The sequence below is a fragment of the Cryobacterium sp. TMT1-2-1 genome, from assembly GCF_004403955.1.
Lineage (GTDB): Bacteria > Actinomycetota > Actinomycetes > Actinomycetales > Microbacteriaceae > Cryobacterium > Cryobacterium psychrotolerans.
On sequence record NZ_SOHC01000022.1, the window covers coordinates 1 to 46,680 of the forward strand.

Sequence of the window (46,680 nt, forward strand, 5' to 3'; positions counted from 1 at the left end):
CGGGTCCGCGCACGGTCGTCATCGCCGGCCACGCGGCCGGCCCGGCGGCCGAGGAGTTCGCCCGCGCCGGCGGCTGGCCGCTGCTCGCCGAGGTGTCCAGCGGTGCCCGCTTCGGGCCCACCCTGGTGGCGGCCTACCGGGAACTGCTGCGCGACCCCGACTTCGGCGGACGGATCGAGCGCGCGATCGTGTTCGGTCACCCGACGCTCAGCCGGGAGATCCCCGCCCTGCTCCAGCGGGGCGACGTTGAGACCATCGTCGTGGCCTCGCCGGGCGCCGAGAGGTACAACCCCGGTCACCGGGTGGCGCACTTCGCTGCCGCGGCCCGGCCGGACGAGGAGGCCGCCGCAGCAGCGGCGACCCCGGAGGCACGGGAGTGGCTCGGCCGATGGGTGATGACCAGCCGGCAGATCCTCGCGGCCGACCCGGCACTGGCCGCCGCGCCGATCGATGAGCGGGGCATCGGCCGCGCCGAACTCGCCTTCATGCGCGCCCCGGTCACCCGCCCCATGCTCGTGGATGCCCTCTGGCGCGCGTCGTGGCCGCACGACCGGCTGGTCCTCGGTGCGTCCCGCCTGATCCGGGAGGCCGACAGCCGCGTGCCCGGCAAGAAGATCAGCGTGCACGCCAACCGCGGCCTGGCCGGGATCGATGGCACCGTCGCCACGGCCATCGGAATCGCGCTGGCCGGCCAGGCGGGGCCGGATCCCCGCTCGACCGGGACCACCCGGCTGCTGCTGGGCGACCTGGCCCTCCTGCACGACGCCGGATCGTTGCTCCTGGCGCCGGGGGAGCCGCTGCCCCGCCTGCAGGTCATCGTGGGCAATGACGGGGGAGGCAGTATCTTCGACGGCCTCGAGGTGGCCGCATCGGCTCCGGCCGCGGCCCTCGACCGCGTGCTGTTCACGCCGCAGCGGGTCGACCTGTCCGCGCTGGCTTCGGCCTACGGCTGGGAGTACAGCCGCGCGGCGACCCGGAGCGAGCTCGAACGGGCGCTGACCGGTCCCCCTCGCGGCCCGAGCATCCTCGAAGTTCCGCTCGCCCGGTAGCCGCCTGCACCGGTGCCCGCTGTAGTGTTGGCGGATTGACCACGGACGGAATGACCTGGACGAAGGGGCTCGGCATGGGCGCGAAGGCGAAAATCGAAAAGTTCTGGACGGGCGACCCGATCGACTCGCTCCGCGTGAATCCGGGATTCAGCCTCGCCGACGTCGACACGACGTCGACCCCCGGCTTCGACGGCAAGAAGAAGCACTCGGTCGAGGCGCTGCGGAAGGGCGCCAGCATCTTCCGTCACCAGCAGGAGATGTTCTTCGCCGGCAGCCAGGACGGGGACGAGCGCAAGGTGCTCCTCGTGCTCCAGGCCATGGACACCTCCGGCAAGGGCGGAATCGTTCGCCACGTCGTCGGCGCGGCCGACCCGCAGGGCATCGACCACTTCGCCTTCAAGGCGCCCACGAAGGCCGAACTCTCCCACGACTTCCTCTGGCGCATCCGCAAGCAGCTTCCCGGCGCCGGCCGGTTCGGTGTCTTCGACCGCTCCCACTACGAGGATGTGCTGATCACCCGGGTGCGGGAGCTGTTCCCGCTGGAGACGATCGACGAGCGCTATGACGAGATCAACGCGTTCGAGCAGGAGCTCACCGACGACGGCACGACGGTCATCAAGGTGATGCTGCACATCAGCTCCGACGAGCAGAAATCGCGCCTCGCCGAGCGGCTCGACCGGCCGGACAAATACTGGAAGTACAACCCGGGAGACGTCGACGAGCGGCTGCACTGGCCCGCCTACCAGGAGGCCTACCAGGTCGCCCTTGAGCGCACCTCGACGACGGCGGCCCCGTGGTTCGTCATCCCGGCCGACCACAAATGGTACGCCCGCCTCGCGGTGCAGCACCTGCTGATCGACGCGCTCACCCGAATGGAGCTCAGCTGGCCGGAAGCGGACTACGACATCAAGACGGAAAAGGCCCGCCTCCGCGCGTCCTGAGCGGCGGGGTCAGTCGAAGGCCTCGACGACCGGTCGGAACTTCATCCGGGTTTCGGCGAGTTCCTTCTCGGGGTCAGAGTCCAGCACGATGCCGCAGCCAGCGTACGCGGTAACGTCACCGTCCGGACCGACCTGGGCGCAGCGCAGGGCGATGGCCCACTCACCGTCGCCATCGGCGCCGACCCAGCCCACCGGCCCCGCGTACCGACCGCGGTCGAACGGTTCCAGTTCGCGGATGAGCGCGAGGGCGCTCGCCGTGGGGGTGCCGGCCACCGCGGCGGTCGGGTGCAGGGCGGCGATCAGGTCCAGCGAGGTGGAGCCGTCACTCAGCGTGCCCTCGAGGTCGGTCGCGAGGTGCCACAGGTTCGGCAGTTTCACCGTGAACGGGATCTCGCTCGTGGTGATGTGCGAGGTGTGCGGGCGGAGCGACTGGAGCACGCTCTGCACGGCGAACTCGTGCTCGTCGCCGTCCTTGGTCGAGGTCGCCAGGGCCAGGGCGGCCTCGGTGTCGGCGACGGGATCCGCCCCCCGCGAGATCGTCCCGGCGAGCACCCGGGCGTTCACCTCGCCGTGGTCGGCCCGGATCAGGGTCTCCGGGCTCGAGCCGAACAGGCCGTCGACGGCGTAGGTCCAGCAGTCCGGGTAGCCGAGCGCGAGCTCGGTGATCGGCCGGCGCAGGTCGGCCGCGGCGGGGAGCCGTCCGGCCAGGTCGCGTGCGAGCACGACCTTGCTCAGGTCCTGGGCGGCAATCCGCCCGACCGCCTCGGCGACCGCGGCCCGGTAGCCGGCTGCCGACAGGGACCCGGGGCCCAGGGCGACCCGGTATTCGTCGCCGAGGGGGTGCAGCTCGAGCGGGATGTCCGGCGCGTCGGAGCCGGTGGGCCAGATCCTGGTCACCCAGCACTGTCCGTCCTCCCGGCCGACGATGACCTGCGGCACGATCAGCACGCTGGCCTCGGCGGAGGACTCGTCGAAGGCGAAGGCGCCGAACGCGAGCAGTCCGGTGCCGGTGCGGGCGAGCGGGTCGGTCACCGCGGCCGCTTCCACGACGCGGCGCCAGGCGAGTGCGGCATCCGTCATGCGGCCCGGCCCGGAGAACTCGAGCCGAAGCGCGGTGCCGATGCCGGCCAGGCCCTGGCCGCGGCGCATCCAGAGCAGCGGGTCGCGCCGGTCGAGCAGCGGAATGAGTTGACGGATGTCGGGAATCGGGGTGGTTTCGACCGTCAGGGCCTGCACATTCACGGGTCCAGACTACGCCCGAGTCCGGCGCGGCCCGGCCCGACCTAGACTGGATGGATGACTAGGGCAGACCTCAACAAGCAGCCGAAGCAGGTTGCCGCCATGTTCGACCAGGTCTCCACGCACTACGACCGCACCAACGCCGTGCTCTCGGTCGGCAACGCCGCGCTCTGGCGCCTGGCGACGACGAAGGCGGTCAACCCGCAACGGGGCGAGCGCATCCTCGACATCGCCGCCGGCACCGGAACCTCGAGCGTCGCCCTGACCCGAACCGGCGCGCACGTCGTCGCCGCCGACTTCTCCGGCGGGATGATCGAGGTCGGCCGCACCCGCCACGCCGACAACCCGAACCTCGAGTTCGTGCAGGCGGATGCGACGGCGCTTCCCTTCGCCGACAACGAGTTCGACGCCGTTACCATCTCCTTCGGACTCCGCAACGTGTCCCCGCCGAAGAAGGCGCTCGACGAGTTCTACCGGGTCGTCAAGCCGGGCGGGCGCGTCGTCATCTGCGAGTTCTCGACGCCGCCCTTCGGGCCGATCCGCGCCGGCTACTTCGCCTACCTCAATCACGTGATGCCCCGGATCGTCACGCTCGTCTCGTCGAACGCCGAGGCCTACGACTACCTCGGCGAATCGATCGCGGCCTGGCCGGACCAGGCCACGCTCGCCGGTTGGCTGCGGGACGCCGGTTTCGTCTCGGTCGCGCACCGCAACCTCACCCTCGGCATCGTCGCTCTGCACCGCGGGATCAAGCCGGCGGATACGCCCGTGGCGGACTCCTGATTTCTTCCCGGTTCCAATCGTTTAGGCTGACAGAGTGAAACCGAGCGCTCCCGTGATCCGCCGCAGTCCGTCGGTGACGTCGCAACTCGGCCTCCGTGACCGCATCTTCTCGACGGCCGCCGACCGTGGACTGGCCGCCGGCATCGACGCCGGCCTCGTGCAGGTGGAGTCCGGGTTGCTCGCCGAGGTCACGTTCGCCGACGACATCGCCAATGTGACCAGCCGTTACCTGCTGAATGCCGGCGGCAAGCGCGTGCGCCCGATGCTCGCCCTCCTCACCGCCCACCTCGGCGGCGGTTCGGTGCCCGACGTGGTGACCGCGGCGACCGCGATCGAGATCACGCACCTGGCCTCGCTGTACCACGACGACGTGATGGACGACGCCGACAAGCGGCGCGGCATCCCGAGCGCGCAGACCGTGTGGGGCAACTCCGTCGCCATCCTCACCGGGGACCTGCTGTTTGCCCGGGCCAGCCAGCTCATGGCCCGGCTGGGGGAGCGCGCGATCCGCCTTCAGGCGGACACCTTCGAACGCCTCGTCCTCGGCCAGCTGCACGAGACCGTCGGCGCGCAGGGCGGCGCGGACCCGGTGCAGCATTACATCCAGGTGCTCGCCGACAAGACCGGATCGCTCATTGCGGCCGCCGCGCAGGCTGGCATCGTGTTCTCCGGCGCCCCGGGCGAGCTCGAGCGTCCCGTCGTGATGTTCGGCGAAAGGATCGGCGTCGCCTTCCAGCTGATCGACGACGTCATCGACCTGTCCCCCCAGCCGGAGTCGACCGGCAAGGTGCCCGGCACCGACCTGCGCGCCGGGGTGGCGACGCTGCCGCTCCTGCGGCTGCGGGAGCGAGCGCAAACGGATGCGGGCGCGGCCTCCCTCGTGAACCGGCTCGAGGAAGACGTGATGTCCAGCGGCGGCGCTCCCTCCGCCGCGGCCGACGCGGCCATCGCGGCGCTGCGGGAACACGAGGTCACCGCGGAGACGCTGGCCGAGGCACACGGCTGGGCCCGCGACGCGGTGGAGGCGCTGAGCCCCCTGCCGGCCGGATCCGTCAAGAAGGCGCTGACCCGCTTTGCCGAAACAATCGTCGAGCGATCCAGCTAGAAGGGCTCCCATGACCAAGTTGCGATTGGCCATAGTCGGCGCGGGGCCCGCGGGCATCTACGCCGCCGACATCCTGCTCAAGGCGGAGCGGAACTTCGACGTGTCGATCGACCTGTTCGACCACCTCCCGGCGCCCTATGGCCTGGTCCGGTACGGGGTCGCGCCCGACCACCCGCGGATCAAGGGCATCATCTCCGCGCTGCGGAATGTGCTCGATCGCGGGGACATCCGCCTGTTCGGCAACGTGCGCTACGGCACGGACATCACCCTCGAAGACCTGAAGAAGCACTACAACGCCGTGATCTTCGCCACCGGCGCCGTGCACGACGCCGACCTCAAGATCCCCGGCATCGACCTCGAGGGCTCCTACGGAGCGGCCGGATTCGTGAGCTGGTTCGACGGGCATCCCGACGTGCCGCGCACCTGGCCCCTGGACGCCACGGACGTGGCCGTCATCGGCAACGGCAATGTGGCGCTGGATGTCGCGCGCATCCTGGCCAAGCACGCCGACGACCTGCTCTCCACCGAGATCCCGGCCAACGTCTACGAGGGGCTCAAGGCCTCGCCGGTCACCGACGTGCACGTGTTCGGGCGCCGCGGGCCGACATCCGTGAAGTTCACCCCGCTCGAACTGCGGGAGCTGGGCGAGCTGCGCGACGTGGACATCGTGCTCTACGACGAGGACTTCGACTACGACGACGCGGCCAGGGACGCGGTCGCGAGCAACAAGCAGGTCTTCGTCATCGACAAGGTGCTGAACCAGTGGCGCCAGCGCGAAACCGGGACGGCGAGCCGCAGGCTGCACCTGCACTTCTTCGCGAAGCCGGTCGAGGTCGTCGACGACGGCACGGGCCGGGTCGGCGCGTTCCGGTACGAGCGCACCCGGCCGGATGGCGCCGGCGGGGTCGTCGGGACCGGCGAGATCCGCGAGCTGCCGATCCAGGCCCTCTACCGGGCGGTCGGCTACTTCGGCACGCCGCTGCCCGGCATCCCGTTCGACAAGAAGCGCGGCGTCATTCCCAACCGCGAGGGGCAGGTGCTCTGGAAGGGCGCCCCGTCGTCCGGTTCGGCCAGCGCCAACCAGCAGATGTACGGCGTCTACGTGACCGGGTGGATCAAGCGCGGTCCGGTCGGGCTGATCGGCCACACCAAGTCGGACGCGATGGAAACCATCAGGCACCTCATCAACGACCTCGGCAACTGGTGGCGGCCCGAGTCTCCGTCCGAGCAGAGCATCCTCGACCTGCTGCACGAACGCGGAATCCGGTACACGAACCTCGCCGGGTGGCACAACCTCGACCTGCACGAGCTCGCCCTGGGCGCCGAGGAAGGACGCACCCGCGTCAAGGTCGTCCCGCGCCCCGACATGGTCAACATCTCCCGCGCCGAATAGCCTCCCCGCTCATCCGCCGAACTGTGAGTTTGGCACCTTCCCGGGGTCCGGGAAGGTGCCAAACTCACAGTTCGGCGAAGGGGGATGGGGGGATTGGCGAGGGGGATCGGGGGGTTAGCGGTTCAGGAGCTCGCGGACGGCGGACTCGAAGACGGCGAGGTGCGCCTCGACGTCCGCGGCGCTCGTATCGGGGGACATCAGGGCCATGTTGTGGAACGGCGTGAGCAGGATGCCCCGGTTCGCCAGGTAGAGGTGCAGGAAGTCCTCGATCCCCTCGTCCGCGGCCTCGTGCGCCTCGGTTCCGGTGCGCGGGTAGGGCTTCACGAACCGGTACTCGGCGCGGGCGCCGAGCTGGTTGATCGCCCAGGGCAGCTCCAGCTCGTCCAGGATGCGCTGCATGCCCTCCGTGAACAGGGTGGCGGTGGCGATCATGCCGTCGAAGGCGTCATCCGTGAGCACGTGCTCGAGGGTGGCGCGCATCGCGGCGACCGACAGCGGGCTGCCGGCCAGCGTGCCGCCGACCCCGCCCATGTCGACGAGGTCGAGGTCGGTGCGGCCGAGCACCCGGTCGGCGATCTCCGCGGACAGGCCGTACGCGCCGCTCGGGATGCCGCCGCCGATCGCCTTGCCGATCACGACGATGTCCGGATCCAGGCCCCAGGCCTTCGTGGCGCCGCCCGGGCCGGCCGAGAACGTGTGCGTCTCGTCGATGATCAGGAGCGTCCCGTACTTGCGGGTGAGCTCGCGCACGGCCTCGTGGTAGCCCGGGTCGGGCAGCACGATGCCGATGTTCGTCAGTGCCGGCTCGATCAGCACGGCGGCGACATCCTCGTGCGCCAGCTGGCGCTCCAGGCCCTCGAGGTCGTTGAACTCCGCCACCCGGCTGGTCTGGGTGACATCGACCGGCGCTCCGACGTTGCCGGGGCGGCTCATGCCTTCCCCGTCCGGGCCGACGACGATCAGCGACTCGTCGACGCTGCCGTGGTAGCAGTAGCTGTGGAAGAGGATCTTCGGGCGATCGGTGAGCGCGCGCACCAGGCGGATCGCCCAGCGGTTCGCGTCGGTAGCGGTGAGCGAGAAGCTCCACCGGTCGACCCCGAACCGGCGGGTGAGCTCGGCGCCGACCCATTCGGCGTCCTCGGTCGGCAGCATCGTGGTCAGGCCGCCCTGCTCGTAGATGCGACGGCCGATGGCGTCGACCACGGCCTGCGGTGAATGCCCGGCCATGGCGCCGGTGTCGCCGAGTGCGAAGTCGATGTACTCGTGCCCGTCGATGTCGGTGACCCGGTTGCCCCGTGCCCCCGCGAGATAGAGCGGGAACCCGCCGGCCTTCTTGTTCATCCAGGTCATCGGCACCTTGCCGAAGAGATGCGTGGCGGCGGCGTACGCGGCGGCGGATTTGGGGTTTCGCAGGGCGAAACTCTCCAGCTCACGGGCGTGCAGGGTGGCCAGTCTGTCGCGGTCGATCATCATGCTCCCTCGGGTTGACTCACGGATCTGCTGTGAGCCTACCGGGCCGCGGCCGGCGGCCGGCGGTGCGGTACCGCCACGCCCGGGAGTTCGACCGGCCCCGGCTTTCGGCGTGGCTAGCGGAAGTTCACGAACTGCAGGGCGACGTCGAGGTCCTTGCCCTTGAGCAGCGCCATGGTCGCCTGCAGGTCGTCGCGGCTCTTCGAGCTCACGCGCAACTCGTCGCCCTGGATCTGGCTCTTGACGGTCTTGGGCGCCTCGTCGCGGATGATCTTGTTGATCTTCTTCGCGTTCTCCTGGTCGATGCCCGCCTTCAGGGAGGCCTCGATCCGGTATTCCTTGCCCGACGCATACGGCTCGCCGGCGTCGAGGCTGCGCAGCGAGATGCCGCGTTTGATCAGCTTGGCCTCGTACACCTCGAGGATCGCCTTGACGCGCTCCTCGCTGGTGGCCTTCATGAGCACCTTGTCGCCGCTCTGCTCGATCGACGCCCCCACGTTCTTGAAGTCGTAGCGCTGCACGACCTCCTTCTGGGCCTGGTGGAGGGCGTTGTCGGCCTCCATCTGGTCGACCTTGCTGACGATGTCGAACGTTGAGTCTGCCATGCCTGCAATGCTACCGAGTTCCGCCCGGGCCGGGCGGGTGGCCCGATTCCTGCAGGTAGGCCAGTTGCGCGCGAACGGATGCCTCTGCGGCGGATCGCACCGCGGCATCCGCCTCGGCGTACACGCGATCGGTGACCTGCTCGACCGTCGCGTCCGGCCCGAGGTCGACCAGCGATCGGCGCACCTGGTCGAGGCGTTCGCGCCGGTGGGCGAGGTAGGCCTCGCAGATCGCCGCGAGGTCGGGCAGCGACGGGCCGTGGGCGGGCAGCACGGTGGCCGGTCCGAGCGCCCGCAGCGTGGACAGGGAGCGCAAGTACGGGCCGAGGGCGCCGTCGGGGTGAACGATCACGCTCGTTCCGCGCCCGAGGATGGTGTCGCCGGTGATCACGGAGCCGTTCGGCCCGTCGTCGGGCAGGTGGAAACAGACGGAATCCGCCGTGTGGCCGGGCGTCGCGATGACGCGGATGCGAGTTCCCGCCGCGCGAATCTCCTCCCCGCCCTGCAGCGGTTCACCGTTGACACAGAACGCGGGGTCGACTGCCCGCACCCGGGCGCCGGTCAGCCGCGCGAACCGCTCGCTCGCGGCGGTGTGATCGGGGTGGTGGTGAGTGATGAGCACGAGCTCGACCGGGCCCGCCCCGGCCAGCGCGGCCAGGTGGCCGTCATCGACCGGGCCGGGGTCGACCACCACGATCGACGCGGCGCCCGGCGCGCCGATGAGGTAGGAGTTGGTGCCGTCGAGCGTCATCGGACCGGGGTTGGGAGCGAGCCGCCTCCGTGTCAGGAGGCTGCTCCGGGCGATGCCGTGCCTGCCCGATGTCCCGTCGTTGCCCATGATCGGCAGCCTACTATCGTGGCTTACATGCACCCCAGTGAAGCTCCCCGGCCGGCGAACGACGCGGAGCCGGCAGCGACCGTCATCCTCCTGCGGGACTCCGCCCGGGGCATCGAAGTGCTCCTGCTCGAACGGCCGCATCATCGCGGGTCGTTTGCCGGTGCCTGGGTCTTCCCCGGCGGGCGCGTCGACCCGGAGGACGCCGCGGCGGTGGCGGCCGGCGACGAGCAGGCCGCGGCCCGGCAGGCCGCGGCGCGGGAGACGCTCGAGGAGACCGGCCTCACGGTGACGGTCGAGTCCCTGGTGACGGTCGCGCGGTGGACCCCGTCGGAGACCCAGGCGAGGCGCTTCCAAACCTGGTTCTACTACGCGAAGGCGCCCGGCGACCCGGTTGTGCTGAACCCCGACGAGAGCGTCGACCACATCTGGATTTCCCCCGCGGACGCCCTGGAGCGCCACGCCTCGGGACTGTTCCGGCTGGCGCCGCCGACCTGGGTGAGCCTTAGCGCGCTCGTGGGCGCCGACAGCGCCGATCACGCCCTCGCGCGGGCGCGCGCGGCCGCTCCCGACTACTTCGAGTCGCGGTTCCACGCCGACCCGCGCGTGGTCCTCTGGGAGGGCGACGTCTCCTTCGGCGCGCCGGAGCTCGTCGACGCGGAAGGCCCGAGGCATCGCCTGGACATGACCGTTCTGCCATGGAGGTACGAGCGCACCTCCTGAGCCGCGACCGGACCGGCTACTGGGGCCGGGCCGTGCTCGAGCGCACGATGAGTTCGAACGGCATCGGGGTGTTGAGGCCGGCCTGGTCATGCTTGCCCGGATGCAGCTGGTCCAGGAGGATCCCCACCGCTGCCTCCCCCTGCCCCTTGGGGAACTGCGCGATCGTGCTCAGCCCGAAGAACTCCGCCAGCTCGTGGTCGTCGATGCCGATCACCGAGACGTCCCGCGGCACGACCATTCCGAGGTCCCGAGCGGCCAGGATGCAGCCGATCGCCATCTCGTCGGACGCCGCGAAGATGGCGGTGGGCCGGTTGTGCGCCCGGCCGAGGAGCTGCTTGGCGGCCTGGTAGCCGCCGGGCATGGTGAAGTCCGCCGGTTGGAACAGCTCCGGCGACGGGTCGATCCCGGCCTCGGTGAGGGCGTACTCGTACCCGATGCGGCGGTTCGTCGGAAGGTGGAAGTCGAGGTCGAGTGCCTTGTTCCCGCCGATGTGCGCGATGCGAGTGTGGCCGAGGGCGAGGAGGTGCTCGGTCGCCAGCCGCGCGACGGCGACATCGTCGATGGTGAGCGTGCGCACGCCGGGAATCGGGCCGCCCACGCCCACGAGGGGCTTGCCGAGCGCGTGCAGGCGGGCCACCTCGTTCTCGGTGAGTTCGAGCGAGATCGCGATCACGGCATCCACCCGCTGGCGCAGCAGGAAATGCTCGAAGACGCTGCGTCGCTCTTCCCCGCCGCCGGTCAGGTTGTAGAGGGTGAGGTCGTAGCCGTTGCGCAGGAGGGTCTGTTGCGCGCCCTCGACGACGCTGGAGAAGAACCACCGGTTGAGAAAGGGCACCACGACGCCGATGTTCTTCATCCGGCCCGACGCGAGGCTGGATGCGGTGGAGGACACGACGTAGCCGAGTTCCCCGGCCGCGGCTTCGACCTTGACCCGGGTCGCCGGTGACACGTGGGCGCTGCCGCTGAGCGCGCGGGAAACGGTGGCGGTGGAGACGCCCGCAAGGCGGGCTACCTCGTCGATGCCGACCATGGGGTTTCCTAACCGGACTGAAGACGGGGGTCAGGAGGAATCATATCGACGCCGGGAGCGCGCCGATCGCACCGCTGATTTCTCACTGGGGCCCTGAGCCTAGTATTCTGATTCAGCGCCTCCGGTCACGTGTTCTCATATGGTCGGGTGCGTACTGGCGAGTTACCCAAGTGGCCAAAGGGATCTGACTGTAAATCAGACGGCGTAGCCTTCGTGAGTTCGAATCTCGCACTCGCCACAGCCCCGGTAGTGACCGGGATGACAGCCCCGCCCGACCTCCACGGAGGCCCGGGCGGGGCTTCTGCCTTTCTCCCGGGCGGGGCTTCTGTGCTTCTCCCGGGCCGGGCTAGTTTGGTGCCATGACCGCGACCGTGCCAGCCGGACTGCTCACCCTCGCCCGCGAGACCGCGCTCGCCGCAGCGGGCCTGGCCCGCCGCCGACGGGACGAGGGTGTCTCCGTTGCCGCCACGAAGTCGTCGGCCGAGGACATCGTCACCCCCGCCGACCGGGAAACCGAGGCGCTCATCCGAGGGCTCCTCGCGGAGGCCCGGCCGAACGACGGATTCTACGGCGAGGAGTCCGAGGCCACCGCCGGCAGCTCCGGACTCACCTGGGTCGTCGACCCGATCGACGGCACCGTCAACTACCTCTACGGCATCCCCGCCTACGCCGTCAGCATCGCCGTCGTCGAGGGCGACCCTGACCCCGCCACCTGGACCGCCCTCGCCGGCGCGGTCGTCAACCCGGCCACCGGCGAGGCGTTCACGGCACTGGCCGGCGCGGGCGCCTACCTGGCGGACCGAAGGCTGCAGGCCAACACCGGAGTGCCGCTCGCGCTGGCCCTGCTGGGCACGGGCTTCTCCTACAGTGCCTCTCGGCGGGTGGACGAGGCGACCATCGTTCGCGCGCTCATCGGCCGGGTTCGGGACATCCGTCGCATGGGGTCTGCCGCGCTCGACCTGTGCGGGGTGGCGGCGGGTCGACTCGATCTCTATTACGAGCGCGGACTCAACCCCTGGGACCACGCGGCGGGCGCGCTGATCGCCCGGGAGGCCGGCGCCAGGGTCGGCGGGCTCGGGGGCGATCCCGAGGGCCGCGGGCTCCTCATCGCCGGTGCGCCCGACGTCTACGACGCCTTCGAGCCGCTTCTCGCCGAGATCTTTGCGGGCCGCCCGGCCGAGGCGGACGACTGAACCGGATCCCGCGTTCGGCGGGGTCTCAGACCGCGGAATGACGCGGATCCCGAGGGGCTTGCGGGTGTCCGGAAGGTGAACGGACGGGGGCGTCGCCACCCCCGTTTTCGGGTGCCATCCGGGCGGGTCGACTGGAATTGCGGGCCCTCGAGGACTAGCCTTGACCCAATTGTTATTTTGGCGCTGGCCAAGATGAGCTCCACGCCACCTGACCGCCGCTCCGAAAGTCCTGCCCTTTGTCACGTCACTCTTCAGCCCCGGACGCCTGTGTGCCCGGTGCGGGTGACCCCGCTGGGACTGTGCAGCCGCTCACTCGCCGCGAGCTTCGCGAACAGCGCGAACGCGATCTCCTCGCCAGTGCACCCCTCGCCCCCGCCGCGCCCGTAGCGGCAGCTCTCGAGCCCGCACCGATGCCGGCGCCCGCTCCGCTCGCCTTGGCCGATGCGCACGATGACGCGCCGCCCGCGCCGCCCGCTCCGCTCACTGCGGTCGCCGATTTCCTGATCAGCGCCGAGCTCAGCGAACCCGACCTCGTCCCGGCCGTCCTGACCGAATCCGACCGTGCCGTCGCGGCACCGCCGGTGGGCGACCTGGTCTCGGCGTTCGAACTGCTGGTGGCGGAGGTCCCCACCACCACGTCTACGGCGATTCCGCTGCCCAGCCGCGCCCAGCTGCGCGCGCAGGAGCAGGAGGCCCGTTCGGCCAGGTCCCGCCGCAAGGAATTCTCCGGACGTCGGGCTGCCGCGCCCGCTGTTCTCCTTGCGCCGCCCGCCGAGCCGGCCCCGGCCCCCGCGTCCTTTTCGCCGACGGTCCGCGCCGCGACCCCGCCCGTCCGGCCCGCCGGCGACCGGGCACGCACGATGGCCGCGAAGAGCCTCACCGTGGCCGCGATGGCCTTCGTTGCCCTGATGGCGGTCTCCACCTCCCTGCCGGCCGAAGCGCTGCTGTCCTCGGCCGACGTGCAGGCCGCCGCCTTCGACGCGCAGCGATCGACGAACGGCGAACCGGCCCAGATGCTGGCTCGCGCCAGCGGGACGGACACCATCACGGTCAACCGCGACGGCTACAAGGCGCAGACCATCGCCGAGGTTGCTGCGGCCAGCGGCATCCGGATGGAAGCGACCTTCACCAACAACCCGAACGGCACCATCCAGTGGCCCTTCGCCGTTGGCGTGCACATCGGCTCAAAGTTCGGCTTCCGCGACTGCGCCGGCTGCTCGAGCAACCACCGCGGCCAGGACTTCAACCCCGGTATCGGCGCGCCCATCCAGTCGATCGCCGACGGCGTCGTGAGCCAGGCCATCGACGGCGAGGGAAGCCTCGGCGTGCACATGGTCATCGACCACATGATCGACGGCGAACTGGTCTCCAGCGTCTACGCGCACATGATCCACGGCTCGATGCTCTTCAAGGTCGGTGACGTGGTCAAGGTCGGCCAGGTGGTCGGCAAGACCGGCGACACGGGCATGTCGACCGGCCCGCACCTGCACTTCGAGATTCGACGCGGCGGCCTGAACGGCACCCACGTCGACCCGCTCGAGTGGCTCTACGCCAACACGAACTAGGTTCGCGCGCCAGCGCGTCCAGCGCCCTGCGCCCAGCGCGCACCCTCACTCCACCACGGACTTCTCCGACTGAGTCGCGGAGAAAGTACCTTCGTTGGCGAAGTGAAGGTACTTTGTCCGCAACTCAACGTGGACGGGCGCCCGGGGGCGACCTACGCGCGGAGCCAGGCGGTGGTGTCGCCGGGAAGGGTGCGCCCGGTCAGGGTGTCGCTGGAGAGCAGGACCTCACCGCCGGGGAGTACCACGGGAGACGCCCCGGTGTTCGCGAGGACCAGCACGTCGCCGTTCCGGAACGCGACGACCGCGTCCCCGAAGCCGTCCAGCCACTCCACCCCGCCCAGGGCAAGCGACTGCTCCCGGCGCAACCGCAGGGCGAGCTTGTAGAGCTCGAGCGTCGAACCGGGCACGCCCTCCTGCTGGTCGCGCGCGAGGTGCGCCCACTCGGCCGGCTGGGGCAGCCAGCTGGCCTCCGACGGGCCGAACCCGTAGGACGGCGCCTCCGCCTGCCAGGGGATGGGCACGCGGCAGCCGTCGCGGCCGTAGCGCTCCCCGCCGGTGCGGAACCAGGTCGGATCTTCGCGGGCGTGGTCGGGCAGGTCGACCACCTCGGGCAGGCCCAGCTCCTCGCCCTGGTAGAGGTAGCTTGAGCCGGGGAGGGCCAGCATGAGCGCGGTGGCGGCGCGGGCGCGGCGCAGGCCGACGGCCGGGTCGGGCAGTCCGACCGTGTTCGGACCGATGCCATGGCCCTGCAGGTTGTCTCCGGACAGCGCCAGCCGGGTCGCGTGGCGCACAACGTCGTGGTTGGACAGGACCCAGGTGCTCGGCGCCCCGACCGCCCCGAAGGCAGCGAGGGACTCGTCGATGACCCGGCGGAGCGCCGGTGCCTGCCACGGCGTCTCGAGGTAGGCGAAGTTGAAGGCCTGGTGCATCTCATCCGGGCGCACCCACTCGGCGACCCGGGCGAGCGGGTCGACCCAGGCCTCGGCCGCGAGGATCCGCTCGCCGGGGTACTCGTCGAGGATGATGCGCCAGTCCCGGTAGATGTCGTGCACGCCGTCCTGGGCCCAGTACGGCGGCGAGTCCGCAGGCTCCGAGCTGATGCCGGGCTCGAGGCCGCCGCCGCCGCCCATGCTTCCGCCGACGGCCGGCTTGGTGTAGTCCGGGAGGCCGGCGGCCTTGATCATGCCGTGCGCGACGTCGACGCGGAATCCGTCGACTCCGCGATCAAGCCAGAAGCGCAGGACGTCGCGGAACTGCTCGCGCACCCAGGGATTGTCCCAGTCGAAGTCGGGCTGGGTGCTGTCGAAGAGATGCAGGTACCATTGGCCGGGCGTGCCGTCGGGGTCGGTGACGCGTGTCCAGGCGTTGCCGCCGAAGACGGACTCCCAGTTATTCGGCGGAAGCTCACCGGCCGCGCCCTGGCCGTTGCGGAAGATGTAGTGCGCGCGCTCCTCGCTGCCGGCCCCGGCGGCGAGGGCCGCCTGGAACCATGGGTGATCGCTCGAGGAATGGTTGGGCACGAGGTCGACGATGACCCGGATGCCGAGCGAGTGGGCGGTGCGCTGCAGGATGTCGAAGTCCCCGAGGGTGCCGAAGAGCGGGTCGACGTCGCAGTAGTCGGCGACGTCGTAGCCGGCATCGCGTTGCGGGGAGGTGTACATCGGCGACAGCCAGATGGCGTCGATCCCGAGTTCCTGCAAATCGGGGAGGCGGCCGGTGATGCCGGCGAGGTCTCCCATGCCGTCGCCGTTCGCGTCAGCGAACGAGCGCGGATAGATCTGGTAAATAACGGCGGTTCTCCACCACTCTGAGCCTGTCATGAGGAAGACTTTACGGCATCCGGACCATCATGGAAGCGTTTGCATAGAGGTGAATTCCGGTCAAAATAACGAACTGGTACCGATTGTATTTTGTTGAGTTGTCAATCCCTCAATGACGGGCTATACATGTAATCGCTTGCATTTTTGTCAGCGTTCCTCTAGAAAGGCACACCAATGATGGTGAACAAGAACGGCCTGCTCGCTGCCGGTGCAGTAGCAATCGTCGCAACACTGGCTTTGGCCGGATGCTCCGCGGGCACCGAGAAGGCGGACCCCGCCAAGAACTCCGGCTCCCTGACCGTCTGGGTCGACGCCGAGCGCATCGACGCACTGAAGGATGCCGCTGCGTCGTACACCGACGAGACCGGCGTCAAGGTCAAGCTCGTCTCCAAGGACAACGCAAAGCTGAAGGATGACTTCATCCAGCAGGTTCCGTCCGGCAAGGGGCCCGACGTCACCATGGGCGCCCACGACTGGCTCGGTGAGCTCGTGACCAACGGCGTCGTCGCCCCGATCGAACTCGGCGACAAGGCAGACGGCTTCCTCGACGTCGCGGTGAACGCCTCCACGTACGAGGGCAAGACCTACATGCTCCCCTACGCCATCGAGAACCTGGCGCTGCTGCGTAACGCCGACCTCGTCAAGACCGCACCCACCTCGTACGACGACATGATCGCCAAGGGCACGGCTTCCGGCGTCAAGTACCCGTTCGTCGTGGAGCAGGGTGCCGACGGCAACCCGTACCACCTGTACCCGTTCCAGACCTCGTTCGGCGCACCGGTGTTCGGCACCGACGCCGACGGTGGCTACGACTCGACCAAGCTGGAGCTCGGCAACGCGGGCGGCGTGGAATTCGCGACCTGGCTCGGCAGCCAGGGCAAGAAGGGCACCGGCGTCTTCAACACCGAGATCACCGGTGACATCGCCAAGGATGCCTTCACCACCGGAAAGGCAGCTTTCTGGCTGACCGGACCGTGGAACGTCGGAGCAGCGAAGGAGGCGGGCATCAACCTCGCCGTCGACACCATCGCGCCGCCGTCCAAGGACGCGGCCCAGCCGTTTGCCGGCGTCAAGGGCTTCTTCGTCAGCGAGCAGAGCAAGAACAAGGTTGCCGCGAACGACTTCCTGGTCAACTACCTCGGCACCGAGGCAGTCCAGACCGAGCTCTTCAAGTCCGGCAACATCCTCCCCGCGCTCTCGGCTTCGGCCGAGGCCGCATCGGCCGACCCGATCATCGCCGGCTTCGCGGCCGTCGGTGCCGAGGCCGTCCCGATGCCGGCCATCCCGGCAATGGGCCAGGTCTGGCAGTTCTGGGGAATCGCGCAGGCGGCCGTCATCAACGGCGCCGACCCCGCGGCCACCTGGACGAAGCTGTCGGCTGACGTCACGAAGGCGATCGGCTAACACCCCCCCCTCATTCCCCGGGCGGATGCGTACGCGCATCCGCCCGGGGATTCGTTATTGGCAGGTTGAAGGCTAGGGATACCAGGCACATGAGCATCATCACCGACGAAGACGTCGCCAACGAAGAGAAGCCGACCAGGCGCCAGCGACAGGCCGCACGGATAGCCGAGGCGGCCTCGGCCGGCCTCAAGGCCATCCTGGTCAAGATCATCCTGCTCGGCCTCGTCGATGCCATCGCCCTGTATGCGCTCTTCGTGCTCTTCGCCAAGGGCCAGTGGATCGTGTTCGGCCTCGTGCTCGCCGTCACCCTCATCGTCAACTGGATCTACTTCTCGCCGGGCAAACTGCCCGCCAAATACCTCACCCCCGGTGTCATCTTCCTGGTGATCTTCCAGATCTTCGCCGTCGGCTACACCGCCTACATCGGCTTCACGAACTACAGCACCGGTCACAACAGCGACAAGGACCAGGCCGTCTCGGCGCTGATGAGCTCCGCGCTGGAGCGAGTGCCGGACTCGCCCACCTACGCGGTGACCGTGGTCGACCGGGTCGGCACGCTCAGCCTGCTCGTCACCGACCCCGACGGCGACGTGAGCATCGGCAGCAACGACGAGCCGCTGCAGCGGGTCAGTGACGCGACCGTCGAAGGCGGCAAGGCCGTCGCCGCCGCCGGATACACATCCCTGAGCTTCCAGGACGTCGTCGCGCGCACCGATGAGATCACGAAGATGGCGGTCCCGTACTCCGAGGACCCCAACGACGGAAGCCTGCGCACGCCCGACGGCCGCAACGCCTACCTGTACCTGTCGACCCTCGTCTACGACGAGCAGGCCGGAACGATGACGAACACCGGGACGGGCGTGGTCTACTCCGACACGGGCGAGGGCGCCTTCACCTCACCCGACGGTGAGGAGATGCTCCCGGGCTGGCGGATCAATGTCGGCTTCGACAACTTCGTGCGCGCCTTCACCGACGAGGGAATCCGTGGCCCGCTGGTCTCGGTGACCATCTGGACGTTCTTCTTCGCCGGCATCTCCGTGGCGTCCACGTTCCTGCTCGGGCTCTTCCTCGCGATCGTCTTCAACGACCTCCGGATGAAGGGGCGCAAGTTCTACCGCGTCGCGATGATCCTGCCGTACGCGTTCCCCGCGTTCCTCTCCGCGCTCGTCTGGGCCGGAATGCTGAGCGAGAGCTTCGGATTCATCAACCAGGTGCTGCTCGGCGGCGCGCAGATACCCTGGCTCACCAACGAGTGGCTGGCCAAGTTCAGCATCCTCCTGGTCAACCTGTGGCTCGGCTTCCCGTACATGTTCCTCGTCTGTACCGGTGCCCTGCAGTCGATCCCGGAGGAGTTGCAGGAGGCAGCGACAGTCGACGGGGCCAGCCCGTGGGCCGTCTTCCGCCTGATCAAGCTGCCGCTGCTGCTCGTCTCGGTGGCACCGCTGCTGATCGCGTCCTTTGCGTTCAACTTCAACAACTTCAACCTGATCTACATGCTCACCGGGGGCGGGCCGCGCGATGCGGAAGCCAGCGTGAACGTGGGTGCCACGGACATCCTGATTTCGATGGTCTACAAGGTGGCGTTCACCGGGCAAACCCGGGATTACGGCCTGGCGAGTGCGTTCTCGATCATCATCTTCATCCTCGTTGCTGTCATCTCGATCATCAGCTTCAGGAAGACAAAGGCGCTGGAGGATCTCAACTAATGAAAACGACAACCCGCACGACCGCGGAGGCCACCGGCTTCGTCCCGGTCAAGCGCCCGTTCACCCTCAAGCGCTGGTTCGCGTCGACCGGCTGGCGGCATGTGGTCGGCCTGGTCATGGTCGTGTTCTCGACGTTCCCGCTGCTCTACGTGTTGTCGGCGTCCCTGAACCCGCACGGCACGCTCACCGGCTCCAACGCGCTCTTCTCGAAAATCGGCTTCGACGCCTACGTGCGCATCCTGAACACGCCGGAGGCTCCGTACGCAGCCTGGTTCGGGAACACCCTGATGATCGCGGGAATCACGGCGCTCGGCAGCGTCTTTCTCGGCGCTCTCGCCGCCTACTCCTTTTCGCGGATGCGCTTCACCGGGCGCCGGACCGGCCTGCTGACCATCGTGCTCGTGCAGATGTTCCCGCAACTGCTCGGGGTTGTGGCGATCTTCCTGCTGATGAGCACGATCGGGGACATCTTCCCGGCGATCGGGCTGAACTCCCAGATCGGCCTGATCATGGTGTACCTGGGTGGCGCGCTGGGCGTGAACACCTTCCTGATGTACGGATTCTTCAACACGATTCCGGCATCCATCGACGAGGCCGCCAAGATCGACGGCGCGAGCCACGCGCGCATCTTCTTCACGATCATCCTGCGCCTGGTCGCCCCGATCCTGGCCGTCGTCTCCCTGCTGTCGTTCATCAGCACCACGAACGACTTCGTGCTCGCCAGCGTGCTGCTCGTCGACCCGGAGAAGCAGACCCTCGCCGTGGGGCTCTACCGCCTCGTCTCCAACCCGAACTACGCCGACTGGAGTGCCTTCTCGGCCGGCGCGGTGCTCGCGGCGCTGCCCGTCATGGCGCTGTTCCTGTACCTCCAGAAGTACATCGTCGGGGGGTTGACGGCCGGTTCGGTGAAGTAGGCCGGCGCCGGAGTTTTCTCCGTCCGCCCGGAAACGGCCGAGCGGTCACAGGGCGGCCGGATGGGTGATAATCTTTTACGGTTGCCAAAAACGCGGCAGGCTTCCGAACGTGGGAAGCTGTGCCCCCTTAGCTCATTGGTAGAGCACTTCCTTGGTAAGGAAGAGGTAGTGGGTCCGATTCCCACAGGGGGCTCAGGCTTGAAGGCTGGAAGCAGCCGACAGGTCGTGGCGGGGTAGCTCAGTTGGTTAGAGCACACGGCTCATAATCGTGGTGTCGCGGGTTCAATTCCCGCTCCCGCTACCACAGTCCCGAGGTTCGAACATCTCGGGACTTTTTCCTTGCTGTCGCCGGTCGCGCGAGGCGCGCGGCACGAGGCGCGCGGCTGAACCCGGAACTCGCCTGGCTCGGGCCGGGATAAGGGGGCAGGTCACCCCGACGATGTCCTACCCCCGAGAGGTGTGCTTCTCTTCCGGCCGCATTGGGAACCCTCTCATTAGGGTCTAAGGGCCGGAATTCGGGGAGCACCCCTATCTGCAGGAACACTACCAAGGCCCGGGAATCCGGTCCAGGGGGTGGACTTTTGCGCCTGCGTGGCGCATAGTCGCTGCGTCGGGCGTACGGTCGCGCGCCGGTGCCGTGGTTGCTCCCATCGGGCGCCGGGTCGCCGGCGGATCCGGATCCCCGGTGCGGCCAGGCCGCGAGGGCCGGCGCGAAGACAATTCTGGAGGATGAAATGGCGCGAGTTACCGAAAAAATCGACCTTGACGTTCCCGTTGAGCGGGCCTACGCGCGGTGGACCCGTCTCGAGTCGCTTCCCGAGTTCCTCGATTTCGTCGACTCGGTCACGAAGATCGACGACACCCGCTCGCACTGGAAGGTGAGCATCCGCGGGGTGGAGCGCGAATTCGACGCCGTCATGGAACAACGGCCCAATGAGAGCATCGCCTGGACCAGTGTCGGCGGGGATGAGACGCACGCCGGGATGGTGTCCTTCGATGCGTTGTCCGACGCGTCGTGCCGGGTCACGGTGAGGCTCGACTGGGTGGCCGAGGGGCTGCTCGAGAAGACCGGCGCGATCTTCGGCGTCGACGACCACGTCGTCAAGAAGGACCTGCGCAAGTTCAAGGAAATGATGGAGGGGCGCGCCGGCGGCGCGACCGACTAGCGCTCGCGCCGCCGGTCAGCCGAGATCGACCGGTTCCAGGACCGGCCGCTTCGGCGGACGCCCGTCGCCGGACGAGCGTCCGGTGAGCCGGCGTCCGATCCACGGCAACACGAACTCACGGTAGTAGGCGGCGGTGCCCTGCACCCGCTCGTCCGCCGGGGCCTCTGCGGAGGCATCCGTGCCCCAGCCCCCCGGGACCGCCAGGTCGAGCGCCTCGAGCACGCGAGAGGCGATTCGGGTGTGTCCGCGCGAATTCAGGTGCAGCTTGTCGGCCGACCAGAAGCGGCGTTCCTCGAGTTCCGGGTCGGCCCAGTTGTCGACGAGTGTGACGCCGGGCCGGGTGAACGCCACCCTGCAGGCATCCGCGAGCAGGTCGCCGCGGCGCTGGATAAGCGCGCCCATCGGCAGGTGCCGGGACGGGTTCGCCCCGCTGAGCATCACCACGTGCGCGCCCTGGGCGATCGCGCGGTCGACCACGACGGCGAGCAGGTCGACGATGTAGGGGATCTCGACCCGCGGACGCATCAGGTCGTTGCCCCCGCCGCAGATGCTCACCAGGTCGGGGGCCTGGGCCAGGGCCGGCTCCAGCTGGCCCGCCACGATGGGGCCGAGCAGCTTGCCCCGGATGGCGAGGTTCGCGTAGGCGACCGGCGTGGAGGACGCCTCGGCGAGCCCGAGCGCGACAAGGTCGGCCCAGCCGCGCACCTGGCCGCCCGGCAGCTCGTCGCCGACGCCTTCGGTGAAGCTGTCGCCGATGGCGACGTAGCGCTCGAAGGGGCTACTCACCGGTGGGCGTCTGCTCCGTGGGGAGTTTCAGCCGGGACGTGAGTTCGTCGCGGGCCTGCTGCGCCGCCCGGCGGACGTCCTTGTCGGGGTCGCGGAGCCGCGCGGTGATGGCCTCGAGGTGTTCGGCCGTGCCCTGGGCTGCGAGTGTGTGGAGGGCGGCGGCGCGGACGCGCGGCACCTCGTCGGTGGTCATCCGCACGAGCTTGGGGGCGACCTGGAGGCCGCGGAGCAGGATCACCCTCGCGCACATTTCGCGCACGCGCCAGGCCTGGTTGGTGAGGCCGACGACGACATACGGGGCGGCGGCGTCGCTCCACACGTACAGGAGTGCGCGGGCTCCCCACAGCTCAGGCCAGTACAGGGCAGGGGCACCGTCGAGGATGCCGAGCGCGTGTTTCCCGCCGGCGTACAGAAGGAAATCCTTGCCGGCGTTCTTGCCGCGGAGGAGGGCGATCGAGTTGTCGATCACTGTCTGCTCACCGTAGTGAGCGACGGCGGCGTGAATGCGTTCGGCGGTGGGGAGGTCGAACGGCACGTCGGGGTGGGGGACTAGTTTGTTATGCATCGCGATGCCAACGCTACCGCCAGAGGGTGCCGCAGGCCAATGCCGGGTGCCGGCGGCCCGTGGATCAGGCTTCGTCGCCGGCGAGCGAACGCTCGAACCCGGTCGCGTTTTCGTACTGCCCGTAGTTGCCGATCTCCCGGTAGCCGAGCCGGCGGTAGAGGGCGAGCGCCTCCGGCTGGGCGTGGCCGGTCTCCAGCCGCACGGCCCGGTAGCCGAGTTCCCGGGCCACCGACTCGAGCTCGGCGAGCACGACGCTGGCGAGGCCCTGGCGGCGATGGTCGGGGCTGGTCCACATGCGTTTGACCTCGCAGGTGCCCGCGTCCAGCCGTCGGATGCCGCCGCCGGCGACCGTGCGCCCCTCATGGAGCAGCACGACGAAGCATCCCGTCGGAGCGTCGAACGCCTCGGCCGGGGCGTCGAGCACGGAGTCCCCGTCGCCGTAGCGGGCGTCGTACTCCCGGCGCAGGTCGGTCAGCAGGGGGTCGACCTTCGGGTCGGTCAGGCGAACGCGCACGAATTCCACGTTCACTACTCTGCCCGATTCCCGGCCCGCCGGGAGCCGCTTCGCCTCGCGCAACTACACTCGAGATGTGTCTGTGAACCCCGAACTGCAGGGCCGGGTCTTCCCGCCCGCGCCGCCCTACCTCGTCGGGCGTGAGAAGGTGCGCGAGTTCTCCCGCGCCGTCTTCGCGACCAACCCGATCAACCACGACCCGGAGGCCGCGCGCGCGGCCGGCTACGCCGATGTCGTCGCCCCGCCCACGTTCGCCGTGGTCGTCCAGGAGGCGACGCTGGCACAGCTGCTCTCGGAGCCCGGGGCGGGAATCGACTTCAGCCGGGTCGTGCACGGCGACCAGCGCTTCAGCTTCAGCCGCCCGATCGTCGCCGGCGACGAGCTCACCGCGACCCTGACCGTCGCGAGCGTGAAGAGCCTCGGCGGTCATTCGATGGTCACAGCGGAGTCCAACGTTCTGGACGCCACCGGCGCCCACGTCGTCACGGCGACATCCACCCTCGTTGTCAGGGGAGACGAATGAGCACCACACCCGCCCTCGAGTCCCTGAGCGTCGGCGACGTCGTCGCCGGCGGCAGCTTTGCGCTGACCCGCGATTCCCTCGTGCGCTACGCCGGGGCATCCGGCGACTTCAACCCCATCCACTACCGGGATGACGTCGCCGTCTCCGTCGGCCTGCCCGGCGTACTCGCGCACGGCATGCTGACCATGGGATTAGCCGTGCAGCCGGTCGTCGACTGGGTCGGCGACCCCGCGCGCATCGTGGACTACCAGGTGCGTTTCACCCGCCCGGTGCTGGTGGACCCGGTTGACGGCGCGGTCGTCACCGTCGTCGCCAGGGTCGGCGTCATCGACGCGGAAGCCCGGGTCGCCCGCATCGACCTGACCGTCACGTTCAACGACCAGACCGTCCTCGGCAAGGCGCAGGCGCGCGTCAGCCTCGCCTGAGCCCCATGCCGATGACCGATCCCGTTCCCCTGTCCCAGCTGACCACCATGCGCGTCGGCGGTGTTCCAGCCCGCATGGTCGCGCCGGCCACGGAGCAGGAGCTCGTCGATGCGGCCCTGGCGGCCTGGTCCTCCGACGACGACTGGATGCTCCTGGGCGGCGGCTCGAACACCGTCGCCGGCGATGAGGGCTTCGGCGGGACCGTGATCCGCGTGATCACCCGGGGCATCGAGGTCAGCTCGTCCGCGCCGGACCGGGACCGGGTGCGCCTGCGTGTGCAGGCCGGCGAACCGTGGGACAGCGTCGTCGCGCAGGCCGTGGCGCGCGGGTGGGCGGGCATCGAGGCGCTCTCCGGGATTCCCGGTTCCTCCGGCGCGGCCCCGGTGCAGAACATCGGCGCCTACGGCCAGGAGCTCGGCTCCAGCCTGGTCGCCATCGACTTCCTCGACTACGAGACGGGCGCACGCCGCCGGATGGAGGCGGGTGAGCTCGAGTTGGGCTACCGCACGTCCGTGCTCAAGCAGGGGCTGCGGGGCGTCGTGCTCGCGATCGAACTGGACCTGCAGGACACGAGCGCCGAGGCATCCGTGCTGGGCAGCGCGCTCAGCGCCCCGGTCGCCTACGGGCAACTTGCCGGGGCGCTCGGCGTGCAGCTCGGGGACCGCGTCCCCCTGTCCACGCTGCGCGACACGGTGCTCGCCCTGCGCGCGTCGAAGGGGATGGTGCTCGACGCGAGCGACCACGACACGTGGAGCGCGGGGTCGTTCTTCACGAATCCGATCGTGACCGAGACGTTCGGGCGGACCCTGCCGGGGGATGCCCCGCGCTGGCCGATCGGGCCCCTGGACGAGATGCCCGACCGGGTCATTCCGCTCTCCGACTACGCCGGTGTCGGGCCGATCCCCGGAGCGGGGGGCACGGTGCGTCTGGTGAAGCTCAGCGCGGCCTGGCTGATCGAGCACGCGGGGATCTCCCGCGGGTTCCGGCTGCCCGGCTCGCGCGCTGCGGTGTCGAGCAAGCACACGCTCGCCCTTACGAACACCGGCGCTGCGACCGCCGACGAAATCGCACAACTCGCCCGCTACGTGCAGGGCCGCGTGCAGGCCGAGTTCGGTGTCATCCTGCAGCCGGAACCCGTGCTCGTGGGCGTGCACCTGTAACCGGTCGAATTGCCGCGTGAGGGGGCGATGAGGGCGCGCGGTCAGCTGTCGCGGCGGATCCAGCGGAAGGTGAGCCGACTGAGTACGAGCCCGACGACGAGCCAGACGGCCAGGTTGAGCGCGACCAGCGGGAGGTCGAATGAGTCGGACGGTTCGAGGGAGGCGAAGCCCTCCGGCAGGAACACGGCGCGCATGCCCTGCGCCATCCATTTCAGCGGGAACAGGCTGGCGACGTTCTGCATCCATTCGGGCAGAGCGTAGAACTGCAGGTAAACGCCCGAGATGAACTGCAGGATCAGCACGATCGGGATGACCACGGCCGTCGCGCTCTTACCGGAACGGGGCAGCGACGAGAGGGCGATCCCGAGGAAGGCGCTGGTGATGACGCCGAACAGGAACACCCACGCGAAGGTCAGCCACGTCTCCGGCTCGCTCGGCAACTCGATGTCCAGCAGGAAGCGGGCGACGAGCAGCAGCAGGCCGGCCTGGAGGATGCCGGTGACGAGGACCTGCCCGATCTTGCCCATGAAATAGCTCAGCGGGGACAGTGGGGTGCCGCCGAGGCGCTTGAGCGTGCCGTCGGATTTCTCCCCGGCAATGTCGACGGCCAGGTTCTGCACGCCGGAGAGCAGCATCCCGGCGGCGAGCATGCCGGGCAGGTAGTACGCGCCGACGCTGATGCCCCCGCTGCCGTCCGGCGCCGTTCCGATGTTGCCGGCCGCGCCGAAGGCCGCCGTGAAGATGCCGAGCATGATGAACGGGAACAGGAACGTGAAGAACACGCTGTCCGGCGAGCGGAAATAGACCCGCGTTTCGTACCCCACCCGGGAGGCGCCGAGCCGCAGGATGCGCCCCAGGCCGCCGCGAGGTGCGGAGGTGGCTGTGCTGCTCGCGCTCATGCGTGGACCTCCGTTTCGCGGTTGTTCTCGGTCTCCGGACGCGCGCCGCGGACGAGGCCGAGGTACACGTCTTCCAGGCTCGGCCGGATGACCTCCAGGTCGCCCGGTTCCCGGCCCAGCGCCGCGACGAGCTCCGCGACGACCCGGGCGGGTTCCTGGCTGCGCGCCTGGCGGAGGGCGCCGGTCTCGTCCCGCCAGCGCACGAGCGGCACGCGTGCCTCGGCGCCGCCGATCTCGTCGATGGCGCCGATGTCGATGAGCCGGCCCTCGTTGATCACCCCGGCTCGGTCGCCCAGCCGGGCGGCCTCGTCGAGGTAGTGGGTGGTGAGCAGGATGGTGGTTCCCTCGTCCTTGAGCCGGCGCACGAGGTCCCAGAACTGGTGGCGCGCCTCGGGGTCGAAACCCGTGGTCGGTTCGTCCAGGAAGAGCAGCTCCGGCCGTCCGACGATCCCGAGCGCGACATCCACCCGGCGCCGCTGCCCGCCGGAGAGCTTGCCGATGCGGGTCTTCGCCTTCGATTGGAGGCCCACGGCCTCGATGACCTCGCCGACGGGGCGTGGGTTCGGATAGAAGCCGGCGAAGTGCGTGAGCTGTTCGGTCACGGTGACGTTGCCGCTCTCCGTGGCGGATTGCAGGACGATGCCCAGGCGTGCCTTCCAGCCGAGCCCCGCGCGGCGCGGGTCGACGCCGAGCACGCTCACCTCGCCCGAGGTGCGGTCGCGATAGCCCTCGAGGATCTCGATCGTCGTGCTCTTCCCCGCGCCGTTGGGGCCGAGCAGGGCGAACGTCTCCCCGGGGTGGATGTCGAAGCTGATCCCGCTGACGGCGTCGACACTGCCGTAGGACTTGCGCAGGTCGCGAACCCGCACGACGGGGGCGGAGGATGTCATGCGCCCAGAATCCCACAGAATCCCGGTTCGCCGCCGTGAGGGGTCGCAAATCGACCTTCATCGGCCCCGGGAAGGTCGATAGGCGACCCCTCAGGGGCCTGGGAGGGGCTTGGGGGCCTGGGAGGGGCGGGGTTTTCAGGCGAAGAGGCGCTGGAGGCGCTGGATGCCCTCGACCAGGGGCGCGTCGCCGAGGGCGTAGGAGAGGCGCAGGTAGCCGCTCGGGCCGAAGGCCTCGCCGGGAACGACGGCGACCTCGGTCTGGTCGAGGATGAGGTCGGCCAGTTCCAGCGAGGTGGTGACGGTCACCCCGCCCCAGGTGCGCCCGAGCAGGCCGGACACGTCGGGGTAGACGTAGAAGGCGCCCTGCGGCGTCGGCGTGAGCATGCCGGGGATCTTGTTCAGCTCGGCCACGATGATCTTGCGCCGCCGGTCGAAGGCGTCGCGCATCGCGAGCGCGGCATCCTGAGGCCCGTTCAGGGCGGCGATGGCCGCCCGCTGGGAGATGTTCGAGACGTTGGACGACAGGTGCGACTGGAGGTTGGCCGCGGCCTTGATCGCATCGGCGGGTCCGACCATCCAGCCCAGGCGCCAGCCGGTCATGGCGTACGTCTTGGCGACGCCGTTGACCAGGATGGTGCGGTCTGCCAGCGCCGGAACGGCCTCGACGATCGAGACGGCGCGCACGCCGTCGTAGGTGAGGTTCTGGTAGATCTCGTCCGAGATGACCCAGAGCCCGTGTTCCTCGGCCCACTCGCCGATGGCCCTGGTCTGTTCGGGGGAGTAGACGGCCCCGGTGGGGTTGGATGGCGACACGAACAGCAGCACCTTCGTGCGGGGCGTGCGGGCGGCCTCGAGCTGCTCGACGGTGACGAGGTAGCCCTGGTCGCTGCCGGCGAACACGTCCACCTGCACGCCGCCGGCCAACCGGATCGACTCGGGGTAGGTGGTCCAGTACGGCGTCGGCACGAGCACCTCGTCGCCCGGGTCGAGCAGCGTCGCGAAGGCCTGGTAGACCGCCTGCTTGCCGCCGTTGGTCACGACGACCTGGCCGGGCGATACCTCCAGGCCGCTGTCGCGGAGAGTCTTGGCGGCGATGGCCTCCCGGAGTTCGGGCAGGCCGGCCGCGGGCGTGTAGCGGTAGTTCTTCGGGTCCCGCACCGCGGCCAGCGCGGCCTCGACGATGTGCTCCGGGGTCGGGAAATCCGGCTCGCCGGCCGCGTAGCTGATGACGGGACGACCGGCCGCCTGGAGCGCTTTGGCCTTGCCGTCGACCTTGAGGGTTGCCGACTCCGCAATGGAGCCGACACGGGTGGAGATTCGCTTGAGTTCGTGGGCCACGATACGAGCATAGGGGGGAGGTCCGGTCCGGCACAGGCCCGGCTCGGCTTTACAGCGGTGCCGGAGTGACCTAGACTTGATCGAGGTAGTTGAAATCTGCCATGCTTTTTTGCGCCCATTTTTTCGTCTGACGACGGGGAAGGCGCGCGACAGGGTGGTGGGGATTTCATTCCTAGGGTGGTGGCTCAATTGGTAGAGCAGCGGTCTCCAAAACCGCAGGTTGCAGGTTCGAGTCCTGTCCGCCCTGCAAGTCGGTGGTATTTCCGTCGGCCCATGAAAGGTGTGACAGGTGGCCCGAACAGTTATCGACGAACCCAGTGAGGAAATCGTTGCCAACGCGAGAATCGCCCGCGAATCCAAGCGCGGACCGTTCGCTCGGCTGACCCTGTTCATCAAGCAGGTTCTGGCTGAACTCCGCAAGGTTGTCACGCCGACCCGCAAGGAGCTCCTGAGTTACACGGGCGTCGTGCTGGTTTTCGTGGTCATCATGATGGCCCTGGTTTCGGGTCTCGACTGGGTGTTCGCGCTCGTCGTGACGTATGTGTTCGGAACGCCGTCAGGCTAGAGCGCATGACGGCCGGCGCATCCCGCGTGATTTTCATGGCAACTCTGAATCGGCACCGTATTCGTGCCGGTTCGATAGATAAGGACTGAGATTTAGTGACTGAGACGAAACACGGCGACGTCGACTGGGCCACCGCCGCAGAGCAGTCCTCTGACGAGGATGAGGCGCAGGAAGGCAACATCCTCGCCGAAGAAGAAGGCGCCGTAGAGCCTGCCGAGCACGCAGCCCTGCACATCATCGACCCCAACGCCAACGTCGAAGACAACCTCGACGCCGCGCTGGACGCCCTGGCCGAGGCCACCGATCCCGAAGCTGACGAGGTCGTCAATGACGCCCTCGACATCGACTCCGCCGATGAAGCCGAGGCTGCCGCAGAGGCCGTCGAGGACGAGGTGGACGTCGAGACCGAAGCCGCCGACGAGGCAGCAGCCGAGGAGACCCCGGAGGACCCGTACGACGAGTTCCGTAAGGAACTGCGCTTCCAGCCGGGCAAGTGGTACGTCATTCACTCCTACGCCGGCTTCGAACGCCGCGTGAAGTCGAACATCGAGAACCGCAAGCAGTCGCTGGCCATGGAAGATTACATCTACCAGGTCGAGGTTCCGATGGAAGACGTCGTCGAGATCAAGAACGGCCAGCGCAAGATGGTCACCCGCGTGCGCATCCCCGGCTACGTTCTTGTTCGCATGGACCTCAACGAGGACAGCTGGTCCGTTGTGCGCCACACCCCCGGAGTCACAGGCTTCGTCGGCAACTCGCACAACCCCACCCCGCTCCGCTTCGAAGAGGCTTTCGGCATGCTGAAGAGCCTCGTCGAGATCACTGAGGCTCCGAGCATCAAGACCGGCGGCGGACAGGGCGGCAAGGCCGCGTCCCGCGTGCTGCCCGCCGAGATCGACTTCGAGATCGGCGAGACCATCACCATCAAGGAAGGCTCGTTCGCGGGCCTGCCCGGTTCCATCAACGAGATCAAGCCGGAGAGCGGCAAGCTCATCGTGCTGGTGTCCTTGTTCGAACGTGAGACCCCGGTCGAGCTCAGCTTCGACCAGGTCACCAAGCTTTAAGTCCACCGGGGCCCGTCCGGGCCCTCGGGAGAGCATGCCCTCGTGGCTGCTCGAACATCAATAAGAAGGAAGAACAATGGCACCGAAGAAGAAGGTTACCGGTCTGATCAAGCTTCAGATCAAGGCCGGCGCCGCGAACCCAGCACCGCCCATCGGGCCGGCGCTTGGCCAGCACGGCGTTAACATCATGGAGTTCTGCAAGGCGTACAACGCCCAGACGGAAGCCCAGCGCGGAAACGTCATCCCGGTTGAGATCACCGTGTACGACGACCGCTCATTCACGTTCATCCTGAAGACCCCGCCGGCGGCGGAGCTCATCAAGAAGGCAGCCGGCGTTGCCAAGGGCAGTGGCACCCCGCACACCGTCAAGGTTGCGAAGCTCACCCAGGCGCAGGTTCGCGAGATCGCCACGACGAAGATGGTTGACCTCAACGCCAACGACCTCGACGCGGCATCGAAGATCATTGCCGGAACCGCCCGTTCCATGGGCATCACGGTCGAGGCGTAACCCTCACCACCCGGCATCCCGCCACCCAGCAGTACGTGGAAGAGCCAGCCAGGCTCGCACCACACTCTCAAATTTTTGTACAGGAGATTCAAATGGCACAGAAGTCAAAGGCCTATCGGGCCGCGGCCGAGAAGATCGAAGCCGACAAGTTCTACACCCCCACCGAAGCCGTCACCCTCGCGAAGGAGACCGGCTCCGCCAAGTTCAACTCCACGGTTGAGGTTGCCCTCAAGCTCGGTGTCGACCCGCGCAAGGCAGACCAGATGGTGCGCGGCACCGTCATCCTGCCGCACGGTACCGGTAAGACCGCCCGCGTCATCGTGTTCGCAACCGGCCCGGCCGCCGAGGCGGCTATCGCTGCAGGCGCCGACGAGGTTGGTGGCGACGAGCTCATCGAGAAGGTGGCCGCCGGCTACACCTCGTTCGACTCCGCCGTCTCGACCCCGGAGCTCATGGGTAAGGTCGGTCGTCTCGGTAAGGTCCTCGGCCCGCGAGGCCTCATGCCGAACCCGAAGACCGGCACCGTGACGCCCAACGTCGCGAAGGCAGTCTCCGACATCAAGGGCGGAAAGATCGAGTTCCGCGTCGACAAGCACTCCAACGTGCACTTCGTCGTCGGCAAGGCATCCTTCACCGCCGAGCAGCTGAACGAGAACATCGGCGCAGCCCTCGAAGAGATCGTGCGCCTCAAGCCGAGCTCCTCGAAGGGCCGCTACATCACGAAGGGCGCCGTTTCGACCACGTTCGGCCCCGGCATCCCGCTCGACGTGAACAGCATCTAAGCTTCACGATCTGTGAGGAAAGGCCCGCTTCGGCGGGCCTTTTCTTTTTCCCCGGCCCGCGCGGGGCGAACGACACGAAGGCGAACGCCAAGAGGGGCCCGTCATCCGACGGGCCCCTCTTGCGTGCCTGGACGTTTCTACTGCGTGTCGGGGTGCTCCCGGATCTGCCTGGCCATTTCGATCGCATCGCCTTCCGGAGCGTGCGAGGCGCTGTGCGGCTTGGCGATGAACAGGTAGAGCAGCCCGCTGCCCATCACGACGCCGAGGCCGAGCAACACGATCCAGTCGTCGAGGAAGACTCCGGACGTGCCGGGCCGTCCCAGCAGGTAGATCGCGAAGAGCCCGTAGGCGAGGGCGGCCACGTTGACGAGCAAGCCTGCGGCGCCCAGGTTGAACGGTCCGGCCGGCTTCCAGCCCTTGATCCGCTGGCGAAGTGCGGCCAGCACCACGGCCTGGAACGCGACGTAGATGCCGATCACCGCGAAGGCCGTGATCCGCATCAGCAGGGTGCTGCCGCCCACGTAGATCAGCACGCAGAGCAGCAGCGGAATCGTGCAGGCCACGATCAGGGCGTTGACCGGAACCGCGCGGCGCGGGGAGACCTGCGCCAGCCAGGTGTGCCCCGGGATCATGCCGTCCCTGGCGAAGGAGAACAGCAGCCGGCTGGCCGCGGCCTGCAGGCTGAGCACGCAGGAGAGGAATGCGGTGAGCGCGACCACGAGGAAGAGCTTCGCTCCCACGGTCCCGAGCGACGACTCGAGGATCAGGGGAATCGGATCGGCATCCTCACCGTTGACGATGGCCTGCAGGTCGGGCGCGGCGAGCACGTAGCCGCCGAACGAGAACAGGGCGGAGACGCCTCCGACGAGGATCGTCATGATCATGGCGGTGGGGATGCGCCGGGCCGGGTTCTCGACTTCCTCCGCGACGTCGCCGCAGGCCTCGAATCCGTAGAACAGGAAGAGGCCGGCCAGCGCTGCGCCGAGGAAGGCGGCACCGTAGCTTCCGTCGCCTTCGACACCCATGGTGTCGAAGAAGACGCTGAACTCCTGCTTGCGCTGGAAGATCAGCAGGTAGAGGCCCAGGCCGACGACTCCGATGAGCTCGGCGGCCAGCCCGATCCGGGCGACTCGAGCGAGCATCTTGGTGCCGGAGAAGTTGATCCCGAACGCCACGAGGAGGAACAGCGCGGCGAGGCCGAGGGTCACCTCGTTGGTGACCGGAAGGTTGATCAGGCTCGCGAGGAAGCCGGTGCCGTATTCCGCGACGGCCGTGATCGTCACCAGCATCGCCCAGATATACACCCATGCGGCCATCCAGGCGTAGCGCTTGCCCCATAGCCTCCGCGTCCAGGGGTAGATGCCCCCGGCGATCGGATACTGCGACACGACTTCGCCAAAGATGAGCGCGACCAGGAGCTGGCCGGCTCCGACGATGACGAGCCAGAAGATCGAGGGCGGGCCCCCCGTGCTCAATGCGAGGGCGAACAGGGAGTAGACGCCGACGAGCGGCGACAGGTAGGTGAAGCCGAGGGCGAAGTTACCCCACCAGGACATGGAGCGGATGAACGAGTCGTCGTAGCCGAGGACCCTGAGGTGCTCCGCGTCGCCAAGACTCTTCTTCGTGGGTTGATCAACTGACATGATGACCTCTTTCGGATCAAGTCGGAGGCTCGCGCGTCCGCCCACCTGGCCGCACACCTCATTGTGTGTGCTCAACCTACTGCGGCCGGCGCCTCAACGAAGCGGAAATGGATGATTGCACGCCCGGCGTGTCGAGACAGGGAAAAGATGCCGATTCCTACCGTCAAATCTTTTTATGCTGCCATTCTCGATCGGGAAGGGCGCTCTCTACAGCGTTTTTCGTTGTGACGACCCTCCTCCGCGAAAACGCAGTTGTGCGCGCTAAAACGGGTTCATAACGCGCACTAATGCGGTTTCGCGGGAGGGGGTCAGGTCAGGCGAGGTAGAGCTTGCGGAGTGTTTCGGTCACGGTCCAGACGGTGCGCATCCCGGTGACGAGGCGCACGATGTCACCCGGCGCGAGGGTGATGCGGCGCCCGTCGGCTTCGAAGTCGACGGTCGCGGCTCCGCTCAGCACCAGGAACACCTCGTCGACCTCGACGTCCTGCATGGCCCCGGGCGACATCTCCCAGACGCCGATCTCGGTGTCACCGAGCACATCGAGCACGGCGGACCCGGTGCCGGGCGTGCCGGCGACGACCTGAGCGGCCGGGACGGGGGCTCGCTCGATTCGCAGGGCTGCGGCTGCGGTGGCGTGGCCGGGAGTGAGCATCCGTTGTCTCCGTTGGTCAGTGGGTCGAGGGCCGCGGCTAGGAATCGAAGCCGAGGCCGAGGGCGTCGAGCGTCTTCAGGATCGCGTTGCGGCGCCCGCGATTGTGGTCGGCGCGGTCGAGCGACCACCGCGTCGTCTGGATGCCCATCGACGCGATCGGCTCCGGCGGGAAGGGCAGGGCCCGGCCGCGCACCATCTCCAGCTGCGTGCGCTCGGTATGGCGTCCGGCCAGCTGGTCGAGCATGACCTTCGCCGCGAAGTGGGTCGCGCCCACGCCCAGCCCGGTGAAGCCGGCCGCGTAGGCGATGCGGCCGCCGCGGGCGGTCCCGAAGAAGGCGCAGAACCGGGTGGAGGTGTCGATCGCGCCTGCCCAGCGGTGGCTGAACCGGATGCCTTCCAGCTGCGGGAAGGTGGTGAAGAAGTGGCTCGCGAGCCGCTCGTAGCTCGCCGGGCGGTTCTCGTACTCGCTCCGGACCCGCGCGCCATAGTGGTAGATCGCGTCGTAGCCGCCGAAGAGGATGCGGTTGTCGGCGCTCAGCCGGTAGTAGTGGAACTGGTTCGCCAGGTCGCTCAGGCCCTGGCGGTTCTGCCATCCGATCGCCGCCAGCTGCTCGGGGCTGAGCGGCTCGGTCATCAGCACGTAGTCGTAGACGGGCACGGTGGACAGTCGGTTGCTCTTCAGCAGCGACGGGAAGACGTTCGTGGCCAGCGCGGTCTTCCGGGCCCGGACGGTGCCGTGGGGCGTGACCAGGTTGCTGCCCTGGGCCGGAGTGAGCCCCGCGCTGTCGACCTTTCGCAACGGGGTGTGTTCGAAGATCTCGACGCCGAGTTCGGTCGCGACCCGGGCGAGCTCGGCCGCCAGCTTGCCCGGGTGCACCAGGGCGTTGCTGCGACGGTGCCAGACGCCGGCCAGGTAGGTGGGCGAGTCGACCTGCCCGCGCAGGGCCTCCGCATCGAGGAAGACGGTGTCGGCGCTGGTAGGTTCCTCCCGCAGCCACTCCACCTGGTGCTCCTCGATGGCGAGGTCGATGGCGCCCGTGCGCTCGAAGTCGCAGTCGAGGTCGAGCTCGGCGACGATGCGCTCGATCTCGTCCAGGTTCTCCAGCCCGAGTTCGTTCAGCCGGTCGATCTCGTTCGGCCAGCGGGTGCGGCCGTTCTCCTCGCCGTGGGTCAGGCTCGCTTCGCAGAAGCCGCCGTTGCGCCCGGAGGCAGCCCAGCCGACGGTGCGGGCCTCGAGCAGCACCACCCGGGCCGCCGGGTTCTGCTGCTTGGCCAGCAGTGCAGTCCAGAGTCCCAGGTATCCGGCGCCGACGACCGCGAGGTCGCAGTCCAGGTCGGCGGCCAGCCGGGGGTGCCGCGCCTGCGGGGCGATGTCGTCGAGCCAGAACGGCGCATGCCGGGTGTCGCCGAGGGAGTGCGCGACGACGGATGCGGCGGGCCGCGCCCGTTCGAAAATCGTTGTGCCCACGAAGTCGCCCTCTTCCCGCGGCTGCGCTGCCGCCCCTTCATCCTGCCACCCCACCCCGCTGGCTAGCGCGGGGAGTGCGCCTCCAGGAATTGGTACACCTCGGTCTGGTCCACGCCCGGATAGGTTCCGGTGGGCAGGGCCGCGAGCAGGCTCGTCGGCGTGCGCGCCGCCGGCCACGACTGCCCGGCCCACCGGTCGGTGAGGTCGGCCGGGGCGCGGCGGCAGCAGGACTCATCCGGGCAGAGCGACACCGCGCGGTTGGACGTCTCCCTGCCGCGGAACCATTTCACGTGCGTGAACGGCACCCCGACACTGACCGAGTAGTCGCCCTCCTTGGCCTTCTCGATGCGCGAGGTGCACCAGAACGTGCCGCTCGGCGTATCCGTGTACTGGTACCAGGGGCTGAACCTGTCTTCGATGTCGAAGACGGTCCTGGCCGTCCAGTTGCGGCACACCGTCGAGCCCTCGACGGCGCCGAGGGCGTCGCTGGGGAAGCGGACCGAGTCGTTCTCGTAGGCCTTGATCATGGTGCCGGACTCGTGGACCTTCATGAAGTGCACGGGGATGCCCAGCCTCGCGGTGGCCAGGTTGGTGAAGCGGTGCGCCGCCGTCTCGTAGGAGACCGCGAAGGCGTCGCGCAGGTCTTCCATCGAGATCCGGCGCAGGTTCTTCGCCTCGGTGAGCAGCTTCACGGTGTCCTTCTCGGGAAGCAGGATGGCCGCGGTCAGGTAATTGGTCTCCACCCGCTGGCGCAGAAAATCGGCATAACTTTTGGGTTCGCCGTGCCCGCAGAGGTGGCTGGCGAACGCCTGCAGGATGGGTGAACGGGAGTCCCGCGACGCGGACTGCGTCGTGGGCAGGTAGATCCGGCCGTTGCGTTTGTCGGTGACCGAGCGGGTGGAATGCGGGAGGTCGCCCACGTAGTGCAGCGAGTAGCCGAGGTGGCTGGCCATGTCCGCCACCACCTGGTGGGAGACCGGCCCCCCGGTGTGGCCGACCGCGGTCAGCAGCTCGAGGGCCTGCGCCTCGAGCTCCGGGAAGTAGTTGTCGCGCGAGCGCATCGTCGCACGCAGTTCCGCGTTGGCGCGCCTGGCCTCCTCCGGAGTCGCTGCGCGCTCCCGGTGCAGCCGCTCGATTTCGTTGTGCAGGGTGAGCAAAGTCTGGAGCGTTTCGTCGCTCTGGCCCTTGCTCACCCGGATGCGCGGCAGTCCGAGGGCAGTGAAGACGGGTCCGCGCTGGGCCCGCTCGACCGCGATTTCCAAAGCGGCGCGCTCGGAGGGCGCATCCGTTTTGAGCAGGTCGTCCACGGTCGTGCCGAGCGCCGCGGCGATCGTGCGCAACATGGAGAGCCGCGGTTCGCGCTTGCCGTTCTCGATCATCGACACCTGCGAGGGGGCGCGTTCGATGGCCGTGGCGAGGGCGTCCAGGGTCATCTTGCGCATCGTGCGCAGATCCCGGATGCGGCGGCCGAGCGTGAGCGCATCGAGCCCGGCTTCCTCATCCTCGGGGGCAGCACTGAGCAGTGAACGCGGGACGGCATCGGCGAGGACCATGCTTCATCGTCACACGGGAGGATTAGTTCTGGCAAACAGAAGAACGACATTTCTTCTGCCAAACTTTCCGGGTCCGAGTGGGTGCGGGGGCTCCAGAGTGGGATCACAGCCACCGCAACGACGCATTTCGCGCTCGTCGACTCCACAACCTGTCAAGGAGAAAGACAATGAACACCTCACCCCGGTCAACGATCGAACGCCCGCAGCGCACCGCGACGAACACCGGCAGCTTCGCAACCGTCCGCCCGCACCTCGAGATCACCGGCGACCTCGGACCCCGCTACGACGAGATCCTCACACCGGGGGCGCTGGAGTTCATCGCCGAACTGCACGAGCGTTTCGCGGGTACCCGCCACGACCTGCTCGCCGCCCGGCTGCAGACGCGAGTGGATGCGGCCAACGGCCGGGACCCGCGCTTCCTCAGCGAGACGGCGCACGTGCGCCGTGACCCGAACTGGACCGTCGCCGGCGCCGGCCCCGGGCTCGAAGACCGCCGCGTCGAAATCACCGGACCGACCGACCGCAAGATGGCCATCAACGCCCTCAACTCCGGTGCGAAGGTCTGGCTGGCCGACCAGGAGGACGCCACGAGCCCCACCTGGGCCAACGTCATCGAGGGGCAGATCACGCTGTTCGACGCCGTGCGCGGGCAGCTCAGCTTCACCAGTCCCGAGGGCAAGAAATACACGGTCACCGCCGAGAAGACGCCCACCATTGTGATGCGCCCGCGCGGCTGGCACCTGGTCGAGAAGAACCTGACCTTCGTCGACCGTGCCAACCGCCGGATGGCCGCGTCCGGCAGCCTCGTTGACTTCGGCCTGTACATCTTCCACAACGCCCGCACGCTGATGGACACCGGCTCCGGCCCGTACTTCTACCTGCCGAAGCTGGAGAGCCACCGCGAGGCGCGGCTCTGGAACGACATCTTCAGCCACGCCGAAGACCACCTGAACATCGGCCACGGCACGATCCGAGCGACCGTGCTGATCGAGACGATCCAGGCGGCGTTTGAGATGGAGGAGATCCTCTACGAGCTGCGGGACCACTGCGCCGGACTCAACGCCGGCCGCTGGGACTACATCTTCAGCATCATCAAGACGTTCCGCGCCCGAGGCCGCCGCTTCGTGTTCCCCGACCGCAAGCAGATCACCATGACCGTGCCGTTCATGCGGGCATACACGGAGCTGCTGGTGTCGACCTGTCACCGGCGAGGCGCATATGCCATCGGCGGCATGAGTGCGTTCATCCCGAACCGGCGTGACCCGGCGGTCACCGCCCAGGCCCTGGAGCAGGTCTCGGAGGACAAGCGCCGCGAGGCGACCGACGGCTTCGACGGCACCTGGGTCGCGCACCCGGACCTCATCCCCACCGCCCAGGCGGAGTTCGACCAGGTGCTCGGCGACCGGCCGAACCAGCTCGAACGCACCAGGGACGAGGTGGTGGTGACGGCAGCACAGCTGCTCGACGTGTCATCCATTGGCGGAGAAATCACCGAGGCCGGTGTGCGCGGAAACGTGATCATCGCGTTGCGCTACATCGAGTCCTGGCTGCGCGGGGTCGGCGCCGCGGCGATCGACAACCTGATGGAGGACGCCGCCACCGCGGAGATCTCGCGGTCGCAGATCTGGCAGTGGATCCACGACAACTCGGTCACCGCCGAGGGGCGCCGGATTGACCGGCCCTGGGTCGAGGAGTTGGTGGCCGAGGTGTTCGCCGGTCTCGAGCGCACGCCCGGGGACCGTTTCGACGACGCGCTCGAGGTGTTCCGTACCGCGGCGCTGGAGCCGGAGTTCCCGACCTTCCTTACGGTCGGTGCCTACGCCCGCTTCCTCTGATCCACGCGTGAATCCCTGCACCCTCGTCCCGCTCCGGGGCGGGGGTGCGGCAGCGTGACGGGCAGGCCGGGCTGGGTAGGCTGACGGGATGACCGTCACGATCCGTGTGGCCGGCCCGGCGGATGCCACGGGGCTGGCCGACCTCGCCGCCGCAACGTTCGCCCTCGCCTGCCCTCCGCACACCACGGCGGCCGCGATTGCGGAATTCCTGCGGGACGTGCTCGCCGAGCCCAACTTCGACGAGTACCTCGCTCACCCCGACCGCATCGTGCTCGTGGCCGAAGACGAGCAGGCGATGGTCGGGTACACGATGCTGGTGTTCGGTGAGCCGACCGACACGGATGCGTATGCCGCCGTCGGCATTCGCCCGACCGTCGAGCTCAGCAAGTTCTACGTGCTCGCCGAGAGTCACGGGCGAGGTGCGGCGGCCGCCCTGATGGCGGCGACCCTCGAGGCTGCCCGCGGGCGCGGTGCCGCCGGCACGTGGCTCGGCGTGAACCAGTTGAACGCGCGCGCCATCCGCTTCTATGAGAAGAACGGATTCGTCATCGTCGGGGTGAAGCGCTTCCTCGTCGGCGGGGTGTACGAGAACGACTTCGTGCTGGAGCGCGCCCTCTAGCCTCGTTCGTCCGCCCCGACCCTGGCGGCCGCCGCGGTGGGGGCCGACTTCGTGTTCTTCACGTGCTCGTAGGCGGCGAGGGCCGCCCGCCTGGTTTCACCGAGGTCGACGATCGGGACGGGGTAGGCATCCGTGCCCCATTCCGGAACGTTGGCTCGGATGTACTGGCCGTCCGGGTCGAACCTGGCCGCCTGCAGCTGGGGGTTGAAGACCCGGAAGTAGGGCGCGGCATCGGCTCCGGAGCCGGCGACCCACTGCCAGTTGAACGGGTTGCTGGCCGGGTCGGCGTCGACGAGGGTGTCCCAGAACCACCGTTCGCCTTCCCGCCAGTCGATGAGCAGGTTCTTGGTGAGGAAGGACGCGACGACCATCCGCACCCGGTTGTGCATGCTGCCGGTGCGCCAGAGTTCCCGCATGCCGGCGTCCACGAGCGGGTACCCGGTGCGGCCCTGCTGCCACGCGCGCAGGGCACGGTCGTCCGGCGGCGGCCACGGGAACGCGTCGAACTCGCGCCGGATGTTCACGGTCGCCAGCTCCGGCGCGTGGAAGAGCGTGTGGTAAGAGAACTCCCGCCAGCCCAGCTCGGTGAGGAAGCGGGTCGCGCTCGCGGCTGCAGGGCCGGTTGCCCGGGCTCGCGCCGCGTCGGTCGCGTGCCACACCTGGTGCGGGCTGATCTCGCCCCAGCGCAGGTGCGGGGCCAGGCGCGAGGTGGCGGCCCGGGCCGGAACGTCGCGCGCGTCGGCGTACTCGTCGAGGGAATCGCGCAGGAACGAGTTGAGCAGGTGGTGGGCGGATGCCTCGCCCGGCTCCCACGCCTCGCGCAGCCCGGCGGCCCAGTCGGGGCGGCTCGGCTCGAGGGCCCAGTCGCCCAGCCGGTCGGAGGCGAGGTCGCCGCCCAGGTCGCCGCCCAGGCCGGGGATGGCCTCGGGGGCCGGGTGCGGCATCCGAGGCGGGGGACCGGACGTGCATGACCGCCAGAACGGCGTGAAGACGGAGTACGGGCGGTCCTGGCCGGTGCGGATCGTCCACGGCTCGAAGAGGAGCGAGCCGGCGAAGCTCCGGGTTTCGATGCCGCCGGAGCGCAGGGCCGCCTTGAGCCGGGCGTCGATCTCCCGTTCGGCCGCGCCGTAACGCCGGTTCCAGAACACGGCGCCTGCGCCGACGGATGCCGCGAGTTCGGTGATGACCGGTTCGGCCGGCCCGCGGCGGAGGGTCAGGGTGGCGCCGAGTCGCTCGAGCGAGGCAGCCAGCGAGCGCAGGCTCCCGTGCAGCCACCAGCGGGCCGCGCCGCCGAGCGGTCGGATGCCGGGGGACTGCTCGTCGAGAACGTACACGACCACGACCGACCGGCCGCGCTCGATGGCGGCGTGCAGAGCCGGGTTGTCGCTGAGCCGGAGGTCGTCGCGGAACCAGACCACGGAGGGGCCGTCGCCGGAGGGGCCGTCGCCGGAGGGGCCGTCGCCGGAAGCTGCGGGCGACGCCGGCCGCGCGGTCGTGAGCTCTGGCATCCGGTCCTCCTTGTCGGTTTCTCCTTGGTGGGATTCCATTCTGTTCCATCGCCTTCGCCGGAGGCGCTCACGCACGTCCATGCGTATGCATTCAAGGAGAGTTGACAGATTACGCAACTGATTTGCGCGTCGATTCACGTTTTCGCAACGAAATCAGCCGATATTGCGGCTTCAACGGTCGAATAGGGACGCGCTTAGGTGAGTGGGCGCGTGCCTATCTTTGGGGGTAGAGCAGGGACAGACGGATCTGTCTGTCCCGCCGTATAGTTCTTGAGGGGATGGCGTAGCAGCCGGAAAAGCCGCAAGGCGAGACCGTTTGCGCAGATCTCGGTCCGGCTTGTCCGGACGGGGAACACCAGATTCAGACTTCGTGCCTATCGCGAAATATGCGCCCAACCCCAGTACGCAGCTCAGCTCCATTTCGGGGAACGGCCTGCAACTAACGACATCCTGGATGTCGCGAAGGGAACGATCATGAACAAGCTCCTCAAGGGTTCAATTGCCGGCGCAGCTGGTGTGGCCCTCCTCCTCGGCGGCGCAGGCACGTTCGCGCTGTGGAACGACGACGCCACGGTAGACGGTGGAACGATCGTCGCCGGAAATCTGGACCTCGCCACCGACCTGACGAGCGGAGAGTGGAGCGACGCAAACGGGACCATCGACCTCAGCACCTTCGTGGCTGTTCCTGGTGATGTCCTCACCTACACGACAGACGTGGATGTCACTGCCACCGGCGACAACCTTGTCGCCACCCTGGGCCTCGGCACCGCGTCGATCACGGCCTCGTCCTCAGCCGCGGCCGACGTGGCTCTTGCTGGCTACCTCACCAACACGGCGGTGCTCTCGGCGACCGGTACCGGCATCTCTGGCCTCGGCCCGACCTACACGATCGAAGAGGGCACCGGGGTTGCCACCGTCACGGTCGAAATCACATTCCCGAAGCACCCGACTGCCGGCGCTGAGAACAGCACTAAGAACGGATCGGTCAGCCTGGCCGACCTGTCCGTCACCCTCACCCAGGACTAGTCGCTTCGACCAAGGTGCCCGCCGCCTCGGTGGCGGGCACCCTGGACTCACCCGCACCACATCTGGCCTCACGACTCGCGAAGGGGATGCCTCACATGTCCTCTCCTCGGTCGGCCAAAATCTCTTCTCTACACCCGAGGGCCACCGCGACGCTCGTGGTCGTCGGCGCGATGGGCCTCGCCGTCCTCGCAGCAGGCGGCACGTACGCCCTCCTCAACTCGAGCACATCCATAGGCTCGGCCGCCTCAATCACATCGGGCACCGCAGCGCTCACGGTCTCGCCGCTCACGATGTCGACGGCGGTGCTGTATCCCGGACTCACAACGTACGGCGCAGCGACGGTCACTAACACCGGTGATGTACCGCTCTCGGTGCGGATCACCGGGCTGACCTCGCCGACGGCGACCACACCCTTCTCCCAGTCGCTCACGATCGGCGGGGGCATCGTGGCCTCACCAGCTGCGTGCTCGAGCGGCACCTTCACGCCGGGCTGGGCAGGACCGTTCCCCTCGGCGACGACCGCAGTCGTCGGGTCCGTGCTTGCCGCCGGCAGCTCCGCGACATTCTGCGTATCCGTGACGATGGCCCTGACCGCCGCCCCCGGGAGCCAGGGGCAATCGGCCACGAATTTTGGGATCCTCATCGACGGAATCCAGAGCTGAGCCATGACGACCAGGACGAACCGCGCGCCGGGCCGAGGGGCTCACCGCCTCGCCGTTTCCGTCGGGCTGACGCTGTTCTTCATCCTCGCGGGCACCGGAGTCGCCAGCGCGAGCTGGACCGCTTCGCCCGTCGGCACGACGGCATCCGTGGCTTCCGGGACCATCGGCATCCAGCAGGCCGGGTTCGCTTCCCTCGCGGTTCAGTACGGCCCGACCGTGACGACAGCCACGGCGCCGATCACCGTGACGAACACCGGCACGATCCCGGCCCCGTACACGCTCACGCTCAGCGCACCCGCCGCGAATCCGCTTGCCCAGGCTCCCGTCAAGACGTGGCCGGTGCTGTTCGGGTCAAGCTGCGCCCTGCCCGTTCCGGGCACGGCCACCACGAGCAAGACCTGGGCGGCCGGGACAACCTTGACCGGATCCCTGGACGCCGGAAGCTCCGCGGTCTACTGCGTCACCACGTCGCTCACCCCCGCGCAGCTCTCCGCGAACTCCGGGGGATCGATGGTTGCGACCCTCGCCCTAAACTCCGCAGTGGGCAATTGGTCGGCCACGGACACAGCGACTGTGGCGCAGTCCGTTTCCGACATGACCGCACCAACGGCCCCCGGCACGCCGGTCGCGTCCGGTACAACCGGCGTGGCAACCACGTTGAACTGGACGGCGTCGACGGACACCGTCGGCGTGACCGCCTATGAGGTCTACCGCACCGGCCTTCTCATCGCAACCGTCACGGCGACGACATTCACGGACGCGGGTCTGACCCCGGGCACGACGTACAGCTACGTGATCAAGGCGAAGGATGCCGCCGGCAACGGGACCGTGTCCGGCACGACCGCCGTGACCACGACAGACACGATCGCTCCGACCGCCCCCGGCACGCCCGTGGCATCGGGCACGACCGGCGTGCAGACCACTCTGACCTGGGCGGCGTCCACTGACAACGTTGGGGTGACCGGCTATGACGTCTACCGCGGCGCAACGCTCGTTGGTACTGTCACCGCGACGACATTCACGGACACCGGGCTGGCCCCGGCAACGACCTACAATTACACGATCAAAGCGAAGGATGCCGCCGGCAATCAGTCGGTCTCGGGCCCGACCGCCGTGGCAACGACAGACACGATTGCTCCGACCGCCCCCGGCGCACCCGTGGCATCGGCGACGACCGGCGTGCAGACCACTCTGACCTGGGCGGCCTCCACCGACAACGTTGGCGTGACCGGCTATGAGATCTACCGCGGTACGACGCTCGTTGGAACGGTCACATCGACGACGTTCACGGACATTGGGCTGACACCGGGAACGATCTACAGCTACACAGTCAAGGCGAAGGATGCCGCCGGCAATGGGTCAGTCTCCGGCGCGACCGCCGTGGCAACGACAGACACGATTGCCCCGACCGTCCCGGGCGCGCCAGTGGCGTCGGGCACGAGCAGTGCGCAGACTACGTTGACCTGGGTTGCGTCCACTGACAACGTTGGTGTGACTGGCTATGAGGTCTACCGCGGTACGACGCTTGTTGGAACGGTCACGTCAACAATGTNCGTCCACTGACAACGTTGGTGTGACTGGCTATGAGGTCTACCGCGGTACGACGCTTGTTGGAACGGTCACGTCAACAATGTTCACGGATACGGGACTGACCCCGATCACGACCTACAACTACACGATCAAGGCGAAGGATGCGGCCGGCAACCAGTCCGCGTCGCTCCCGACGAGCGTGACCACCGCGGCTCTCGACACGACCGCTCCGACCGTCCCGGGAGCGCCGGTCGCGTCGGGCACGACCGGCGTGCAGACCACATTGATCTGGACTGCGTCCACGGACAACGTTGGCGTGACCGGCTATGAGGTCTACCGCGGGACCACGCTCGTTGGAACTGTGACGTCGACAACGTTCACGGACACGGGCCTGACTCCCGCGACGACGTACAGCTACACAATCAAGGCGAAGGATGCCGCCGGCAACGGGTCCGTCTCTGTAGCGACCGTCGTGACAACGCTCGACACGATTGCTCCAAGCGTCCCGGGCACCCCGGTGGCGTCGGGCACAACTGGCACCCAGGCCACGCTGGCCTGGGCGGCATCCACCGACAACGTCGGGGTCACCGGCTATGAGGTATACCGAGGCACGGTACTCATCGCAACAGTCACGTTGGCCACCTTCACTGACACCGGGTTGACCGCGGGAAGCACCTACAGCTACACAATCAAAGCCAAGGATGCCGCGGGCAACCGATCGGCGGTTTCCAGCGCGACGAACGTGATCACCCTCGCAGTGACGCCGACGACCGGCTACAAGATCAGGCCGATCGACAGCACGGGCTTGTGCCTGGACGGGTCGAGTAATCCGCCGGCGAACGGCACGACGTTGGTGACCACGACCTGCAATGGAAATAGCCAGCCGTGGAACGTCGTGCTCATCACCGGAACCTACTACTACAAGATCGTTCACCCCACGAAGGCCTTCGCCTGGGAGATCAAGGACGGCAGCCTCATCGACGGCGCCGGCGCCCAATTCGGAGCCGACACCGGGGCCGCCAAGCAGCAATGGGAGGTCATCCAGCAGAGCGCCGGCCAGTACCGGTTCGTGAATCGGGCGAGCGGTAAGTGCCTGGAGGCGCCGGGAGCAACCACCGCAGTAGGAACGCAACTCACACAGCGAACGTGCGACGGGTCAACCGCGCAGTCCTTCACGGTGAGCTGACGGTGATCTGACATGACTGCTGCCCGAATCGTTGCCCGCCTGGCAGCGCTCGCGCTCGCGGCGGGAGTGTGCGCGAGTATCGGGCTGGCGGGCGCGGCCGCAAGCGAGGCGCCGCCATCGACCGACCTCCTTGTCAGCACGGATGGCGTCCACTTCTTTCCGGCACTCGCCGGAGGCCTCCTCGACGTAGGCGGTCTGCTCGTGCCCGGCGACTCGGTGGCGTCGAGCCTATGGATCAAGAATCCCACCGGCGCATCCGCCGTGCTCCGGGTCAGCGCCCGGGACGTGACGTTCTCGTCGGGCGACATCGCCGACGGAGTGACCGTGTCCGCCTGGGATTCCGGAACCGATACCACTCTGTCGGCCACCCTGCGCACAATCGCCGAGTGCCAGATCATCGTGCCCTCGCAAGCGATTGCGGCAGGGGCGACCATGAGAATGATCGTCAGGTATACGATGGCGGATTTCGCGGGTGAGGTCGGTCAGAACGAAAGCGTCAGCCTCGGGCTGAAGGTCGCCATGCGGGACGCGGAGGCGGGCCCCTTTCCCGCATCCGCATGTGAGGATGAGGGCGTGCTCGTCTCCTCGAATCCTGCCCGACCGGGCTCGCTTCCGGGCTCGCTTCCGAGTTCGCTTCCGACGACCGGGACGGAGTTCGTCGTCCCGCTCCTGGCCACGGGCGGTTTCCTGGTCGGAATCGGCCTGTTCCTCGTGGCCGGCCGCCGCCGCCGCCGCGAGCACGAGGAGTCATGACCGACGTGGCCGCCGGGACATCCGCCCCCCGGACAGAGCCGAAGACCGGGCCGGAGCCCGGGCCGAAGTCGGGGCCGAAGTCGGGGCCGAAGCTCGACAAGGGGCTCTGGCACTACATCGGCGTCGCCCTGAGCGGGGCGCTCCTCCTGCTCGTGCTGGCCCTCGCGGTCATCCTCATCGTCGTTCCCAAGGTCGCCGGTGGGGTCCCGCTCACTGTTCTGACCAGTTCGATGGAGCCGCGCCTGCCGCCGGGAACGCTGATCGTCGTGCGCCCGGTCAACCCCGATGACCTCCGGATCGGCGACGTCGTCACCTACCAGATCCAGTCCGGCAAGCCGGGCGTGATCACGCACCGGATCATTGCCGTCGCGTCCTCATCAGATGGCAGCCGCTCGTTCACCCTCCAGGGCGACAACAACGGCGCCCCGGACAGCGAGCAGGTGATCGAGGCGCAGATCCAGGGGCGGCTCTGGTACTCACTGCCCTATATCGGCTACGTGAACAACGGCGTCAACGGCGAGAACAAGGCCTGGATCGTCCCCGTCGCAGCCGTGTTGTTGCTCTCCTATGCGGGCTACATGATCGCCGCCGGCATGGTCGCGGCAGCGAGGGGCAAGCGCAAGCCCGGGAAGCCGGTCCCGGACCCTCGAGAACCGGCACCGAACGCCCCGGGCGGCGACTCCGCCCGCGCCTAGCCGGGCGCCATTCCTCCACAGGGAAGACTTCTGCGAATTATCCACAGAAAATGCGGCTGACCGGCCCTTTGTCGGTAGGAATGTCGGTGGTTCGGCGGAGACTTAACGTATGGACACCCCCACCGAAGCCCCTGAGTCAGCCGCCGGATCGGCCGCCGCCGACGGTGCGGATGCGCTCGCGTCGTTCGCGGCGATCAGCGCCCAGATCGGTGAGGCGCTGCGCTGCTCGGCCGTGCGGGGCCTTGGGGATGACGGGCTGCTGATGGTGACCGCGGCGATCGAAGACGCGGGCCGCCGGGTCGATGCCCTCCGGGTGGCGGCGGCCGCGGAGATCGCCGACCGGTCCCGATTCGAGCTCGGCACCGGGCGGCTCTCGGCGAAGAAGGGCTGCCGCACCCCGTCGGAGCTGGTGCAGCGGATGACCCTTGTCTCCGGGTCGACTGCGAACCGGCGGATGCGGCTCGGGGCGCAGGTGCGCACCGACTACTCCATCATCGGCGAGGCTCTGCCGCCGAAGTTCCCGGCGACCGCGGCGGGCCTGGCCACCGGGGCGCTCGGCCTCGACGCGGCCGAAGCCATCCTCGGCTCCCTCA

44 protein-coding genes, 4 tRNA genes and 1 pseudogene are annotated in these 46,680 nt (G+C 68.5%); 31 read left to right on the top strand and 18 right to left on the bottom strand.

All coding sequences use genetic code 11. The features are described from left to right. Positions 1-1,049: pseudogene (locus E3T33_RS15135) on the top strand (2-succinyl-5-enolpyruvyl-6-hydroxy-3-cyclohexene-1-carboxylate synthase); the annotation flags it as partial. 74 nt (positions 1,050-1,123) lie between these two features. Next, positions 1,124-1,990 carry a PPK2 family polyphosphate kinase gene (locus tag E3T33_RS03275; protein WP_134574757.1) on the top strand — a complete coding sequence of 289 codons (867 nt, stop codon included), beginning with the start codon at positions 1,124-1,126 and terminating at the stop codon, positions 1,988-1,990. Between the two features lie 9 nt (positions 1,991-1,999). On the opposite strand, the gene E3T33_RS03280 is transcribed toward E3T33_RS03275, so the two are convergent. Further along, on the bottom strand, positions 2,000-3,232 hold the full coding sequence (locus E3T33_RS03280) for an isochorismate synthase (protein WP_241977239.1): 1,233 nt from the start codon (positions 3,230-3,232) through the stop codon (positions 2,000-2,002). A 54-nt stretch (positions 3,233-3,286) separates the two neighbouring features. Between E3T33_RS03280 and ubiE the strand changes: the two genes are divergently transcribed. From ubiE to E3T33_RS03295, 3 genes are read left to right on the top strand one after another with little or no spacing between them, the layout of a single operon-like run. Then, positions 3,287-4,012, top strand: coding sequence for a bifunctional demethylmenaquinone methyltransferase/2-methoxy-6-polyprenyl-1,4-benzoquinol methylase UbiE (gene ubiE / locus E3T33_RS03285; protein WP_092323356.1), 726 nt, complete (start codon positions 3,287-3,289; stop codon positions 4,010-4,012). A gap of 34 nt (positions 4,013-4,046) precedes the next feature. Continuing rightward, a complete protein-coding gene (locus tag E3T33_RS03290) occupies positions 4,047-5,117 on the top strand; it encodes a polyprenyl synthetase family protein (protein ID WP_134574737.1) in 1,071 nt (356 codons plus the stop codon). Positions 5,118-5,127: 10 nt separating this feature from the next. Next, positions 5,128-6,510 carry an FAD-dependent oxidoreductase gene (locus E3T33_RS03295; RefSeq protein WP_134574738.1) on the top strand — a complete coding sequence of 461 codons (1,383 nt, stop codon included), beginning with the start codon at positions 5,128-5,130 and terminating at the stop codon, positions 6,508-6,510. A 114-nt stretch (positions 6,511-6,624) separates the two neighbouring features. On the opposite strand, the gene E3T33_RS03300 is transcribed toward E3T33_RS03295, so the two are convergent. The 3 genes from E3T33_RS03300 to E3T33_RS03310 form a co-directional block, all read right to left on the bottom strand. After that, positions 6,625-7,983 (bottom strand): transaminase, encoded by a 1,359-nt coding sequence (locus E3T33_RS03300; protein ID WP_198417236.1) that lies wholly within the window; start codon positions 7,981-7,983, stop codon positions 6,625-6,627. A gap of 113 nt (positions 7,984-8,096) precedes the next feature. Beyond that, entirely contained in the window at positions 8,097-8,585 is a 489-nt protein-coding gene (locus E3T33_RS03305; RefSeq protein ID WP_134476245.1) for a YajQ family cyclic di-GMP-binding protein, read from the bottom strand. Between the two features lie 10 nt (positions 8,586-8,595). Beyond that, complete coding sequence (locus tag E3T33_RS03310; protein WP_134574739.1) at positions 8,596-9,420, bottom strand: MBL fold metallo-hydrolase; 825 nt, start codon at positions 9,418-9,420, stop codon at positions 8,596-8,598. Positions 9,421-9,447: 27 nt separating this feature from the next. Between E3T33_RS03310 and E3T33_RS03315 the strand changes: the two genes are divergently transcribed. After that, entirely contained in the window at positions 9,448-10,140 is a 693-nt protein-coding gene (locus E3T33_RS03315; protein WP_134574740.1) for an NUDIX domain-containing protein, read from the top strand. Between the two features lie 16 nt (positions 10,141-10,156). Here E3T33_RS03315 and E3T33_RS03320 read toward each other — a convergent pair whose 3' ends face one another. Next, positions 10,157-11,170, bottom strand: a complete 1,014-nt coding sequence (locus tag E3T33_RS03320; protein WP_092323373.1) for a LacI family DNA-binding transcriptional regulator — start codon at positions 11,168-11,170, stop codon at positions 10,157-10,159. 156 nt (positions 11,171-11,326) lie between these two features. Between E3T33_RS03320 and E3T33_RS03325 the strand changes: the two genes are divergently transcribed. The 3 genes from E3T33_RS03325 to E3T33_RS15645 all read left to right on the top strand — a co-directional run bounded on the left by E3T33_RS03325 (position 11,327) and on the right by E3T33_RS15645 (position 13,928). Further along, positions 11,327-11,408, top strand: a tRNA-Tyr gene (locus tag E3T33_RS03325). Positions 11,409-11,529: 121 nt separating this feature from the next. Beyond that, complete coding sequence (locus E3T33_RS03330; RefSeq protein WP_134476249.1) at positions 11,530-12,363, top strand: inositol monophosphatase family protein; 834 nt, start codon at positions 11,530-11,532, stop codon at positions 12,361-12,363. Positions 12,364-12,662: 299 nt separating this feature from the next. Next, positions 12,663-13,928 carry a M23 family metallopeptidase gene (locus E3T33_RS15645; protein WP_134574741.1) on the top strand — a complete coding sequence of 422 codons (1,266 nt, stop codon included), beginning with the start codon at positions 12,663-12,665 and terminating at the stop codon, positions 13,926-13,928. Positions 13,929-14,080: 152 nt separating this feature from the next. Here E3T33_RS15645 and E3T33_RS03340 read toward each other — a convergent pair whose 3' ends face one another. After that, entirely contained in the window at positions 14,081-15,748 is a 1,668-nt protein-coding gene (locus tag E3T33_RS03340; RefSeq protein WP_134574742.1) for an alpha-amylase family glycosyl hydrolase, read from the bottom strand. Between the two features lie 174 nt (positions 15,749-15,922). Here E3T33_RS03340 and E3T33_RS03345 point away from each other — a divergent pair, with 174 nt between their 5' ends. The 6 genes from E3T33_RS03345 to E3T33_RS03370 all read left to right on the top strand — a co-directional run bounded on the left by E3T33_RS03345 (position 15,923) and on the right by E3T33_RS03370 (position 20,938). Next, the gene (locus tag E3T33_RS03345) at positions 15,923-17,152 is read left to right on the top strand and encodes a maltose ABC transporter substrate-binding protein (RefSeq protein WP_134476252.1); all 1,230 of its coding nucleotides are present in this window, start codon (positions 15,923-15,925) and stop codon (positions 17,150-17,152) included. Positions 17,153-17,241: 89 nt separating this feature from the next. Next, the gene (locus E3T33_RS03350) at positions 17,242-18,858 is read left to right on the top strand and encodes an ABC transporter permease subunit (RefSeq protein WP_134476253.1); all 1,617 of its coding nucleotides are present in this window, start codon (positions 17,242-17,244) and stop codon (positions 18,856-18,858) included. Next, positions 18,858-19,772 (top strand): sugar ABC transporter permease, encoded by a 915-nt coding sequence (locus E3T33_RS03355; RefSeq protein ID WP_092323384.1) that lies wholly within the window; start codon positions 18,858-18,860, stop codon positions 19,770-19,772. The genes E3T33_RS03350 and E3T33_RS03355 overlap by 1 nt, the downstream gene beginning before the upstream one ends. Positions 19,773-19,893: 121 nt before the next feature. After that, positions 19,894-19,965: transfer RNA gene (locus E3T33_RS03360), tRNA-Thr, on the top strand. Between the two features lie 34 nt (positions 19,966-19,999). Next, positions 20,000-20,076, top strand: a tRNA-Met gene (locus tag E3T33_RS03365). A 430-nt stretch (positions 20,077-20,506) separates the two neighbouring features. Beyond that, complete coding sequence (locus tag E3T33_RS03370; RefSeq protein WP_134476254.1) at positions 20,507-20,938, top strand: SRPBCC family protein; 432 nt, start codon at positions 20,507-20,509, stop codon at positions 20,936-20,938. Between the two features lie 15 nt (positions 20,939-20,953). On the opposite strand, the gene E3T33_RS03375 is transcribed toward E3T33_RS03370, so the two are convergent. The 3 genes from E3T33_RS03375 to E3T33_RS03385 form a co-directional block, all read right to left on the bottom strand. Continuing rightward, complete coding sequence (locus E3T33_RS03375; protein WP_092323387.1) at positions 20,954-21,724, bottom strand: SGNH/GDSL hydrolase family protein; 771 nt, start codon at positions 21,722-21,724, stop codon at positions 20,954-20,956. After that, positions 21,717-22,289 (bottom strand): HEAT repeat domain-containing protein, encoded by a 573-nt coding sequence (locus tag E3T33_RS03380; protein WP_092323388.1) that lies wholly within the window; start codon positions 22,287-22,289, stop codon positions 21,717-21,719. Before E3T33_RS03380 ends, E3T33_RS03375 begins: the two co-directional genes overlap by 8 nt. Before the next feature lie 64 nt (positions 22,290-22,353). After that, positions 22,354-22,812 (bottom strand): GNAT family N-acetyltransferase, encoded by a 459-nt coding sequence (locus E3T33_RS03385; RefSeq protein ID WP_166784373.1) that lies wholly within the window; start codon positions 22,810-22,812, stop codon positions 22,354-22,356. Between the two features lie 67 nt (positions 22,813-22,879). On the opposite strand from E3T33_RS03385, the gene E3T33_RS03390 reads away from it, so the two are divergent. From E3T33_RS03390 to E3T33_RS03400, 3 genes are read left to right on the top strand one after another with little or no spacing between them, the layout of a single operon-like run. Next, entirely contained in the window at positions 22,880-23,326 is a 447-nt protein-coding gene (locus tag E3T33_RS03390) for a MaoC family dehydratase N-terminal domain-containing protein (protein WP_092323392.1), read from the top strand. After that, positions 23,323-23,751, top strand: coding sequence for a MaoC family dehydratase (locus E3T33_RS03395; RefSeq protein ID WP_134574744.1), 429 nt, complete (start codon positions 23,323-23,325; stop codon positions 23,749-23,751). Before E3T33_RS03390 ends, E3T33_RS03395 begins: the two co-directional genes overlap by 4 nt. 11 nt (positions 23,752-23,762) lie before the next feature. Then, positions 23,763-24,911 (top strand): UDP-N-acetylmuramate dehydrogenase, encoded by a 1,149-nt coding sequence (locus E3T33_RS03400; RefSeq protein ID WP_092323432.1) that lies wholly within the window; start codon positions 23,763-23,765, stop codon positions 24,909-24,911. Positions 24,912-24,952: 41 nt separating this feature from the next. On the opposite strand, the gene E3T33_RS03405 is transcribed toward E3T33_RS03400, so the two are convergent. From E3T33_RS03405 to E3T33_RS03415, 3 genes are all read right to left on the bottom strand, one after another. Beyond that, positions 24,953-25,810: an ABC transporter permease gene (locus tag E3T33_RS03405; protein WP_092323395.1), complete on the bottom strand. Its 858-nt coding sequence runs from the start codon at positions 25,808-25,810 to the stop codon at positions 24,953-24,955. Next, positions 25,807-26,700: an ABC transporter ATP-binding protein gene (locus E3T33_RS03410; protein ID WP_134574745.1), complete on the bottom strand. Its 894-nt coding sequence runs from the start codon at positions 26,698-26,700 to the stop codon at positions 25,807-25,809. Before E3T33_RS03410 ends, E3T33_RS03405 begins: the two co-directional genes overlap by 4 nt. Before the next feature lie 135 nt (positions 26,701-26,835). Then, entirely contained in the window at positions 26,836-28,038 is a 1,203-nt protein-coding gene (locus E3T33_RS03415) for a pyridoxal phosphate-dependent aminotransferase (protein ID WP_166784374.1), read from the bottom strand. A 174-nt stretch (positions 28,039-28,212) separates the two neighbouring features. Here E3T33_RS03415 and E3T33_RS03420 point away from each other — a divergent pair. From E3T33_RS03420 to rplA, 5 genes are all read left to right on the top strand, one after another. After that, positions 28,213-28,285 (top strand) — tRNA-Trp (locus tag E3T33_RS03420). Positions 28,286-28,327: 42 nt separating this feature from the next. Continuing rightward, entirely contained in the window at positions 28,328-28,603 is a 276-nt protein-coding gene (gene secE, locus E3T33_RS03425) for a preprotein translocase subunit SecE (protein WP_134476256.1), read from the top strand. Between the two features lie 95 nt (positions 28,604-28,698). Then, positions 28,699-29,667: a transcription termination/antitermination protein NusG gene (nusG, locus tag E3T33_RS03430; protein ID WP_092323401.1), complete on the top strand. Its 969-nt coding sequence runs from the start codon at positions 28,699-28,701 to the stop codon at positions 29,665-29,667. Positions 29,668-29,743: 76 nt separating this feature from the next. Continuing rightward, on the top strand, positions 29,744-30,175 hold the full coding sequence (rplK, locus tag E3T33_RS03435; protein ID WP_092323402.1) for a 50S ribosomal protein L11: 432 nt from the start codon (positions 29,744-29,746) through the stop codon (positions 30,173-30,175). Between the two features lie 92 nt (positions 30,176-30,267). Next, on the top strand, positions 30,268-30,957 hold the full coding sequence (gene rplA / locus E3T33_RS03440; RefSeq protein ID WP_092323404.1) for a 50S ribosomal protein L1: 690 nt from the start codon (positions 30,268-30,270) through the stop codon (positions 30,955-30,957). A gap of 137 nt (positions 30,958-31,094) precedes the next feature. On the opposite strand, the gene E3T33_RS03445 is transcribed toward rplA, so the two are convergent. The 4 genes from E3T33_RS03445 to E3T33_RS03460 form a co-directional block, all read right to left on the bottom strand. Next, positions 31,095-32,600: an amino acid permease gene (locus E3T33_RS03445; protein ID WP_092323405.1), complete on the bottom strand. Its 1,506-nt coding sequence runs from the start codon at positions 32,598-32,600 to the stop codon at positions 31,095-31,097. A gap of 313 nt (positions 32,601-32,913) precedes the next feature. Continuing rightward, a complete protein-coding gene (locus E3T33_RS03450; protein WP_134574746.1) occupies positions 32,914-33,252 on the bottom strand; it encodes a cupin domain-containing protein in 339 nt (112 codons plus the stop codon). 37 nt (positions 33,253-33,289) lie between these two features. After that, a complete protein-coding gene (locus E3T33_RS03455) occupies positions 33,290-34,720 on the bottom strand; it encodes an FAD-dependent oxidoreductase (protein ID WP_134574747.1) in 1,431 nt (476 codons plus the stop codon). A 62-nt stretch (positions 34,721-34,782) separates the two neighbouring features. Continuing rightward, positions 34,783-36,273 carry a helix-turn-helix transcriptional regulator gene (locus tag E3T33_RS03460; RefSeq protein ID WP_134574748.1) on the bottom strand — a complete coding sequence of 497 codons (1,491 nt, stop codon included), beginning with the start codon at positions 36,271-36,273 and terminating at the stop codon, positions 34,783-34,785. A 167-nt stretch (positions 36,274-36,440) separates the two neighbouring features. Between E3T33_RS03460 and aceB the strand changes: the two genes are divergently transcribed. Both aceB and E3T33_RS03470 read left to right on the top strand, forming a co-directional pair. Beyond that, positions 36,441-38,108, top strand: a complete 1,668-nt coding sequence (gene aceB / locus E3T33_RS03465; RefSeq protein WP_134574749.1) for a malate synthase A — start codon at positions 36,441-36,443, stop codon at positions 38,106-38,108. An 88-nt stretch (positions 38,109-38,196) separates the two neighbouring features. Beyond that, complete coding sequence (locus E3T33_RS03470; protein ID WP_092323411.1) at positions 38,197-38,727, top strand: GNAT family N-acetyltransferase; 531 nt, start codon at positions 38,197-38,199, stop codon at positions 38,725-38,727. On the opposite strand, the gene E3T33_RS03475 is transcribed toward E3T33_RS03470, so the two are convergent. Further along, on the bottom strand, positions 38,724-40,235 hold the full coding sequence (locus tag E3T33_RS03475) for a deoxyribodipyrimidine photo-lyase (protein ID WP_134574750.1): 1,512 nt from the start codon (positions 40,233-40,235) through the stop codon (positions 38,724-38,726). The two genes, E3T33_RS03470 and E3T33_RS03475, sit on opposite strands and share 4 nt — an antisense overlap. Positions 40,236-40,709: 474 nt before the next feature. Here E3T33_RS03475 and E3T33_RS03480 point away from each other — a divergent pair, with 474 nt between their 5' ends. Next, positions 40,710-41,261, top strand: a complete 552-nt coding sequence (locus tag E3T33_RS03480) for an alternate-type signal peptide domain-containing protein (protein WP_092323413.1) — start codon at positions 40,710-40,712, stop codon at positions 41,259-41,261. Positions 41,262-41,352: 91 nt separating this feature from the next. On the opposite strand, the gene E3T33_RS03485 is transcribed toward E3T33_RS03480, so the two are convergent. Further along, complete coding sequence (locus E3T33_RS03485) at positions 41,353-41,928, bottom strand: hypothetical protein (RefSeq protein ID WP_134574751.1); 576 nt, start codon at positions 41,926-41,928, stop codon at positions 41,353-41,355. On the opposite strand from E3T33_RS03485, the gene E3T33_RS15650 reads away from it, so the two are divergent. The 5 genes from E3T33_RS15650 to E3T33_RS03510 form a co-directional block, all read left to right on the top strand. Beyond that, entirely contained in the window at positions 41,927-43,486 is a 1,560-nt protein-coding gene (locus E3T33_RS15650) for a fibronectin type III domain-containing protein (protein WP_134574752.1), read from the top strand. The genes E3T33_RS03485 and E3T33_RS15650 overlap by 2 nt on opposite strands. A gap of 10 nt (positions 43,487-43,496) precedes the next feature. Next, positions 43,497-44,639 carry an RICIN domain-containing protein gene (locus tag E3T33_RS15655; RefSeq protein WP_166784375.1) on the top strand — a complete coding sequence of 381 codons (1,143 nt, stop codon included), beginning with the start codon at positions 43,497-43,499 and terminating at the stop codon, positions 44,637-44,639. Positions 44,640-44,651: 12 nt separating this feature from the next. Next, complete coding sequence (locus E3T33_RS03500) at positions 44,652-45,392, top strand: LPXTG cell wall anchor domain-containing protein (protein ID WP_134574754.1); 741 nt, start codon at positions 44,652-44,654, stop codon at positions 45,390-45,392. Then, on the top strand, positions 45,389-46,087 hold the full coding sequence (locus E3T33_RS03505) for a signal peptidase I (protein ID WP_134574755.1): 699 nt from the start codon (positions 45,389-45,391) through the stop codon (positions 46,085-46,087). The genes E3T33_RS03500 and E3T33_RS03505 overlap by 4 nt, the downstream gene beginning before the upstream one ends. Before the next feature lie 109 nt (positions 46,088-46,196). Beyond that, positions 46,197-46,680, top strand: a 484-nt coding sequence (locus E3T33_RS03510; protein ID WP_134574756.1) for a DUF222 domain-containing protein, incomplete at its 3' end; no start/stop codon positions are given.

Coding starts and splice junctions, on each gene's coding strand:
- E3T33_RS03275 (WP_134574757.1), top strand. CDS start 1,124: ATGGGCGCGAAGGCGAAAATCGAAAAGTTCTGGACGGGCGACCCGATC.
- ubiE (WP_092323356.1), top strand. CDS start 3,287: ATGACTAGGGCAGACCTCAACAAGCAGCCGAAGCAGGTTGCCGCCATG.
- E3T33_RS03295 (WP_134574738.1), top strand. CDS start 5,128: ATGACCAAGTTGCGATTGGCCATAGTCGGCGCGGGGCCCGCGGGCATC.
- E3T33_RS03300 (WP_198417236.1), bottom strand. CDS start 7,983: ATGATGATCGACCGCGACAGACTGGCCACCCTGCACGCCCGTGAGCTG.
- E3T33_RS03305 (WP_134476245.1), bottom strand. CDS start 8,585: ATGGCAGACTCAACGTTCGACATCGTCAGCAAGGTCGACCAGATGGAG.
- E3T33_RS03310 (WP_134574739.1), bottom strand. CDS start 9,420: ATGGGCAACGACGGGACATCGGGCAGGCACGGCATCGCCCGGAGCAGC.
- E3T33_RS03315 (WP_134574740.1), top strand. CDS start 9,448: ATGCACCCCAGTGAAGCTCCCCGGCCGGCGAACGACGCGGAGCCGGCA.
- E3T33_RS03320 (WP_092323373.1), bottom strand. CDS start 11,170: ATGGTCGGCATCGACGAGGTAGCCCGCCTTGCGGGCGTCTCCACCGCC.
- E3T33_RS03330 (WP_134476249.1), top strand. CDS start 11,530: ATGACCGCGACCGTGCCAGCCGGACTGCTCACCCTCGCCCGCGAGACC.
- E3T33_RS03340 (WP_134574742.1), bottom strand. CDS start 15,748: ATGACAGGCTCAGAGTGGTGGAGAACCGCCGTTATTTACCAGATCTAT.
- E3T33_RS03345 (WP_134476252.1), top strand. CDS start 15,923: ATGATGGTGAACAAGAACGGCCTGCTCGCTGCCGGTGCAGTAGCAATC.
- E3T33_RS03350 (WP_134476253.1), top strand. CDS start 17,242: ATGAGCATCATCACCGACGAAGACGTCGCCAACGAAGAGAAGCCGACC.
- E3T33_RS03355 (WP_092323384.1), top strand. CDS start 18,858: ATGAAAACGACAACCCGCACGACCGCGGAGGCCACCGGCTTCGTCCCG.
- E3T33_RS03370 (WP_134476254.1), top strand. CDS start 20,507: ATGGCGCGAGTTACCGAAAAAATCGACCTTGACGTTCCCGTTGAGCGG.
- E3T33_RS03380 (WP_092323388.1), bottom strand. CDS start 22,289: ATGCATAACAAACTAGTCCCCCACCCCGACGTGCCGTTCGACCTCCCC.
- E3T33_RS03395 (WP_134574744.1), top strand. CDS start 23,323: ATGAGCACCACACCCGCCCTCGAGTCCCTGAGCGTCGGCGACGTCGTC.
- E3T33_RS03400 (WP_092323432.1), top strand. CDS start 23,763: ATGACCGATCCCGTTCCCCTGTCCCAGCTGACCACCATGCGCGTCGGC.
- E3T33_RS03405 (WP_092323395.1), bottom strand. CDS start 25,810: ATGAGCGCGAGCAGCACAGCCACCTCCGCACCTCGCGGCGGCCTGGGG.
- E3T33_RS03410 (WP_134574745.1), bottom strand. CDS start 26,700: ATGACATCCTCCGCCCCCGTCGTGCGGGTTCGCGACCTGCGCAAGTCC.
- rplK (WP_092323402.1), top strand. CDS start 29,744: ATGGCACCGAAGAAGAAGGTTACCGGTCTGATCAAGCTTCAGATCAAG.
- rplA (WP_092323404.1), top strand. CDS start 30,268: ATGGCACAGAAGTCAAAGGCCTATCGGGCCGCGGCCGAGAAGATCGAA.
- E3T33_RS03445 (WP_092323405.1), bottom strand. CDS start 32,600: ATGTCAGTTGATCAACCCACGAAGAAGAGTCTTGGCGACGCGGAGCAC.
- E3T33_RS03450 (WP_134574746.1), bottom strand. CDS start 33,252: ATGCTCACTCCCGGCCACGCCACCGCAGCCGCAGCCCTGCGAATCGAG.
- E3T33_RS03460 (WP_134574748.1), bottom strand. CDS start 36,273: ATGGTCCTCGCCGATGCCGTCCCGCGTTCACTGCTCAGTGCTGCCCCC.
- aceB (WP_134574749.1), top strand. CDS start 36,441: ATGAACACCTCACCCCGGTCAACGATCGAACGCCCGCAGCGCACCGCG.
- E3T33_RS03470 (WP_092323411.1), top strand. CDS start 38,197: ATGACCGTCACGATCCGTGTGGCCGGCCCGGCGGATGCCACGGGGCTG.
- E3T33_RS03475 (WP_134574750.1), bottom strand. CDS start 40,235: ATGCCAGAGCTCACGACCGCGCGGCCGGCGTCGCCCGCAGCTTCCGGC.
- E3T33_RS03480 (WP_092323413.1), top strand. CDS start 40,710: ATGAACAAGCTCCTCAAGGGTTCAATTGCCGGCGCAGCTGGTGTGGCC.
- E3T33_RS03485 (WP_134574751.1), bottom strand. CDS start 41,928: ATGGCTCAGCTCTGGATTCCGTCGATGAGGATCCCAAAATTCGTGGCC.
- E3T33_RS03500 (WP_134574754.1), top strand. CDS start 44,652: ATGACTGCTGCCCGAATCGTTGCCCGCCTGGCAGCGCTCGCGCTCGCG.
- E3T33_RS03505 (WP_134574755.1), top strand. CDS start 45,389: ATGACCGACGTGGCCGCCGGGACATCCGCCCCCCGGACAGAGCCGAAG.